This window comes from Mannheimia indoligenes (assembly GCF_036880405.1).
Taxonomy (GTDB): domain Bacteria; phylum Pseudomonadota; class Gammaproteobacteria; order Enterobacterales; family Pasteurellaceae; genus Mannheimia; species Mannheimia indoligenes.
In genome coordinates this window covers 1-42,097 of record NZ_JBAJJM010000009.1, presented here as the reverse complement: position 1 = coordinate 42,097, position 42,097 = coordinate 1, and the positions used below count along the sequence as shown (strand labels likewise).

The 42,097-nt window shown below is 38.2% G+C and carries 40 protein-coding genes and 1 pseudogene; 31 read left to right on the top strand and 10 right to left on the bottom strand.

The annotated features are described in order from the left end of the window. Positions 1 to 247, bottom strand: a pseudogene (locus V6W77_RS07455) (hypothetical protein); the annotation flags it as partial. A 229-nt stretch (positions 248 to 476) separates the two neighbouring features. Next, the gene (locus V6W77_RS07450) at positions 477 to 1,781 is read right to left on the bottom strand and encodes an isochorismate synthase (RefSeq protein ID WP_334254258.1); all 1,305 of its coding nucleotides are present in this window, start codon (positions 1,779 to 1,781) and stop codon (positions 477 to 479) included. 186 nt (positions 1,782 to 1,967) lie between these two features. On the opposite strand from V6W77_RS07450, the gene V6W77_RS07445 reads away from it, so the two are divergent. From V6W77_RS07445 to priA, 3 genes are all read left to right on the top strand, one after another. Further along, on the top strand, positions 1,968 to 3,185 hold the full coding sequence (locus tag V6W77_RS07445) for a pyridoxal phosphate-dependent aminotransferase (protein ID WP_334238778.1): 1,218 nt from the start codon (positions 1,968 to 1,970) through the stop codon (positions 3,183 to 3,185). Between the two features lie 183 nt (positions 3,186 to 3,368). Further along, complete coding sequence (gene rarD, locus V6W77_RS07440) at positions 3,369 to 4,283, top strand: EamA family transporter RarD (RefSeq protein ID WP_334254257.1); 915 nt, start codon at positions 3,369 to 3,371, stop codon at positions 4,281 to 4,283. 62 nt (positions 4,284 to 4,345) lie between these two features. Then, the gene (priA, locus tag V6W77_RS07435) at positions 4,346 to 6,559 is read left to right on the top strand and encodes a primosomal protein N' (RefSeq protein ID WP_487348996.1); all 2,214 of its coding nucleotides are present in this window, start codon (positions 4,346 to 4,348) and stop codon (positions 6,557 to 6,559) included. A 74-nt stretch (positions 6,560 to 6,633) separates the two neighbouring features. Here the strand turns inward: priA and V6W77_RS07430 are convergent, their stop codons facing one another. Continuing rightward, positions 6,634 to 7,380: a YdcF family protein gene (locus V6W77_RS07430; RefSeq protein WP_334254256.1), complete on the bottom strand. Its 747-nt coding sequence runs from the start codon at positions 7,378 to 7,380 to the stop codon at positions 6,634 to 6,636. A 142-nt stretch (positions 7,381 to 7,522) separates the two neighbouring features. Between V6W77_RS07430 and V6W77_RS07425 the strand changes: the two genes are divergently transcribed. From V6W77_RS07425 to V6W77_RS07380, 10 genes are read left to right on the top strand one after another with little or no spacing between them, the layout of a single operon-like run. Further along, positions 7,523 to 8,167: an acetyltransferase gene (locus V6W77_RS07425; RefSeq protein WP_334232048.1), complete on the top strand. Its 645-nt coding sequence runs from the start codon at positions 7,523 to 7,525 to the stop codon at positions 8,165 to 8,167. Next, positions 8,167 to 9,204 (top strand): N-acetylneuraminate synthase, encoded by a 1,038-nt coding sequence (neuB, locus tag V6W77_RS07420; protein ID WP_283387018.1) that lies wholly within the window; start codon positions 8,167 to 8,169, stop codon positions 9,202 to 9,204. Before V6W77_RS07425 ends, neuB begins: the two co-directional genes overlap by 1 nt. A 59-nt stretch (positions 9,205 to 9,263) precedes the next feature. After that, entirely contained in the window at positions 9,264 to 10,523 is a 1,260-nt protein-coding gene (locus V6W77_RS07415) for a cytidylyltransferase domain-containing protein (protein WP_334254255.1), read from the top strand. Beyond that, positions 10,524 to 11,684 (top strand): UDP-N-acetylglucosamine 2-epimerase, encoded by a 1,161-nt coding sequence (neuC, locus tag V6W77_RS07410; protein WP_334254254.1) that lies wholly within the window; start codon positions 10,524 to 10,526, stop codon positions 11,682 to 11,684. It begins immediately after the preceding gene. Between the two features lie 33 nt (positions 11,685 to 11,717). Then, positions 11,718 to 12,923, top strand: coding sequence for an oligosaccharide flippase family protein (locus tag V6W77_RS07405; RefSeq protein WP_334235067.1), 1,206 nt, complete (start codon positions 11,718 to 11,720; stop codon positions 12,921 to 12,923). Then, on the top strand, positions 12,920 to 13,858 hold the full coding sequence (locus tag V6W77_RS07400) for a glycosyltransferase family 52 (RefSeq protein ID WP_334235066.1): 939 nt from the start codon (positions 12,920 to 12,922) through the stop codon (positions 13,856 to 13,858). The genes V6W77_RS07405 and V6W77_RS07400 overlap by 4 nt, the downstream gene beginning before the upstream one ends. Before the next feature lies 1 nt (position 13,859). Beyond that, on the top strand, positions 13,860 to 14,633 hold the full coding sequence (locus tag V6W77_RS07395) for a glycosyltransferase family 25 protein (protein WP_334254253.1): 774 nt from the start codon (positions 13,860 to 13,862) through the stop codon (positions 14,631 to 14,633). Positions 14,634 to 14,652: 19 nt separating this feature from the next. Further along, complete coding sequence (locus V6W77_RS07390; RefSeq protein ID WP_334254252.1) at positions 14,653 to 15,840, top strand: hypothetical protein; 1,188 nt, start codon at positions 14,653 to 14,655, stop codon at positions 15,838 to 15,840. Beyond that, the gene (locus V6W77_RS07385; RefSeq protein WP_334254251.1) at positions 15,833 to 16,717 is read left to right on the top strand and encodes a glycosyltransferase family 2 protein; all 885 of its coding nucleotides are present in this window, start codon (positions 15,833 to 15,835) and stop codon (positions 16,715 to 16,717) included. Before V6W77_RS07390 ends, V6W77_RS07385 begins: the two co-directional genes overlap by 8 nt. Further along, positions 16,717 to 17,517 carry a glycosyltransferase family 2 protein gene (locus V6W77_RS07380; RefSeq protein ID WP_334254250.1) on the top strand — a complete coding sequence of 267 codons (801 nt, stop codon included), beginning with the start codon at positions 16,717 to 16,719 and terminating at the stop codon, positions 17,515 to 17,517. The genes V6W77_RS07385 and V6W77_RS07380 overlap by 1 nt, the downstream gene beginning before the upstream one ends. Positions 17,518 to 17,524: 7 nt before the next feature. Here the strand turns inward: V6W77_RS07380 and V6W77_RS07375 are convergent, their stop codons facing one another. Next, positions 17,525 to 17,878 carry a helix-turn-helix domain-containing protein gene (locus V6W77_RS07375; RefSeq protein WP_025235510.1) on the bottom strand — a complete coding sequence of 118 codons (354 nt, stop codon included), beginning with the start codon at positions 17,876 to 17,878 and terminating at the stop codon, positions 17,525 to 17,527. A gap of 149 nt (positions 17,879 to 18,027) precedes the next feature. Here V6W77_RS07375 and V6W77_RS07370 point away from each other — a divergent pair, with 149 nt between their 5' ends. Further along, complete coding sequence (locus tag V6W77_RS07370) at positions 18,028 to 18,633, top strand: factor H binding protein domain-containing protein (protein WP_334254249.1); 606 nt, start codon at positions 18,028 to 18,030, stop codon at positions 18,631 to 18,633. 59 nt (positions 18,634 to 18,692) lie between these two features. After that, positions 18,693 to 19,991 (top strand): surface lipoprotein assembly modifier, encoded by a 1,299-nt coding sequence (locus tag V6W77_RS07365; RefSeq protein WP_334254248.1) that lies wholly within the window; start codon positions 18,693 to 18,695, stop codon positions 19,989 to 19,991. Positions 19,992 to 20,023: 32 nt separating this feature from the next. Here V6W77_RS07365 and msrA read toward each other — a convergent pair whose 3' ends face one another. Beyond that, on the bottom strand, positions 20,024 to 20,530 hold the full coding sequence (gene msrA, locus V6W77_RS07360) for a peptide-methionine (S)-S-oxide reductase MsrA (RefSeq protein ID WP_025235513.1): 507 nt from the start codon (positions 20,528 to 20,530) through the stop codon (positions 20,024 to 20,026). A gap of 190 nt (positions 20,531 to 20,720) precedes the next feature. Between msrA and V6W77_RS07355 the strand changes: the two genes are divergently transcribed. The 3 genes from V6W77_RS07355 to deoD all read left to right on the top strand — a co-directional run bounded on the left by V6W77_RS07355 (position 20,721) and on the right by deoD (position 23,652). Then, positions 20,721 to 21,983: a NupC/NupG family nucleoside CNT transporter gene (locus V6W77_RS07355; protein ID WP_334238806.1), complete on the top strand. Its 1,263-nt coding sequence runs from the start codon at positions 20,721 to 20,723 to the stop codon at positions 21,981 to 21,983. Between the two features lie 147 nt (positions 21,984 to 22,130). Beyond that, positions 22,131 to 22,907: a deoxyribose-phosphate aldolase gene (gene deoC / locus V6W77_RS07350; RefSeq protein WP_334236044.1), complete on the top strand. Its 777-nt coding sequence runs from the start codon at positions 22,131 to 22,133 to the stop codon at positions 22,905 to 22,907. A gap of 25 nt (positions 22,908 to 22,932) precedes the next feature. Next, entirely contained in the window at positions 22,933 to 23,652 is a 720-nt protein-coding gene (gene deoD, locus V6W77_RS07345; protein WP_025235516.1) for a purine-nucleoside phosphorylase, read from the top strand. A gap of 70 nt (positions 23,653 to 23,722) precedes the next feature. On the opposite strand, the gene V6W77_RS07340 is transcribed toward deoD, so the two are convergent. Then, positions 23,723 to 24,574: an AraC family transcriptional regulator gene (locus tag V6W77_RS07340; RefSeq protein WP_334254247.1), complete on the bottom strand. Its 852-nt coding sequence runs from the start codon at positions 24,572 to 24,574 to the stop codon at positions 23,723 to 23,725. Positions 24,575 to 24,691: 117 nt separating this feature from the next. On the opposite strand from V6W77_RS07340, the gene V6W77_RS07335 reads away from it, so the two are divergent. The 11 genes from V6W77_RS07335 (at position 24,692) to napF (ending at position 35,619) form a co-directional block, all read left to right on the top strand. Then, positions 24,692 to 25,123 carry an organic hydroperoxide resistance protein gene (locus V6W77_RS07335; RefSeq protein WP_112111241.1) on the top strand — a complete coding sequence of 144 codons (432 nt, stop codon included), beginning with the start codon at positions 24,692 to 24,694 and terminating at the stop codon, positions 25,121 to 25,123. Between the two features lie 20 nt (positions 25,124 to 25,143). Next, the gene (locus tag V6W77_RS07330) at positions 25,144 to 25,818 is read left to right on the top strand and encodes a nitroreductase (RefSeq protein ID WP_334254246.1); all 675 of its coding nucleotides are present in this window, start codon (positions 25,144 to 25,146) and stop codon (positions 25,816 to 25,818) included. A 65-nt stretch (positions 25,819 to 25,883) separates the two neighbouring features. Continuing rightward, positions 25,884 to 27,008: an NADH-dependent flavin oxidoreductase gene (locus V6W77_RS07325; RefSeq protein WP_334254245.1), complete on the top strand. Its 1,125-nt coding sequence runs from the start codon at positions 25,884 to 25,886 to the stop codon at positions 27,006 to 27,008. A gap of 72 nt (positions 27,009 to 27,080) precedes the next feature. Then, positions 27,081 to 27,698: a glutathione S-transferase family protein gene (locus V6W77_RS07320; RefSeq protein ID WP_334254244.1), complete on the top strand. Its 618-nt coding sequence runs from the start codon at positions 27,081 to 27,083 to the stop codon at positions 27,696 to 27,698. A gap of 169 nt (positions 27,699 to 27,867) precedes the next feature. Further along, positions 27,868 to 28,809, top strand: coding sequence for an N-acetyl-gamma-glutamyl-phosphate reductase (argC, locus tag V6W77_RS07315; RefSeq protein ID WP_334254243.1), 942 nt, complete (start codon positions 27,868 to 27,870; stop codon positions 28,807 to 28,809). 64 nt (positions 28,810 to 28,873) lie between these two features. Then, positions 28,874 to 29,731, top strand: a complete 858-nt coding sequence (gene argB / locus V6W77_RS07310) for an acetylglutamate kinase (protein ID WP_283387037.1) — start codon at positions 28,874 to 28,876, stop codon at positions 29,729 to 29,731. Positions 29,732 to 29,734: 3 nt separating this feature from the next. Then, entirely contained in the window at positions 29,735 to 30,919 is a 1,185-nt protein-coding gene (locus V6W77_RS07305; protein ID WP_334254242.1) for an aspartate aminotransferase family protein, read from the top strand. A 228-nt stretch (positions 30,920 to 31,147) separates the two neighbouring features. Continuing rightward, on the top strand, positions 31,148 to 33,571 hold the full coding sequence (locus V6W77_RS07300) for a DMSO/selenate family reductase complex A subunit (protein WP_334254241.1): 2,424 nt from the start codon (positions 31,148 to 31,150) through the stop codon (positions 33,569 to 33,571). A 9-nt stretch (positions 33,572 to 33,580) separates the two neighbouring features. Next, on the top strand, positions 33,581 to 34,198 hold the full coding sequence (locus tag V6W77_RS07295) for a DMSO/selenate family reductase complex B subunit (RefSeq protein ID WP_334236050.1): 618 nt from the start codon (positions 33,581 to 33,583) through the stop codon (positions 34,196 to 34,198). A gap of 1 nt (position 34,199) precedes the next feature. Next, positions 34,200 to 35,036 (top strand): dimethyl sulfoxide reductase anchor subunit family protein, encoded by an 837-nt coding sequence (locus tag V6W77_RS07290; protein WP_334254240.1) that lies wholly within the window; start codon positions 34,200 to 34,202, stop codon positions 35,034 to 35,036. A gap of 52 nt (positions 35,037 to 35,088) precedes the next feature. Next, positions 35,089 to 35,619: a ferredoxin-type protein NapF gene (napF, locus tag V6W77_RS07285; RefSeq protein WP_334254239.1), complete on the top strand. Its 531-nt coding sequence runs from the start codon at positions 35,089 to 35,091 to the stop codon at positions 35,617 to 35,619. Between the two features lie 50 nt (positions 35,620 to 35,669). Here napF and rho read toward each other — a convergent pair whose 3' ends face one another. The 4 genes from rho to rbsK form a co-directional block, all read right to left on the bottom strand. Further along, the gene (rho, locus tag V6W77_RS07280; protein ID WP_025235525.1) at positions 35,670 to 36,932 is read right to left on the bottom strand and encodes a transcription termination factor Rho; all 1,263 of its coding nucleotides are present in this window, start codon (positions 36,930 to 36,932) and stop codon (positions 35,670 to 35,672) included. Between the two features lie 195 nt (positions 36,933 to 37,127). Continuing rightward, positions 37,128 to 38,144, bottom strand: a complete 1,017-nt coding sequence (locus tag V6W77_RS07275; protein WP_334254238.1) for an aldose 1-epimerase family protein — start codon at positions 38,142 to 38,144, stop codon at positions 37,128 to 37,130. Between the two features lies 1 nt (position 38,145). Then, positions 38,146 to 39,438: an L-fucose:H+ symporter permease gene (fucP, locus tag V6W77_RS07270; protein WP_334254237.1), complete on the bottom strand. Its 1,293-nt coding sequence runs from the start codon at positions 39,436 to 39,438 to the stop codon at positions 38,146 to 38,148. Positions 39,439 to 39,448: 10 nt separating this feature from the next. Continuing rightward, positions 39,449 to 40,369 carry a ribokinase gene (rbsK, locus tag V6W77_RS07265; protein ID WP_334254236.1) on the bottom strand — a complete coding sequence of 307 codons (921 nt, stop codon included), beginning with the start codon at positions 40,367 to 40,369 and terminating at the stop codon, positions 39,449 to 39,451. Positions 40,370 to 40,537: 168 nt separating this feature from the next. Between rbsK and deoC (V6W77_RS07260) the strand changes: the two genes are divergently transcribed. Further along, entirely contained in the window at positions 40,538 to 41,212 is a 675-nt protein-coding gene (gene deoC / locus V6W77_RS07260; protein WP_334254235.1) for a deoxyribose-phosphate aldolase, read from the top strand. A gap of 16 nt (positions 41,213 to 41,228) precedes the next feature. Then, positions 41,229 to 41,960 carry a DNA-binding transcriptional repressor DeoR gene (gene deoR / locus V6W77_RS07255; RefSeq protein ID WP_334254234.1) on the top strand — a complete coding sequence of 244 codons (732 nt, stop codon included), beginning with the start codon at positions 41,229 to 41,231 and terminating at the stop codon, positions 41,958 to 41,960. The last annotated feature ends 137 nt before the right edge of the window (positions 41,961 to 42,097 follow it).

The following is a 42,097-nucleotide window of genomic DNA, read 5'->3' as shown; positions in this document are numbered from 1 at the left end:
CCTGAGGAGCATTTTGTGCCTGAGGAGCATTTTGTGCCTGAGGAGCATTTTGTGCCTGAGGAGCATTTTGTGCCTGAGCAGCATTTTGTGTCTGAGGAACATTTTGTCCCTGAGTGCTATTTTGTGTTTCTAGTACTGGTTTGGACTGGCTCGGTGTTGAAGACGAACCTCCGCTACCGCTCCCTCCGCAAGCACTTAAAACTAAGGTTGCAGCAAATGTTAAAATTAATTTTTTATTGAATTTCATTCAGTTATTCCTTAAATATAAAAACGAAACTGCGAGGAGTCTATCACATTTTTTATATAAAATAAGAATGAGTGGTCTGAGGAGTCTTACGTAAACGTTTCCCTAATGAAAATTTTTTAATTATGGGAATATCCACTACTAATTTTGTAGCGATAATGTATTTTTTTAGGAAGATGGAAATGAAAATAGAGAAATAAATAATTAAGAGCTTAAGTTCTGAAAGTCTGCCTTACAGATCCCCTTTTGTTACTAAATCAATATTCAATAATTTAGCGATACCTTGTGATTTACGTTTAATTTCCTGCCATTCCGATTGTGGATCGGATGCCTCTACAATGCCAGCCCCTGCATAAAGCGTAATTGAATTTTGTGAAATTAAGGCAGAACGGAGTGTTACGCAAAATTCGGCTTCATCATTACTCATTACCCCCAAAGTGCCTGCGTACCAATGGCGAGTAAAGGGTTCGTTTTCAGTGATAAATTGTTTTGCTTTTGGGCGAGGAAGCCCTGCCACAGCGGCAGTGGGGTGAATACGACTTAAACAATCGCTATCAAAAACACCTTGTTTTAGCGTAGCTTGAATTTGGCGGCGTAAGTGCTGGACATTGTGCAACCGTTTGATTTTCGCTTCAGATACTTTAAATTCAGTAACACAATCGGCAAGATTGCTCTCAATATCATCAACAACTAATTGATTTTCGTGGATATTTTTCGGATCGCTTAATAGCCATTGTGCATTCAGTTCTGTTTGGGTTTCACTTGGTGTAACTGCTGCTGTGCCGGCGAGAGCTTCAGTAAAAAATTGCTTGTCTTTGCGTTGATATAAACGCTCCGGGGTTGAACCAATGAATGCAACCTCTGCACTTTCAGCCCAGAGGAAATGGTAGCAACCTTGATTGATTTGGCGACTTTGTGCAATCAGATCATAGCTGCAAATCGGGTTTTCAAAATGCAGACGGATGGCGTTTGCCAATACCACTTTTTGAAATTCGCCTTGTCCAATAGCACAAATCGCTTTGTTGATATTGCTTTCCCATTGCTCAAAACTGCTGGCTGCTGCAACGGATTGCAACGGATTATCGGGCAAGCTCAATTTTTCAATATGCTCAAAATTTGCAAGAAATTGTGCAAAAACAACCGCTTGTTGCTCCATATTATCGCTATCGAAATAGAAACAAGCGGTCAAATTTTGCTGATTTTTTACCAATGTGAATTGAGGCAAAATAAACTGAGTGTAACCTTCAAATTGTAATCCACCGATTAGAGGCAAATTGTGTTGTTGAATAAAGGCTTGTGCGGTTTCAAGGGTATGAAATTGACGAATTGCTCCCATAGTTGCAATTGTCTCATCTTTATCACGATATTGTAGAAAAAAGTGTGGGTAGTGCTGATTTTGTGCTTTTAACCAACCAAGTAGCGGTAAATTTTCTTCAAATAGTGGTACGGAGGCTTGAATGCTGATTAAGCCTTCTCCTTTTTCTACTTTTGAATAAATTTTTATAAGCTCTTGTTTTAATTGGTTAAAAATAGACATTTGCAAAAGAATGAAAAAATTATACCGCTTGTTTTTAGCTGATTTAAAAAAAGGTCATCATTTTAACGTATTTCCTCTTTTTTTTCCTCTCAAATTAGAGTAATGTTTGCAAATTCATTCCAAAGTATCGATTTTTTAAACAATCGTATGTGGAAATAGCAGAATTAATCATATAGGAAGTTAGCAATGGAACGTTTTCCCAAGTCAGATAAATTAGCACAGGTTCGTTACGATATTCGCGGACCAATTCATAAAGAAGCTCTCCGCTTAGAAGAAGAAGGGCATAAAATTTTAAAATTAAATATTGGTAATCCTGCTCCATTTGGTTTTGAAGCACCGGATGAAATTTTGGTGGACGTTATTCGTAATTTACCGAAAGCACAAGGTTATTGTGATTCAAAAGGTTTATATTCAGCTCGTAAGGCGATTGTGCAGTATTACCAATCAAAAGGTATGCGTGGAATGGACGTGAACGATGTTTACATCGGTAATGGTGTTTCTGAGCTGATTACGATGTCGATGCAAGCATTACTCAATGATGGCGATGAAATTTTGATTCCTATGCCTGATTATCCGTTATGGACAGCCGCCTCAACTTTGGCTGGCGGTAAAGCGGTGCATTATCTGTGCGATGAAGAAAATGAATGGTTCCCGGATATTGAAGATATTAAATCAAAAATCACTCCTCGTACAAAAGGGATTTTAGTCATCAACCCCAATAATCCAACGGGTGCGGTGTATAGCCGTCAAATTTTACTTGAAATTGCAGAGCTTGCTCGTCAGCATAATCTGATTATTTTTGCAGACGAAATCTATGAAAAAATTATTTATGATGGTGCGGTTCATCACCACATTGCAGCACTTGCCCCTGACTTATTAACCGTTACTTACAACGGTTTATCAAAGGCTTACCGTGTGGCGGGTTTCCGTCAAGGTTGGATGGTGCTAAGCGGTCCGAAACATCAAGCTAAAGGCTTTATTGAAGGTTTGGATATGCTTGCCTCAATGCGTTTATGTGCGAACACGCCAATGCAACACGCAATCCAAACCGCATTGGGTGGTTATCAAAGCATTAATGAATTTGTGCTACCGGGCGGTCGTTTATTAGAGCAACGTAACAAAATGCACGATTTATTAGTGCAAATTCCAGGCATTAGCTGTGTGAAAGCGAAAGGGGCATTGTATATGTTCCCGAAAATTGATACTGAAATGTATGGTATTAAAGATGACCAAAAATTTATTTACGACTTGTTACAACAAGAAAAAGTATTGTTAGTACAGGGTACAGGCTTTAACTGGCATAAACCGGATCACTTTCGTGTTGTAACGTTGCCTTACGCACATCAAATTGAAGAAGCAATCGGTCGTCTTGCGAATTTCTTGAAAACCTATCGTCAAGATTAGGTTAATCTGCCTTCCCCTCTTTATCTGAAGAGGGGATTTTATCTCTATATAAATTCATATTATTTAGTTAGTAAGTTTTTGAATAGCCCGGTTAATTTAAGCATTTAGATGAATGAACCTTCCTCTTTAGAAAAGAGGGATGAGGGAAATTGAAAAACTAGCAACAATTAATTTCTTATCACTATGTTAAAAGGCATTCTTTTATCTCTTTCAGCCTCAATGTTATTTGGTTGCCTCTACTATTTGGCGATCTTTCTAAAACCACTGGCAGGTGTGAGCATTTTCGGCATTCGTATGGTGGTTACGATTCCTTTTCTTTTCCTTGCCGTATATCTATTTAAAAAACAAAACGAGTTTTTAGCATTTCTCCAACGCCTTAAGAGAGAACCTCATTTGTTACTGATTATTTTCATTACGGCATCTATTGTGGGTGGGCAAATGTGGCTATTTTTGTGGGCACCCAATAGTGGCAAAGCGATTGAGGTTTCAATAGGCTATTTATTAATGCCGATTATGATGGTGGCATTTGGAAAAGTAGTTTATAAAGAAACGCTTTCTTTTAATAAATGGTTGGCAATTGTCGTGGCGTTTGTAGGCGTTATCAGTAATATTCTTTTAACAGGTAAAATTTCGGTTGAAAGTTTGTTTGTCTGCACAGGTTATCCAATCTATTTTTCCCTCCGCCGAAAATTTGGTTTAAGTCATTTACATAGTTTTGTAGTGGAGATTTTATATCTACTTCCTGTTGCGTTATATTTTATAAGCCAACTAGATATGCAATATGTAGAAATGCAAAATCCAAATATTTACTATTTTATTGCTCTGCTTGGCTTAATTAGTGGCACTGCACTTATCAGCTACACCCTAGCCAGTACGATTTTACCTTTTAATGTACTGGGTTTATTGGGCTATGTTGAACCACTATTGATGTTGATAGTTTCCTTCTTAATTGGTGAAAAGTTAGAAAGCGAATCTTATATCTTGATGATTTGCCTACTGGTTTCGATTCTATTTTTGGTGTTAGATGGTATCATTGCTCTGCGACAGCAGCACAAAAAGCGAAAACAAGTATCTGGTTTAAGGGTGAATAATGAGTGATATTGTAAATTATTGGAAATGGTTAAATTTATCGGGCTTGCGATCAAAATTGGTTTAGAGAAGTGAGATTAATTAGGGTGGCACTGAATGTGCCGTTACATCGTTTTTTTGACTACTTACTGCCTGACGAGCTGAATGCCGGTAAGGGCAGCAGGGTTGTTGTACCTTTCGGCAGGCAAACTAAAATCGGCATTGTGGTTGATTTTCCGCAAACGAGTGATGTGCCAATTGATAAACTTAAACCGATTAAAAACGTATTAGATTTAGATACTCTTTTCGATGATGAAATGTGGCAGCTGCTTACTTGGGCTGCTCGCTATTATCACGCCCCAATAGGCGAAGTATTAAACAGTGCTTTGCCCGTCAAACTTCGTAATGGCGATTCTACCGAACGCTCCCAACCCGATTATTTTGTGGTAACGGAACAGGGAAGAAGATCCTTAATTATCGGCGAAAACAAAAAAGCCAAAAAACAGGTTGAGCTTTTAACTGAACTTGCCGAATTTGAAAAATTTTTTGAAAAACCGACCGCTTGTAGCCCTTCTGCGTGGAAAGGGCTATTAGAGAAAGGCTATGTTGAGAAAATTGATGTGCCTTTTATTTCGCAATCGTGGCAACAATCGCTTGGCGAATTGCCGTTAGTGAATGTGCAAAATCGCCTCACCTTGAATAAACAGCAAACTTTAGTGGTTAGCCGTTTAAATGTGCAAAATGAGTTTGCTGCTTTTTTACTGAATGGGGTAACGGGTTCGGGCAAAACCGAAGTTTACCTGCAATTTATCGAAACCGTGCTAAAACGCAACCGGCAGGTGCTTGTGCTTGTACCGGAAATTGGGCTAACACCACAAACGGTACAACGTTTTAAAGCTCGCTTTAATGTGGAAATTGACGTTTTACATTCCAATATGAATGAAACTGAACGTCTGAATGCGTGGCTTCGAGCTAAAAATGGCGAAAGTGCGATTGTTATCGGTACACGTTCCGCCCTCTTTACTCAATTTAAGAAATTGGGGGCGATTATTTTAGATGAAGAACACGACAGCTCATTCAAACAACAGGAGGGCTGGCGTTACCACGCACGAGATTTGGCAGTGGTGAGGGCAAAAAATGCAGATATTCCTATTGTGCTAGGCTCAGCCACGCCAAGCCTTGAAAGCCTACAAAATGTCCAAAATGGCAAATTCATTGAATTAGGGCTCACTGCACGGGCTGGTAATGCACAAATTGCTAATCAACATATTATTGATTTAAAAACACAACGCATTACTGCGGGTTTATCTGAACGATTGTTTTCAATGATGAAACATCATTTGGAGCAAGGCAACCAAGTGATGCTGTTTTTAAATCGTAGAGGCTTTGCCCCTGTGTTACTTTGCCACGAATGCGGTTGGATTTGCGAGTGTGAGGCGTGCAATAAGCCCTTTACTTACCACCAAAAACAGCGTGTGCTACGCTGTCATCATTGTGCTACTCAGAGGGTAATTCCTCGCCAGTGTGGACATTGTGGCTCAACCAATTTGATTACTACCGGTGTTGGCACAGAACAGCTGGAACAAGTGCTTAAGGAGCAATTTCCAACTTACCAAGTTACTCGAATTGACCGAGATTCTACTTCACGGAAAGGTTCACTAGAAAATCACCTTAACGATATTCGAGAAGGCAAAAGCCAAATTTTGATTGGCACACAAATGTTAGCAAAAGGGCATCATTTCCCTAATGTTACGTTGGTAGCGATTGTAAATGTGGATTCAGCTCTTTTCTCGACTGATTTTCGAGCGGAAGAGAAACTAGCTCAACTTTATTTGCAAGTGGCAGGCAGAGCAGGACGTGCCGAGAAAAAGGGCGAAGTAGTGCTACAAACACACTACCCGGATCACCCATTGTTAAAAACCTTGTTAGAACAAGGCTATAGCGAATTTGCCAAAGAAGCCTTAAAAATACGAAAGATAATGGCATTGCCGCCGTTTTCCTCCCAAGTGCTATTTAAAGCGACAGGGAAGAATAATGAGCAAACATTAAAAGTGCTTGAACAACTTGCGGATTATTTTAAGCAAAAAATCCGACAACAACATTGGCAAGGTTTTCAGTTGATTCCTCCATTTTCTGCTCCAATGGCAAAAAAAGCAGGTTTTTACCGCTGGTTGTTGTTAATACAACACCCAACCAGAAATGCTTTGCAACAGTTACTCGATTGGTTTGATCAAGAAAAAGAAAGTTTAGATATTCCAACGAATATTAGGCTGAGTTTGGATATTGATCCACAAGAAATTGGGTAAAAAGAAGAGAACAAGCGGTTGATTTTGTGTGATTTTTTGCAAATGAATAAGGCAGGTTTAACCTGCCTTATTTGTTATCTACTTTCCTTCCAATACCCAATCCACTCTTTTAGTGCAAGCATATTACTGTTCATTGCTCCGGCTTGTGGAACAAAGTGCATAAAGTTGAGCTTGTAGTGATCAGGGGTATCTCCTGAGCCAACACTTGCAGTAAGCACTTCAAAACCTTGTTGGGTAAAGAGCATTTCTGCTCGTTTCATATGCCATTGGTTGGTTACTAAAATAATTTTATTGATGTTCTCTTTTTCTAAAATTTCACGGCTGAAAATCGCATTTTCTTTGGTGGTTTTGGCTTTGTTTTCTAGCCACTTAGTTTCAATGTTAAAGAATGTTTTAAATTCATCCGCCATTACTTTTGCTTCAGATGTGCCATTTGGGCTACTGCCTGTGGCTAAAATCGGTAAGCCTGTTTCTTTATGTAAATAAGCGGCATAACGCATTCTTTCCAGTGGAATGCCTGTAATCGCTAATTTTCCGAATAATTCTTGGCTGTCTCGTAATCCACCGCCTAATACCACGATCGCTTGGGCGTTTTTGTATTTTTCGATAGTCATTTCTCCACTATCTACTAAGGAATCACCCAGCTTTTGTGAGGTGTAAGGAATACTGAAAATATATAAAATTGCAATGCCAAGCAGGGCAAAAAAGTAAGCTGAATATTTATAGCCTACTGAAAATAGAATTAATGCTAACAACCATAACAGGATAATGTTAAATGGCGGTAGGACCATTGCCGTAATGAATTTAATCAGTTCAAACATAAAATTGATTTATCGTAAAGATGAGTAAATAAGTGTTTATTTTCCTAGATTATCAACGAATTGTCTATTTTTCCTTATGGAAAAGTATTAGAATGCTCCATTTGGAGAAATCTTCTGATGCATAAGGCAGAGGGGAAGTAATATGCAACAACGATCTACGAAAGAAAAATTGATTCTAATCGGTGCAGGTGGTTATGCAAAATCTGTATTGGATTCACTCGATTTTGAGAAATATGAATTCTGTGGCTTTATTGATAATTTTAAACCTGAAGGAAGTAGTCATTTAGGTTATCCTGTACTGGCATCAACGGTGCAAGATTTTAAAAATCGGGCAAGCTATAGTTATTTTATTAGTATCGGTGATAATACTCGCCGTTTAGAGAAATTTTTTAAGCTACAGCAATTTGGCTGTAAAATTATTAATGTGGTTGATAAAACCGCAGTAGTTTCTAAACATTCTACACTAGGCATTGGCGTATTTGTTGGCAAAATGGCGATTGTAAATAGTGGTGTTAGTGTGGGCGATAATGTGATTATTAACACGAAATCATTGATTGAACACGGTTGTTTTATCGGCAATCACTGCAATATTTCTACAAACACGACACTAAATGGCGATGTGATTGTCGAAGATTATGCATTCGTGGGCAGTTCATCTGTGATCAACGGTCAATTAAGAATAGGTAAAAATGCATTGGTTGGTTCCGGTGCAGTGGTAATTAGAAATGTAGAGCCTCGCACTGTTGTAGCAGGCGTTCCGGCAAAATATATTAAGGATATAAAATAATGGCAAATGTATTTATTGTGGCAGAAATTGGTTGTAACCATAATGGCGACCCTGCTTTAGCGAAAAAAATGGTAGATGTAGCAAAAGAATGCGGTGTTGATGCGGTTAAATTCCAAACCTTCAAAGCAGATAAGCTGATTTCTAAATATGCCCCTAAAGCTGAATATCAAAAAGTAACCACAGGTACGGCAGATTCTCAGCTGGAGATGACCCGCAAATTAGAGTTGCCTTATGATGAATTTGTAAAATTAGAGGCGTACGCTCGTTCACTTGGTTTAGAGGTGTTCTCTACTCCGTTTGATTTTGAATCGATTGATTTCTTAGCAAGTCAGCAACAAAAAGTATGGAAAATTCCATCAGGTGAACTAACCAATTTACCTTATTTAGAAAAAATTGCACGACTTCCGATTGAAGGCAAAACCATTGTGATTTCAACGGGAATGGCGACGATTGAAGAAACCAAAGCCTCATTAAAAGTGTTAGAAGATAATGGTATGGCGAAAAAAGATATTACGATTTTACATTGTAATACCGAATATCCGACGCCTTATGAAGATGTAAATTTAAATGCTTTCCACCAGCTTAAACAAGAATTTGGCGAATATAGCTTAGGCTTTTCCGACCACTCAGCTGGTTATTTCGCAGGCTTGGCGGCAGTGCCTTATGGCATTACTTTTATTGAAAAACACTTCACGTTAGATAAAAATTTTGAAGGTCCTGACCATAAAGCCTCAGTTACTCCGGATGAATTGAAATTACTCTGCGAAGGCATTCGTGCGGTAGAAAAATCATTAGGTTCTTCTGAAAAGCTAGTAACGAACTCTGAAGCAAAAAATAAAATTGTGGCAAGAAAATCCATTATTGCAGCACGTCCAATTAAAAAAGGTGAAATTTTTACTACTGAAAATATTACAACCAAACGTCCGGGCAATGGCATTAGTCCAATGTTCTGGTATGATGTATTAGGAAAAGAAGCTCAACAAGATTTTGAAGAAGATCAACTTATTCAAGATTCTCGTTTTGCAAATCAGATGTAATGTCATATAGTGATGAGGCGAAAGTTCCATCATTTTTTAGATAACAAGCGGTCAGATTTATGAAAAAAATTGCAATTATTACAGCTCGTGCGGGTTCAAAAGGCTTACCAAATAAAAATGTACTCTTGGCAGACGGTAAACCTCTAATGGCGTATTCTATTGAGGCAGCGATTGAGTCTAAGCAGTTTGACAAAATTATTGTCAGCACCGATTCACAAGAATATATTGACTTACTTTCCCATTATCCGATTGAATTTATCAAACGTGCCGAGCATTTAGCCAGTGATAAAGCCAGTTCTTTTGTGGTGATTGAAGATGTATTAAATCAATATAAACACGTTGATTTTGACTATTTTATGTTACTTCAGCCAACATCGCCATTAAGAACTGCACAGCATATTCAAGAGTGTTGCGAGAAGTTTGAGCGTAACTTTGATAAGTTTGATTTCATCGTGTCGGTATCTGACGCTCATAAGCCAACCACACTTACTCGTGTGATTGAAGAAGATGAAAGTTTAAAACATTTCCAGCTAGATTATTCTAACTATGCCCGTCAGCTCTATCTCCCGGAATATTCACCAAACGGTGCAATTTTTTCAGCAAAACCGACCGCTTACCTTGAGCAAAAACATTTTTATGGGGCGAAATGCTTGGCGTATTTTATGGATAGAGATGTTTCTATTGATATTGATGACCGTCAAGATTTTGAGTACTTCTACTTTATTCTACAACAACGTAATAAAGAAAAAATCTTACTCGAAACCATTAAGCGTTCTATTTTAATGAAAAAAGAGAATTTTAAAGAAGTTAAAGAGATTACTTTAATTGGGCATTCTATTTTAGATTATTGGAATATTGAATCTTTAAATGGAAAATCAGTTAATAATTTAGGTATTGCAGGTATCTCTACTAAACAATATAGTGAACTGATTTTAGACAAAGGACTCATTTCAGAGTTACCAAAAGAAGTCGTATTGATGCTTGGTACAAATGATATTGTGTATAAAGGATGGAGTGATGAGCAAGTCCTAATGGATATTAATCATTTAATTAGCCAATTAAAAGCAATCCGTGCAGATATTGAGATTTCATTCTTAGAAATTACGCCGACCGCATTTAGAATAGATCGCAATAATGATGATATCCGTTTGTTAAATCAATATTTGAAAGATAATTTATCAGTAAAATGGATTGCGTTGGATAAAGCCTTTAGTGATAAATACGGTAAGTTAGATTTAAATTATAGTAATGACGGCTTACATTTAAATGCAAAAGGTTACGAAAAATTAACCGCTATTTTGGAAGAAGAATTAAAGTAAATGAAAAATATCGCATATATTACAGGATCGCGTGCTGAATATGGCATTGTTAAGCGTTTATTAAAGAAATTAGAACAAGATCCGGAGATTAATTTCTCACTTGTTGTAACCGCTATGCACCTTGATCCGCAATATGGCAACACAGTAACTGTGATTGAGCAAGATAGTTTTGACATTACCGCTCGTATACCACTTACCTTAAATAGCGAAAATAACCAAACCATTATTCATTCTATGGCGGAATGTTTAGACCGATTTGGTCAGCATTTCCAGCAACATAAATATGATGCAGTTATTGTATTGGGTGATCGTTATGAAATGTTAGCGGTAGCAACGGCGGCTGCAATGCACAATCTTCCGCTCATTCATTTACACGGTGGTGAGCAAACCTTAGGTAATTACGATGAATTTATTCGCCATTGCATTACTAAAATGTCTAAACTACATTTAACTTCAACGGAAGAATATAGACAGCGTGTTATCCAAATGGGAGAATTGCCTGAAAATGTGGTCAATACAGGCTCGCTTGGGGCAGAAAATAGTTTAGATTTAGTATTACCAACCAAAGCGGAGTTGGTAGAGCAATTAGGTGTTCCAAATACACCGTATTTCTTAGTGGTTTTCCACCCTGAAACATTGACAGATGTGTCGGTATTAGATCAAATTGATGCGTTGCTAAATGCTTTTGAGCAATTTAAAAATAAATACCAATTTGTGTTTATCGGCTCAAATTCGGATACTAATTCTGAGCAAATTTACGCCTGCTTTAAAGCCTATACTGATGAAAATCAGTTTAAGTTTTTCACTTCCGTGAAGCCGGAAGAATATTTGGCATTGATTAAATATTCTCAAGGTTTAATTGGTAACAGTTCATCAGGCTTAATTGAAGCACCAAGCTGTGGGGTTGGAACGATTAATATCGGCAATCGTCAGCAAGGAAGAGTGCGTGGAGAAACGGTAATTGATGTAGAAAGCAATGAAAAATCCATCATTGAAGGCATTAGTAAATTGATTTCTGCCGAGTTCCAAGACAGATTGCCTGAAATGAAAAATCCATATTTTCAAGACAACGCAATGGAAAAGGCTTACAATGCAATCAAAAAATTCTTAGCCGATAGCAAAAACAGTCAGCCGAAAGGATTTTATGATGTGAGCTTTTAACAAGCGGTCGAAAATGGACAAAATTTTGCAATTATGAAAGCAATTAAAGACAGCGTTATTTACTTAATCGGGGAATTGGCTTCTAAGTCAATTCCTTTCTTGCTCTTACCTTACTTCTCTCGAAAATTGGGGGTAGAAGGCTATGGCGAGCTTTCCTATTACCAAACTTTCTCTGCCTTGTTTGTCATTTTTATCGGGCTTAGCCAAGATGGGGCTGTAGCTCGTTATTTTTATTTCTACGGTAAACGTTCGCTCAATTTAGTGCTGACGACAGGCTATTTATATACTCTTTTGGCAAGCTCGCTTATTCTATTGGGTTGTTGGTATTTCAAGTCAGAAATTATTGCTTATGTGGCGATTGGGGCAATGTTCCAATCCTTTTTGAATGTGCAATTAAGTGTTAGGCAATGCCAAAAACAGGCGGTTTCTTATACGGTTATTCAGCTAATGTCAGCTATCTTTTCGGCAGTTATTACCGTTGCAATGATGGAATATTTTGAAACGGATTTAGTTGAAAAACGGATTTTAGCGATTTTAATCAGTAATGCGTTAGTGTTTTTCATCGCTTATCTGCTTTATGCGAAAAAAAGCAAAATGAAAAAATTTAGTATTGCTCATTATAAGATCGCATTCTTTTATTTGATGGGTTTTGGTTTACCGTTGATTTTGCACCATTCCAGTATTTTCTTAAAAGGGCAGTTAGACCGTATTTTTATTTTCCATAAATTTAGTGAAGCTGATTTAGGCTTGTATGCAATGGGGGCACAAATTGCATTTATTTTAGCCATTGTTATTCAAGCCTTAAATAAAGCGACACTTCCTTATTTTTATGAAGCACTAAAACAGAAAAAAATTAATGTGAGCCATATCCACAAATGGGCGTTTTATGCCTTATTTACAGTACCAATTCCGGCACTCGTGATGTGGTTTATTCCTGAAGAAGTAGTGGTTTGGATTTTAGGTAACCAATTTGTAGGCACAAAATATTATATAATCCTATTTTTAATTGCGACAATGCTCGTTGTGCCTTATCTAATTTTAGTGAATTATTTGTTTTTTTATGGCAAAAATAAACTGATTTCACTTTGTTCTATTTTATCGACCATTTTCTATTTGGTGGCATTATTCGCTTTAACTTTTACTCAAATAGAATATATTCCTTTTGCCGCTATTATTGGAGCAATTGTAATTATTCCAATTCTTTATGTAATGACGGCAAGGGTAGGAAAAACCGTATGAATTTAATTATTTGTTGCACTCCTTTGCAAGTGCTGATTGCAGAGAAAATTATTGAAATGCACCCAAATGAGGCATTTTTTGGGGTAATGCTCTCAACCGTCAAAAATGCGAAATTTGATTTCTACCAAGCTCGTTTAAGGAAAAAATGCCAGCAATTTTTTGCAATGCAGCAACATAGTGAACGAATTCAATTACTTAAAGAAATTCTCTATTTAAAATCAACCTTTGGTGGTAAACAATTTAATAAAGTATTTCTCGCAAATATTAATGAATTAGAAATTCAGTTTCTACTCAGTGCGATTAAATTTAATGTACTGAATACCTTTGATGATGGTGCAGCAAATGTTGTTCCAAGTAGTATTTTCTATAAAGAAGAAAATATAGGACTAAATCGTAAATTAATTAATATGTTTTTAGGCAATAAATACAGTTTGGAAAAACTGAAAAATTTATCTAAAACGCATTATACGATTTATCAAGGTTTCCCAAATATTATTAAAAATACGGTTTATGTGGATCTTATTAATAAGAATGAATTATCCGGATCAGAATTAGAAACTTCTAAGGTTTTTAATATTCTACTCGGTCAGCCAATTTTTGAACGAGAAGATGAGAAAAATATTGCGTTAGCAGAGAAGGTAATTAAAGCATTTGATGTTGATCTCTACTTACCACACCCAAGAGAAAAATATAAACTCAGTAATGTGGAATATATTGATACCAATTTGATTTTAGAAGATTATATCTTTCAAGAGTTTAGCCATAAAAAATGCCGAGTTTATACCTACTTTAGCAGTGCCGTAATTAATATTTTGAATAAAAGTCCAAATATTGAAGTTGTTGCTTTAAGGGTAGAGGTAGATAATCCAGCCTATATTGAAACTTATGAGCTTTTTGAAAAATTAGGCATTAAAATAATTGATATTCGAGAATAAAATGAAAAAATATTTAATTTCATTAGAAAAAGATGTGAAAAGACGCGAGCTTTTCTTTTCTCAACCCAATACGCTTGATTTTGAAATTTTTAATGCCATTAATACAATGAGTAGAGATTGGGACGCTTTGAATACGCATTTTGATTTAGCTAAATTCGAGCAGCATTATGGGCGAAAAACCACGAAAGGCGAAGTTGGCTGTACGTTAAGCCATTTGGCGGTTTATCAAAAAATAGCAGAAGATAATACTATTGAAAATAATGATTACTGCCTTGTCTGTGAAGATGATGCGTTATTTGCTCAAGATTTCCAAAAACATATTGAGGCTTTATTAGTACAAAATTTGACAGCAGATATTATTCTAGTCGGACAATCCAAAATCCCAACTTTTGATGACGTGGAATTAGAAATTAATTATCCAACTACTTTTGGTTTTTTACAAAAACAGATTGGCGATAGCCAATATAAATATGCTTATTCTTATCGTAATTATTTTGCCGGCACAGTTGCATATTTAATTAAAAAATCGACCGCTTGCAAGTTTTTAGCACAATGCTCAACAACTCGCCCTTACTGGCTTGCTGATGATTTTATTTTATTTGGTAATGAATTCAAATTAGATGTGTTAATTGTTCGCCCATTAATGGCGATTGAAAACCCTGTATTAATCAGTAATTTAGAAGATTTACGTGGTTCACTTAATAATAACTTATTCAAAAAGCTGGTTAAATATCCATTTAAAAAAATATTAGCGATCAAACGTAATCTTTCTTAAAATTTGTAATAGGTTTGTAATGTCAGCACTGTTTAATTTATTTTATATTTACGATCCTTGGTTCTTCCACTTTTTGCGAATGGCATTTGTGGTAGGATTATTGGCTTGTGGTTATTTAGCTTTCCAAGTTGTTAAAGGAAAATCCAACGGAATTATTATTCCGAAAGACAGTTTGATTGCAATTTTTGCATTGATTGGCTTTAGTGTTATTCCGCTTCTCATTAACGGTACGAAAGAAATTGGCGTATTGGCAATGTATGTCAAAATGTTAATTTTATTTATTTTTGGTATTGCAGTTTATAATATTTTTTATCGAACGGAAAATGGTAAATCTTTATTTGTTCGTGATCTCAAAATCGGCATTGGTATTCAATGGATTTGTGGTGTGGCTGCATTATTAGGTATACCATTTATGGTGGATTTTCTATTGTCCAGTAACGCAATGATGCCGCGTTTTTTTGGTTCTGAGCAGGAATACAGACTTTATAATATTACCTCATCTGCTTTTTTCCAATTAAGTATTTTCTACTTAATGTTACTGCATTTTTTATTAGCTTATAATAAAAAAACGGATTCAATAAATGAGTGGTTTTTATTTTTAATTTTATGTGTTGGGCTAATTTCAGGGAGAACATTTTTATTAATATCGATAATTAGTATTGCTCTTTATTTTAAATGGAAATACTTATTGCCATTAATAGCCTTTACGATATTAATTCTATTTTTAGCTATTGTTTTCCCTGAAAATCGTTATGTGGAACACGCACTAGAGCCTGTAATTAATTTATTATCCGGCACAGGTAAGGTGAGTTCTTCCACCGATAATTTAGTGAAAAACCACTTATTTATTCCAACCCTTAGCCAATTTATTTCCGGTGATGGTTTATATTATACCGAAACAGGCGGTTATTATGGCGGTTCAGACTCAGGCTATATTCGCCAAGTGTTATACGGTGGTTTGAGTTATATGTTAGTTTGTTTTGCATTTACTGCTTATTTTGTGCGGAAAGTAGCAATAAATTGGTTTGGAGGAAGCTGGATTTTTACTTTATCGACTATTGGTATGCTTGCTATTTTAAATATTAAAGCCGATACCTTCGCTTATCCGGGGATTATGTTTGTCTTATTAATGTTTTTATCCTTATTCGGTACAAGCGGTCGAAATTTAATATTATTTTGCAACAACAAAGAGGCAAAAAATGTTTAGTATTATTGTGCCTTCTTATAATCGTAATGAAGAAATTAAGGCATTGCTGGAAAGTTTAAAGCAACAAACGCTTTATAATTTTGAAGTCGTGATTGTTGATGATTGCTCCAAAACCCCTGTTAGCGTCAATGAAGAGTATCCTTTTGAGGTAAAGGTTATTCGTAATAACCCAAATGTGGGAGCAGCACAAAGCCGTAATGTGGGGGCAAATCACGCAAGCCGAGAATGGTTGCTGTTTTTAGACGATGACGATCGCTTTATGTCTGAAAAATGCGAACGATTGACGCAAGAAATTAGTCAAAATCCAGCTGCGAATTTTATTTACCACCCTGCAAAATGTGAAATGGTAAACGAAGGCTTTACTTATGTAACTTCACCCTTTAAGCATAAAAGTGAACTGACGAAAGAGAATATTCTGAAAGCAAATAAAATTGGTGGTATGCCGATGATTGGCTTGAAAAAAGAACTCTTTTGCAAAATTGGCGGATTATCTGACCGCTTGCGATCACTGGAAGATTACGATTTCTTGTTGAAATTATTGGAAGAGCCGACTTTTGAGCCACTTTATGTGGATAAGGCATTAACTTATTGCACCTTCCACACCAAGCGTTCTAGCGTTTCAACGGATACCACAAATACCGAAAAAGCGATTGAGTATATAAAACAAACCTATATTCAAACGCCTGAACAGGCGGAAAATTTTAAATTAAATTCACTTTATATTTTAAGTTATCCGCATATTATGAATTTATCTCGCAAGGCAGCAGGTTATTATTTTGAAATGTTTAAACAGACGAAAAATATTAAATCGCTGATTATTTCCCTTGTAATTCTTATTTCGCCGAAATTGGCGATTAATTTAAAAAGGTTTATTTAATGAAATTTTCCGTTTTAATGTCGTTATACATTAAAGAACAGCCGCAATATTTAAGAGAATGTTTTGACAGCCTGAAAGCTCAAACTCATCAAGCAGATGAAATCGTCATCTGTTTTGATGGGGCTGTTACGTCTGAATTAGAAGCGATTGTAGAAGAATATAGTGCAATTTTACCGATAAAAGCGGTGAAATTCCCTCAAAATCGTGGCTTGGGTAAAACTTTAAATGATGGTTTGAACCATTGTGCAAATGAGTGGGTTTTCAGAATGGATACCGATGATATTTGCTTGCCAGATCGTTTTGCAAAGCAAGTGGCATTTATTGAGAAAAATCCTGAAGTCGTCATTTTTGGCGGGCAAATTGCCGAATTTGGACAAGATATTAACGATATTGTGGCTTATCGTAATGTGCCGACCACAGCAGAAGAAATTATTAAATTTACCCGTAAGCGTTGTCCGTTTAACCATATGACGGTGGCATATCAAAAATCGAAAGTATTAGAAGTGGGGGGATATCAAGATCTACAAGAAGATTACTATTTGTGGATCAAACTCATCGCTCAATTTAAACAAGTGGCGAATTTACCTGATTTGTTAGTGTATGCGAGAGTAGGCAACGGAATGGTCGGTAGACGCCGTGGCAAAGCTCAGGCGGAAGCAGAATGGCGTTTATATAAATTGAAAAATCGTTGCCAAATCCACGACCCAATTTCAGGGTTTGGTATTTTCTTAATGCGAGCAATTCCACGTTTATTGCCGCTTTCTATGCTTAAAGCCGTTTATGGATTGTTGAGAAAGTGAATTTGTTCTATTTATAATAGCTGGCTATATTATCTAAAAAAATCATCACAGCTTCCTTTTGCATTAAAGGAAGCTGTTCCCATTTCTTATCTAACTCGCTGAGTTTTACCTCATCTAAAAGAGCATCTTTCGGCATACAGTCTTGGAAAAACCAACTAATCGGTGTTTTAAGGAAAATGGCAATATCAATTAAATGTGCTACATTTATTTTACTTGCACCCCGCTCATAGCGTGAAAGTTGCTGTTGAGATAAGCCGATATATTCGGCTAATTTTTCAGCGGAATAACCTAATTCTTTACGCTTTTCTTGAACTCGTTTCCCAATTAACTTATCTACTTCTACCGCAAGCAACTGTGCCATTTTTCACTCTTTACCTAAAATTACTCATTTATTGATATTTTCGTGATTTTTTCACTTGAAAACAGAGTAATAAATAAGTAATAATTTGCTTAAATACTTATCTATTGAGTATTTAATGTATTTTTTACTTATTTAAATTAGAGGTTACTATGAAAAAACTACTTTTTTGTTCAGTTGCAACTTTATCTGTTTTATTAACCGCTTGTGGTGGTGGCGGTGGTAGCGGAAAAGCTGAAACCCCAGATGGTACTAAGGTTGATTTAACCAATAGTCCAAAAGGTGATGTAGCAGGTAAAACCGTTGGAGGTGAATTCTATGGTAAAAACCAAAATGACTCATTCTATGGGGTTTGGATCAATGATGCGAAAACGGTAAGAGAATTACGTTATCAAGGTACAGAAGCTACTCAACTTCCGTCTGGAACAGCAACTTATTTCGGTGATTCTTATTGGTTAAGTGGTGCAACTGGCGAGGTATCTAAAGGTGGTAAAACTACGTTGAATGTGGATTTTGACCGTAAAACTGTAGATGGAAAAATTGAATACTCACTGTTAAATGATGGTAGAGTTCAAGATATTACCTTGCACGAAACATCATTAAATGGTTCAAAATTCAATGGCGAGGCAAGTACGCTTTTAGAGAAGGGCACTTATGAAGGGGCGTTATTTGGTCAAGGGGCGAAAGAAGCAGCGGGCTTAGTGAAATTTCCTAAAGCTCCTTCTTATGATACTTCTTTCGGCGGTATTCGCTATTAATTCTATTTATAGTCAGGTAGAGATACCTGACTTCTTTCTTTTATTATTCTCACTCAATTATGCGATTTTGTATTTCATTGCTTGCCTTTTTCAGTATTCAAATGGTATTAGCAAATCATTTCAAACTTGAAGAACAGCTAAAACAAGCGATTTACCAACAAGAATTTAAAAAGATCCAAATTCTACTGAAAGATTATAAACAACAAGAAAATGCAGATCCTACTGTAATCGCTTATGCAAAAGCGAAGTCTGCCTTTATTCAACAAGATTACCAAACAGCAATTTCTATTTATAGGAATATCATTAGTCAAAAGCCGGAATTAAATTCAATGCGTATGGAGCTTGCGGTTGCCTTATTTGCAGATAAGCAAGATAACGAAGCTAAGTTGCAATTTGATAAAGTAAAGAGTGTTCCTGATTTGCCCGGAGTAGCTTACCAAAAAATTGAGGCTTATTTAGAGGCGATAAATCAACGTAATGAATGGCAATTTGACCTGAATTTTTCTTATCTTAAAACGGATAATGTAGCGAATGTATCTCACCAGCCACAGATTGAAAATACGGGTTTTATTAAAAACGAAACGATGTTACCACAGAAAGCTAATGGCTTTGTTTTTAATGTGGATGTAGCAAAAGATTTTAATTTATTTAATTCTCACTATTTGAGCTTTCGAAATGAAGCAACTGGCAAAATTTACTGGGATAATCACCGTTTTGATGATGTATCTAATCGCCTTCTGCTAGGTTATGCCTATAAAAAATCAGATAAAACACTACGTATTCAGCCTTTTTATGATAAACGTTGGTTTGGTAATAGGTCTTTTCATTGGTCTAATGGGCTTCAATTTAGTTATGATTTTGCTATCTCTAATCAATGGAAAAATCAGACGGTTTTATCATTTGAAAAGCGGTCGTTTTTTGATGAAAATTTGCAAGCCGGTAATATAAAAGCTTTCTCCAATACTTTACTTTGGTTGCCTAATCCTAAACAATTATTTTATGTTGGGGGGACAATATCAAAAGAAAATACGCGAGAAAAACAGTATGGCTCAACAAGCAAAAATATTCGCTTAGGCTGGTTACAAGAATATCAATGGGGAATTTCTAGTCAGTTGAGTTTTTCATTTACCCACCGAAAATTTCACGATGAGGCGATACTCGTAGGGATTATTCCTCTCAATAAAATCAGACAAGATAAAATCTATAGTGTGAATGCTAAATTTTGGAAACGAGATTGGTATTTATGGGGCATTACGCCTAAACTGAATATTGTATGGAAAAAGCAACAAAGTAATTTAGCAAGCCTCTATTCTTATACAGATAAGCAAATTACAGTATTATTTGAAAAGAGCTTTTAAATTAGGGGTGAAACCCCTAATGTTTAGTGATGTTACTGATTCTTCAAAATCTCATTCATCAACTGAATATCAATATGACAATAACCCGTTGGGTTTTTAACCAAGTATTCTTGATGATATTCTTCGGCAGGGAAATATTGTTCTAACATTTGATTTTCTACCGCTAACGGTTTATCGAATTGAGTTTGTAGCTCGCTTAAGGCTTGGTTAATCACAGGCAGATCTTGCGGATCGGTATGATAAATGCCTGTACGGTATTGGATACCGATGTCGCCACCTTGTTGGTTAATGCTCACCGGGTCAATCACTTTAAAGAAGTAATCCAATAATTTTGCTAAGCTGATTTGGTCAGCATCATAAGTTACTTTTACTACCTCAGCGTGTCCGCTGCCTGCACACACATCTTGGTAAGTAGGGTTGTCTGTATTACCGTTAGCATAACCTGATTGAGCTTTTACCACGCCTTTAATTCGTTGCATAAAAGACTCTACGCCCCAGAAGCAGCCGCCCGCTAAATAGATTTCACGAATGTTTTGCATATTTTCTCTCCTATAATCCTTCAATTTAAAGTATTAGTAAAAATTAACTAAAATTATACCGCTTGTAAAACACAATAATATATATTTTACCGATTTCAATTATAGATAATTGCATTTTTTACAAGATTTTTTACGCAAAAATAGGTATAGTATCGCCACCTTTTTTAATCAATTTATAATTAGAGGTTCTATGGGTACTCTTAACAGCCTTTTAGGCATTATTGTTTTACTATTCATCGCATTTTTATTTTCAAACAACAAACGTTCAATAAATGTGCGTACGGTATTAGGTGCGTTAGCGTTGCAAATTGCAATTGCGGCATTGGTGCTTTATGTGCCGGCAGGTCGTGATGCATTAAATGCAATGGCAAGCGGTGTTTCTAAAGTTATTTCTTATGGTAATGAAGGTATTTCATTCCTATTTGGTGGCTTAGTCAGCGACAAAATGTTTGAAGTGTTTGGCGGTGGCGGTTTTGTCTTTGCTTTCCGTGTGCTTCCTGTGATTATTTTCTTCTCGGCATTAATTTCATTGCTTTATTACATCGGGGTAATGCAATGGGTAATCCGCATTTTAGGTGGCTTATTACAAAAAGCGTTAGGTACATCTAAAGCTGAATCTATGTCTGCAGCGGCGAATATTTTCGTTGGTCAAACCGAAGCTCCACTTGTGGTAAAACCCTTTATCAGCAAAATGACTGAATCTGAACTCTTTGCGATTATGTCGGGTGGTTTAGCTTCTATTGCCGGTTCAGTAATGGCAGGTTATGCAGGAATGGGCGTACCATTAACCTACTTAATTGCAGCATCATTTATGGCAGCTCCGGCAGGTTTATTATTTGCGAAAATTATGGTGCCACAAACAGAAACGTTCCGTGATGAGTTAGAGGCAGTTGATTTAGAAAAACCAGCTAATATTCTTGATGCAGCTGCTTCAGGTGCGTCATCAGGTATGCAACTAGCCTTAAACGTAGGGGCGATGTTGATTGCTTTCGTAGCGTTAATTGCCTTAGTGAATGGTATTTTAGGTGGTATTGGTGGCTGGTTCGGCTATGACTCATTAAACTTAGGTCAAATTTTTGGCTGGATATTTAAACCTCTTGCTTGGGTAATTGGCGTTCCTTGGGAAGAAGCTGAAATTGCAGGGCAGATGATTGGTCTAAAATTAGCGGTTAATGAATTTGTAGGCTACTTAGAGTTTGCAAAATATTTAGCACCTGAATCAGCCATTCAGTTAAGCGATAAAACCATCGCAATTATTACTTTTGCACTTTGTGGTTTCGCTAACTTCAGTTCTATTGCTATTTTAATCGGTGGTATTGGTGCAATGGCTCCAAATCGCCGTGGCGATATTGCACGACTTGGTATTAAAGCCGTAATTGCAGGTTCACTGGCGAACTTAATGAGTGCGACTATTGCAGGCTTATTTATCGGCTTAGGCGGTGCAGTTTTATAATCTGAATAATGAATAAAACCACTAGAAATAGTGGTTTTATATTTTTTTATCTAACGTAAACGGTTGCTTGAAATTTGTCTATTTACAAGCGGTCAGATTTTTATAAAAATTTACTGAATCATTCATTTAATTAAAAAGGAGAATCGTATGAGTCTAAAAAATTCAGCTGAGATTGCACTTTCTTTGATGGATCTCACTACATTAAATGACAATGATACAGACGAAAAAGTTATCGCACTGTGTGAGCAGGCTAAAACCGATTTTGGTACACCGGCAGCAGTATGTGTTTATCCTCGCTTTGTACCGATTGCACGCAAAACCTTGAAAGCACAAGGTATTGAGCAAGTAAAAATTGCGACTGTTACTAACTTCCCACACGGCAATGATGATATTGACATTGCGGTTGCAGAAACCAAAGCTGCGGTGGCTTATGGAGCAGATGAGGTTGATGTAGTATTCCCTTATAAAGCGTTAATTGCAGGTAATGAACAGATTGGTTTTGAATTAGTTAAACAGGCTAAAGCGGTATGCCAAGAGAAGAATGTTTTACTTAAAGTGATTATTGAAACGGGCGAGTTAAAATCAGAAGAACTCATTCGTAAAGCAAGTGAAATTTCAATTCGTGCCGGGGCAGATTTCATCAAAACTTCCACAGGTAAAGTGGCAGTAAATGCAACGCTTGAATCGGCTCGTATTATGCTTGAAACTATTCGTGATTTAGGCGTGGCGGAAACCGTTGGCTTTAAAGCCGCCGGTGGGGTAAAAACCAGCGAAGAAGCAGCGGAATATCTAGCTTTAGCTCGTTCCATTTTAGGCTCGGATTGGGTTAATTGCTCACATTTCCGTTTTGGTGCATCAAGTCTATTAGGTAATCTGTTAGCAACATTAAAAGGCGAGCAGCAACAAGCTGTTCAAGGTTATTAATTATTCATCATAAGAGGAAAATAAAATGGCAACTCCACACATTAACGCACCTGAAGGTGCTTTTGCAGACGTTGTATTAATGCCGGGTGATCCGCTTCGTGCAAAATATATTGCTGAAACCTTTTTAGAAGATGTTAAGGAAGTAACTAATGTACGCAATATGTTAGGTTACACCGGTACTTATAAAGGTCGTCGCATTTCTGTGATGGGACACGGTATGGGTATTCCATCTTGTTCGATTTATGCTAAAGAGTTAATTACGGAATATGGTGTGAAAAAAATTATTCGTGTCGGCTCTTGTGGTGCAGTGCGTAGCGATGTTCGCATTCGTGATGTTATCATTGGTTCAGGTGCTTGTACCGATTCTAAAGTCAATCGTATTCGCTTCCGTGATAATGATTTTGCCGCCATTTCAGACTTTGAAATGACATTAGCAGCATATCAAGCGGCACAACAAAAAGGCGTGAATGTTCGAGTAGGGAATTTATTCTCAGCAGACTTATTCTATAGCCCGGATGTTGAAATGTTTGATGTGATGGAAAAATACGGCATTTTAGGCGTGGAAATGGAAGCTGCGGGTATTTATGCGGTAGCAGCGGAATATGGAGCGAAAGCATTAGCGATTTGTACCGTTTCAGACCATATTCGTACAGGCGAGCAAACCAGTTCGGAAGAGCGTCAATTAACTTTCAATGAAATGATTGAAATTGCGTTAGAGTCTGTACTGATTGGCGACAAACAATAAGTCTCAGTTTTTAAATTAACTATGGCAAGCGGTTAAATTTTGCAAAAAATTTGCAGAATTTGACCGCTTGTTATTTTCCTTTAGGGCTACTACCAAACTGCCTTTTATATTCTCTGCTAAATTGGCTTGGGCTTTCATAACCACTTTCATAAGCCACTTCGCTTACACTCACTCCTGCTTGTAATTTTTCCCTCGCCATATTAAGTCGTAGTGATTTTTGATATTGTAATGGGGTCATTGAGGTTATATTTTTAAAATGAGCGTAAAACCCAGCCACACTCATTCCCACCTCTTTAGCTAACTCGCCCATATTCACGTTTTCTAAATAATGTTGTTCTAAATATTGAGCTGCTTTCGCAATTTTATGGATTTTTCCCTCTTGAACCACTAAAGAACGTAACGCATTGCCTTGCGGAGATTGTAGTAAATAAAAATAGAGTTCTTGCAAAATCAATGGTGCAATAAAATCTATCCTTTTTGGAAAATAAAGCAAATTAAGCAGCCTTAACAGACAGTCATCAATCTCTTCAATTAACTGCCATTTTGTTTGATTGACAGAAACACCGCTGATTTTAACATCGGGTAATTGTGCCATTGTGCGAGCAACCAAATCAAAATCAATCCGCAAAGAAAGAGAAAGATAATCGCTATTTTCAGGCACATTAATGTTGAGTGTTGTAACAGGTAAATTAACGGGACAAAACATCATTTCATTGTGCCCGAAGACTTGGCATTGCCCATTGGTGCAAATTTGTCGTTCGCCTAACATTACTACACATAAGCTCGGATCTTGAATATAACCCTTTGTAACGCTTGAGCGATCGGCAGCATAAATGGTTAAACCTGGAATAGGCGTTCGCCAAATTTCATTTTTAGGCGAAAGTTGGAAAATGGAATGTAGAAGAGTTTCACGATTTTGCATAATGTTTCAATATTTAGAAAATTAGGCAAATTTTATAGAAAATCAAGCATTCTTAAAAGTAAAAAATAAGGCATAATTCAGCCATTACATTTCAATCACTTTTAAGGAAATAATACAATGAAAATTTTTTACCATACATCAGCCACTGCAACAGGCGGTCGTGATGGACGTACTCAAGTCGATGACGGCTCAATCGGTTTTGATCTAGTCGGTTTTCAAAACGAAAGCGGTAAGGTTGGTACTAACCCGGAGCAACTTTTTGCAATGGGTTATGCTGCCTGCTTTGACAGTGCAATGAACCACGTTGCTCCAACTTTAGGCATTAAACCAAGTAAATCCAGCACAACAGTAGGAGTCGGTATTGGTCAAAAAACAAATGGTGCGTTTGCATTAGATTTAGATATTACTATTACTGTTGAAGGATTAAGTTTGGATGAGGCGAAAACCTTGATTGAAAAAGCTCACGAGGTTTGCCCATATTCAAATGCAACGCGTGGCAATGTTGATGTGCGTTTACACGTTAATGTTGTTCAGTCATTTGATTTATAAAAATGATAAGAGGAACAGCTATGTTAGATTTTGAAACAACAGTTAAAACACGCCAATCAATCCGTAAATTTTTACAGACCCCGATGACGGAGCAAGAGATTAAACAGATTCTTGCCGATGCACAAAATGCCCCGTCTGCGTGTAATACCCAACCTTGGTTGGTTCACGTTGCTTCCGGCGAAACCTTAGAACGCTTGAAAAAACGTTTCCAAGTAACTTTCGCTCAAGGTATTAACCAAGCTGATTTTGAATTTGACCAAAGTAAATACAAAGGCGACTACGAACCACGTTGGCGTAATCAGTATTCCCACGTTTTCACCACCAGCTACGGCATTGCCCGTGAAGATAAAGCAGGTCGCCAAGTGGTTTATGATGACAACATCATCGGCTACGGTGCACCACATATGGCATTTTTGTTTATGCCGGCGATTGACGGACACGATGTGAATATCGCCAGCGATGTCGGTATGTATTCGCAAACTTTCCTGCTTTCTTTAACGGCTCGTGGCTTTGGTGGTATTCCGCAATTAGCGTTGGCGATGTTTGCCGATGATGTGCGTGAAGAGCTAGGCATTTCAAGCGATTACAAATTGTTGCACGCGATTTCATTTGGCTATCCTGATTGGGACGCAATGCAAAACAAACACCATCTGGGGCGTGTGCCTGTGGAAGAAAGTGCGAAATTGCACTGGTAATGAACAAGCGGTTGATTTCTTGCAAAAATTTGCAAAAATCAACCGTACTTTTTTAGGAGAAAACGATGACAAATTTATTTACCCCTTATACGTTTAATAACAATGTAGAAATCAAAAACCGCCTTGTGGTTGCCCCGATGACCCATTTAGGTTCTACCCCGGACGGCACGTTGGGCGAACAAGAACGCCGATTTATCAGCAACCGTGCCGAAAATATGGGTATTTTTATCACGGCGGCGACTCTGGTTGCAGACGGCGGTAAAGCGTTTTTCGGGCAACCAGCGGCGATTGACGAAAGCCATTTAGCCAGCCTTGCCGAAACCGCTCAAATCCTGAAAAATCAGGGGGCGAAAGCGGTGTTACAAATTCATCACGGCGGTATTCACGCCATTAAAGATTTAAACGGCAGCGACAAAATCTCGGCAAGCGATCACACCGAAACCGGCACGCGTTCAGCGACTGTACAAGAAATTCACGATTTAATTCAAGCCTTTGCCAATGCAACCGATTTGGCAATCCGTGCAGGCTTTGACGGCGTGGAAATTCACGGGGCGAACGGCTATTTAATTCAGCAGTTTTTCTCACGAGAGTTTAACCAACGCACTGATGAATGGGGCGGAAGCGTTGAAAACCGTCTGCGTTTTCCATTGGCGATTGTGGATGCGGTTACTGCGGTGCGTGAAAAACACGCCAAGCCGGATTTTATTATCGGCTATCGTTTTTCGCCGGAAGAGCCGGGCGAGAACGGTTTAACGATGGCAGATACCTTTGATTTGCTGGATGCGTTGGTCGAAAAACCGTTGCAATATCTGCACGTTTCGCTGTGGGATTTCTACAATAAAGCCCGCCGTGGAGCAGACGAAAGCAAAACCCGTATTGAGCAAATTCACGCTCGCATTGGCGGAAAATTACCGCTGATCGGGGTAGGTAACTTGCTGACGGGCGAAGCAATTGAACAGGCATTTTCCACCGGTTTTTGCGAGTTTTTGGCATTGGGGAAAGCGGTGATGCTCAACCCAAATATCGCTACACTATTGCAAGAAAAACGCTATGGCGAGATTGAAAGCGAATTTGACCCTGAACGTGCTGACCACTACGGCTATCCGGATCTGCTCTGGCAATATAACTGCGATGGTGGAAACTGGCTACCTCCTGTAAAAGGACGAGAGCATACCCCTTTGAATATCTAATTGACAAGCGGTCGATTTTTCGCAAAACTTTGCAAGAATTGACCGTACTTTTTATTTAAAAAGGAACAAACTATGATAATTTTACATTATCTCAACAACTCTTGCTCGCACCGGATTGTGTGGTTATTGGAAGAATTAGGGTTGGATTATGAACTGAAAATTTATCATCGCGAAGAGAGTGGTTTTGCTCCGGCTGAATTGAAAGCACAGCATCCACTCGGTAAGGCTCCTGTATTGCAAGATGGCGATTTAGTGCTTTCTGAGGGGAATGCGATTATTCAATATTTGATTGACCGTTATGGAAATGGTCGGTTAGAGCCAATGCGTCAGACGAATGCTTACTCAATGTATCATTATTGGCTTTCGATTTCAGCCTCTCTTTTCTCCGCTAACCTTATTGGTATGATTGCTAGTCGTTCTGAGCTTGGTGCTTTCGGTGATTATGCCAAAACACAAACGCCACTTTATTTTAATCATATAGAACAAGCTTTGGTCGGTAAAAAATGGATTGTAGGTGAAGAGCTTACGGGAGCGGATTTTTCGCTTTGTTTTCCATTGCAATGGGGTAGAAAGTATGTAGATATGGCAAATTACCCAAATATCGTTCGTTATCTCAAGCAAGTAGAACATCATCCTGCTTACCAAAAGGCGAATGTAAAAGCCCTAAAGCTAGAACTGGATAAATTTTAATTAAGTTAGTCTTATTATCCCTAACAATCTTTGTTAGGGATTTTTTTATCGCAATATTGAATATTAAGTCAATTTAAGTGAATATTTATTCAAAAATAAGCTTGAGTTTTCGCCAGAATCGGCTTAGACTAAGGTCAATTTTATCAAGATAAAAAGAAAAGGATGTTGAATGAGCAAATATAAAATTTTTGTGGACGGGGCTGTTGGCACAACAGGGCTACGCATTCACGAACGTTTAAATCAAGCAGAGGATATTGAGTTATTAACCTTGCCTGAAGAACAACGCAAAGATTTAAATGCACGTTTAGCTAAAGTAGCAGAAGCAGATTTAACTTTCCTCTGCCTGCCGGATGAAGCCTCAAAAGAATTAGTGGCAAATGTCCCGAAAAATGCCCGTATTTGCGATACTTCCACCGCCCATCGAGTCAATCCTGAGTGGGTGTATGGCTTTGCCGAATTAAGCGGACAACGTGAAAAAATTGAACACGCCAACCGTGTTGCTGTGCCGGGTTGCCACGCCACCGGCTATATTGCCTTAGTTCGCCCATTGATTGAAAAAGGCATGCTGCCGGCAGATTATCCGCTCAGTTGCCATTCATTGACTGGCTATTCAGGTGGCGGTAAATCAATGATCGCTGATTACCAAAACCCAGAGCGACCAGAGGCTTTTGGCGCCCCACGTGTTTATGGTCTCGCTTTAAAACATAAACACTTACCTGAAATGCAAGCCTTAACGCTAATGCAAAACCCGCCGATTTTCACCCCTGTAGTAGCAGATTACTATAGCGGAATGCTGGTTACTATACCATTGCCAATTTCCGCGTTACAAGCGGTCAAATCCGGCGAAGAAATTGCAAATCTGTTAAGCGATTACTACAAAGGCAACCCATTGATTAGTGTTCACCCTTTCCAAGATTTACCCGAATACGGTATGCTCTCTGCCAATGCTTTTTCTGGCAAAGACAACCTTGAGATTTTTGTCTATGGCAACGAAAGCCAAATTCTCCTCGCCGCCCGTTTTGATAATTTAGGCAAAGGGGCTTCGGGGGCGGCGGTGCAGTGTATGAATATTATGTTGGGTAGGGATGAAGTTTCGGGGTTAGAAATTTAGTATCATAATCAAATCTCCCCTAATCCCTCTTTTCTAAAGAGGGGAACTATATAGAGAGGAAAATATGCAACTACAAGAAATCAACCAATTCGCAAATTTACTAGAAAAATCAACCGCTTGTCTTGAAAAATGGCAGGATAAAATCATCGTGGTGAAATATGGCGGTAATGCGATGATTAACGAAGAACTGAAAAAATCGGTAATGGCGGATATTTTGTTGCTGAATCGTTTAGGCGTAAAAGTTGTATTAGTACACGGTGGCGGACCGGAAATTTCCCAAGGGGTGAAATTGCTAGGCAAAGAACCGCAGTTTATCAATGGCTTGCGTGTAACAGACAGCGATACCATCAACGTAGTATTGCAAATGTTAGCCGGCAAAGTGAATAAAAGTTTGGTCGCTTTGCTTAAAGGCAAAGGTATCGGCTTATGTGGCATTGATGGAGCAATGTTGCAATGTAAAAAATTAGAAGATGAAGTGGATTACGGCTTTGTGGGCGATATTGTGAAAGTGAACCCGCAAGTGATTGAAATCGCCCTTAACGCCGGTTTCATCCCTGTGCTTTCCACGGTGGGTGTGGATGAAAACGGGCAGGCGTATAATATCAATGCCGATACCGCTGCTAGCGAAATTGCGATTGCCTTAAAAGCAGCAAAATTAGTTTCAATGACCGATATTGCCGGTTTACTACGAGATCGCTTTGATGAAAATACCTTGATTCCTGAGGTAGAAGTAAGCGAGGTACAAGGCTTAATCGAGCAGGGGATTATTGCGGGTGGTATGATCCCGAAAATTGCCTGTTGTACTGATTTCATCAATGCTGGCGGTGTTGAGGCGAATATTATTGACGGGAGAGTCGAACACGCCATTTTAGTGGAACTCTTTGGCGGCAAGAACGGTACGCGTTTTTATAAAAAAGGATAAAAAATGGCAACAAGCAACAACATCAAACAATTAGATAAAGAGTATATTGCCCAAACTTACGGTAGATTTGATCTTGCCCTTTCGCACGGTAAAGGTTGTGAAGTTTGGGATTTTGAAGGTAATCAATATTTGGATTTCACGAGCGGCATCGGCGTAAACAGTTTAGGTTGGGCGGATGATGATTGGCTCAATGCAGTGGTGGCTCAAGCAGGAAAATTACAGCATACCTCAAATTTATTTTTTACTGAACCCTCAAGCCAATTAGCGAAAAAATTAGTAACTGCAAGCGGTCTAAAAAGAGCATTTTTTTGCAATTCAGGGGCGGAAGCGAATGAGGGAGCAGTAAAAACAGCACGCAAATATAGCCACGATAAATATGGAGCAGGGCGTTCAACAGTTTTAACCTTAGTGAATTCTTTCCACGGGCGGACAATTTCCACTCTTGCGGCAACAGGGCAGGATGTTTTCCATCAACATTTTCACCCATTTACCGAGGGCTTTGAATATGTGCCGGCAAATGATATTGATGCCTTAACAGCACGCTTGCAAACTAATGATGTCTGCGGTGTTTTGGTGGAAGTGGTGCAAGGTGAGGGCGGTGTTTGTTCGCTAGACAATGATTACTTGCAAGCGGTACAAACTCTCTGCCAAGAAAAAGATCTCATCTTTATTATTGATGAAGTGCAAACCGGCATTGGGCGTACCGGTACACTATTCTCTTACGAACAATTTGGCTTAAAACCGGATGTGGTTACACTTGCCAAAGGCTTAGGTGGCGGTTTGCCGATAGGGGCTTTTTTATTAGGCGAAAGAGTTGAAAATACGTTGGGTAAAAGCGACCACGGCTCTACCTTCGGCGGAAACCCTGTCGCCTGTGCCGGTGCTAATGTGGTGATGGATAAAATCAACACTGATTTCCTCGCCGAAGTACAACGCAAAGGGCAGAAACTCCGTGAAACTTTGGTCGCGTTGCCTAAAGTGAAATCCGTTTCAGGCTTAGGTTTAATGCTCGGTGTTGAATTTGAAGAGGGTGTTTTAGCCTCTGATGTGGTGGCAAAATGCATTGAAAAAGGCGTATTGTTCCTCACTGCAAAAAGTAAGTTACGTTTATTGCCACCATTAGTTATTTCCGATGAACAAATTGAACAGGGAATGAAAGTGCTGAAAGAGGTGCTGGAGAGTTATTAATTTCTCTATATTGCTTTAAATTCCAAAGGTTAATTTGAGGGCTGTATTTGATATAAAATCAAGTATAGCCCTTAATTTTTATTTATGTTTTTGGGCGTTGATGAAAATACTTATCATTGTTAAACTGTTGATTTTATTGGTTTTTATACTTCTGTTGATATATATCAAGTCATTTTTACTTCTTTTGGGTTAAAGTCTAATTTGCCTAATATTAATGGGGGAAATTATATGAGTGATGTTAACCTTAACTTAAATCGTCGTCGTTTTCTGAAAACAACCTCCGCAACAGGTTTAGCGGCGGCAGCTTCCGGTTTATCCCTTCCTTTTACAGCGAAAGCTGAATCTATTCCGGTTAAAACAGCCGGTGATGAGAAAATCGTGTGGAGTGCCTGTACCGTAAACTGCGGCAGCCGTTGTGCTTTACGTATGCACGTTAAAGATGATCAAATTACTTATGTTGAAACCGATAATACGGGAACAGAAACTTACAATGTTGATCACCAAGTAAGAGCTTGTTTACGCGGTCGTTCAATGCGTCGTCGGGTTTATAATCCTGACCGCTTGAAATATCCAATGAAACGTGTAGGCAAGCGTGGTGAGGGTAAATTTGAGCGTATCACTTGGGATGAGGCTTTAACCACGATTGCCACATCTTTAAAGAAAAATATTGCCGAATATGGTAACGAAAGTATCTATCTCAATTATGGTACCGGGACTTTAGGTGGAACTATGACAAAATCTTGGCCACCGGGCTCAACTATGGTTGCTCGCTTAATGAACTGCATTGGTGGCTATTTAAACCATTATGGCGATTATAGTACTGCACAAATTGCAGTCGGGTTAGATTACACCTACGGTGGTGGCTGGGCATTGGGTAATGGTATGGCGGATATCGAAAATTCCAAACTGATCGTCTTGTTTGGTAATAACCCTGCCGAAACCCGAATGAGTGGCGGTGGTTTAACCTACTGTATTCAACAAGCTAAAGCAAAATCGAATGCTAAATTAATTATTATTGATCCTCGTTATACGGATACAGGCTTGGGTAAAGAAGATGAATGGATCCCTATTCGCCCTGGTACCGATGCTGCGTTGGTATCGGCTCTTGCCTATGTACTTATTACTGAGAATTTAGTTGATCAGCCATTCCTTGATAAATATTGTGTTGGTTACGATGAAAAAACCTTGCCGGCAAGTGCACCAAAAAATAGTCACTATAAAGCCTATATTTTAGGGCAGAGTGGTGATGGTATTGCTAAAACCCCTGAATGGGCGGCAAAAATTACCGGTATTCCGGCTGACCGTATTGTGAAATTAGCACGAGAAATTGGTGCAACGAAACCTGCCTGTATTTCACAAGGTTGGGGCCCCCAACGCCGTAGTAATGGGGAAATTCTTTCCCGTGCGATTGCGATGTTACCTATTTTGACCGGTAATGTGGGAATCAGTGGCGGTAACACAGGGGCGCGTGAAAGTACTTATGGTATTCCGTTTGTGCGCATGCCGACTTTAACTAACCCTGTTAAAGCCAGTATCCCGATGTTCCTTTGGACGGATGCGATTATTCGTGCAACAGAAATGACCGATAAAACGGACGGTATTCGTGGTGTTGAACGTTTGAAAGCCCCAATTAAGGTGATTTGGAACTATGCAAGTAACTGCTTAATTAACCAACATGCAGACATTAATCGTACTCACGAGATTTTACAAGATGACTCTAAATGTGAGCTTATTATTACGATTGACAACCATATGACTTCAACCGCGAAATATAGCGATATTTTGCTACCGGACTGTACCACATCTGAGCAAATGGACTTTTGTTTAGATGCTTTCACTTCCAATATGAACTACATCATTTTTGCGGATCAAGTGGTTAAACCGCCATTTGAATGTCGCAATATTTACGATATGTTAAGTGATTTATCAGAAAAATTGGGCGTAAAAGAGCAGTTTACTGAAGGTCGTACACAGGAAGAGTGGCTACGCCATATTTATGAACAATCCAGAGCTCAGTTGCCTGAATTACCGACTTTTGAAGAGTTTAGAAAACAAGGTATTTTCAAAAAAGTTGATCCTAACGGTTTCTTTATTGCTTATAAAGACTTCCGTGAAAACCCAGAGGCAAATCCATTAGCGACGCCATCAGGTAAGATTGAAATTTACTCTGAACGTTTGGCTGAAATTGCAAAAACCTGGGAATTGGATAAAGACGAAGTGATTCATCCGCTACCAATTCACGTCGATAGCTTTGAGCATTATGGTGATCCACTCATGGAAAAATACCCTCTGCAAATGTGTGGTTTCCACTATAAAGCCCGTACCCACTCAACCTATGGTAACGTGGATGTGTTGAAAGCTGCTGCACCACAAGAAGTATGGATTAACCCGATTGATGCAGAACCTAGGGGCATAAAAAACGGCGATATGCTGAAAATCTTTAATGATCGTGGTGAAGTTCACATCAATGCCAAAGTGACTCCTCGCATTATGCCGGGGGTAGTGGCGTTAAGTGAAGGTGGTTGGTATGCACCTGATAATAAAGGCATCGACCACGGTGGCTGTGTAAATGTGCTGACAACACAACGTCCATCTCCTTTGGCAAAAGGCAATCCACAACATTCTAACTTGGTTCAAGTTGCAAAATTATAGGAGTAAGCTATGGAACAATATGGTTTTTATTTCGATTCTGAGCGTTGCACCGGCTGTAAAACTTGTGAACTCGCCTGTAAGGATTATAAAGATTTAGGCACGGATGTGAATTTTCGCCGTATTTATGAATATGCGGGCGGTAACTGGATACAAGACAATCAAGGCTGTTGGAATCAAGATATATTTACTTACTATATGTCAATTTCTTGTAACCACTGTGATGATCCTGCTTGTAGTAAAGTTTGCCCGACAGGTGCTATGCACAAAAATGCAGATGGCTTTGTAATTGTCGATGAAGAAAAATGTATTGGCTGCCGTTATTGCAGTATGGCTTGCCCTTACGATGCGCCTCAGTTCGATATTAAAAAAGGGCTGATGACCAAATGCGATGGTTGTTATTCTCGAGTGAAAGAAGGCAGTAAACCGATTTGTGTGGACGCTTGCCCGTTACGTGCATTAGATTTCGCGCCTATTGCAGAATTACGTGAAAAATATGGCAATCAAGCCTCTATCGCGCCATTGCCATCATCAGAATTTACCAAGCCAAATTTGGTGGTAAAACCGAATAAAAATGCTCGCCCAAGTGGTGACCAAACCGGTTTTTTAGCAAATCCAAGAGAGGTGTAATATGAACGGCTTACATGAATTACCTTTGATTATTTTCACCGTACTTGCTCAAACGGTTGTTGGTTGTTGGTTGATTTTTACCTTTATTTTATGCCGTAATCATTCAGACCAAAGCCGAGCGTATTTGCATAAAGCGATGTTTATTCTGCTTGTCTTATTGGCAATCGGTTTTATCGCATCCGTTCTGCATTTAGGTTCACCAATGCGTGCATTTAATAGCTTAAACCGAGTAGGCGAATCAATGCTCAGTAACGAAATTGCCAGCGGGGCGACTTTCTTTGCATTAGCCGGATTATATTGGCTACTTGCCGTACTGGGCAAAATGCCGCAAGGAGTTGCAAAAATTTGGCTAATTTTGACCGCTTGTATCGGTTTGGTATTTATGTATATGATGAATAATTTATATCATATCAGTACAGTACCAACCTGGAATACGGCATTTACCTCGTGGCAGTTCTACTTAACTGTAGTGATTGGTGGTAGTGCTTTAGCTTACGCTTTGCTTCACTCAAATCCGCATAAAGAATATTCAATTTGCCATTTGCCTTGGGGGTATTTGATAGCGGTATTTTTGGCAGCGATCGTGGTAATTTATCAAGGTTTTGGACTTAGCGAAGTTTACAGTTCAGCAGCACGAGCGACAGATTTAGTGCCAGACTATGCTGTTATGCACGTTATCCGTCTATGCTTATTAGCGGTTGCAGGTTTCTTACTTTTCAAAATGAAAAATGTATTTAATCTAGCCTTAGCTGTTATTATTGTCTTATTTGCGGAAATGATTGGCAGAACCGTATTTTATGGGCTACATATGACAGTGGGAACCGCGATCGTAGGATAGTGATTAATTAAAGGTGGATAGCTGTTCACCTTTAATTTTATATAAGGTATTTATGAGTAATAAAGCAATGCAAGGTAAGAATGAACAATATTATGAGGCATATCTAAGCCATAATTTTATTTCACGGCGTGGATTGCTACGTAGTCTTTTTCATTCAACTCCCAAGCCTGAGCGAGATACTACTCGTTTGGCACATCGTCCGCCTTTTGCAGCAGAGGAATCTTTATTTCTTGCTGCTTGTACAGGCTGTGGTGATTGTGTGCGTGCTTGCCCATATAATTTGATTCAAATTCAGCAGCAAAAAGCAGTTTTGGAATTGGATTATATGAGTTGCGATCTTTGCGGACAATGTGCAATGCATTGCTCGCAAAATGCTCTTAATATTGCCTTTAAAAAGGATACGGAACTTAGACCCCATTTCGCTAATGATTGTCTGGTTAAGAAAAATCAATCTTGTACTGTTTGCCAAGAGAAATGCCCTCAGCAGGCAATTTCTAATAATTTAACGGTGAATAATGAGTTATGTAATGGCTGTGGCGAATGTAAGATAAGTTGCTTTTTATCTGCGATTCAACTAGTGTAATGACTTTTCAGCCATAAAAAATCCCGCATTAAGCGGGATTTTTTATGGCATTATGAGCGTTTCATAATCTCAAAAAAACCTTCGTTGGTTTTTGCCATCATTAATTTATCAATTAACCATTCGATCGCATCCACTTCATCCATAGGATTCAGCACTTTACGCAACATCCAGGTTTTTTGTAGCTCATCGGCTTCCATTAACAAGTCATCTTTACGAGTGCCTGAGCGGTTAAAGTCAATGGCTGGGAAGATTCGGCGTTCAGCAATACGGCGAGATAAGTGTAATTCCATATTACCTGTACCTTTAAATTCCTCAAAGATAACTTCGTCCATTTTTGAGCCGGTATCCACAAGGGCAGTCGCAATAATGGTTAAGCTGCCGCCTTCTTCCACATTACGTGCGGCGCCGAAGAAACGTTTTGGACGATGCAATGCGTTGGCATCTACACCACCGGAAAGAATTTTACCTGACACAGGGGTTACTGTGTTGTAAGCACGAGCAAGACGGGTAATAGAGTCTAATAAAATCACTACATCTTTTTTATGTTCGACCGAGCGTTTGGCTTTTTCAATTACCATTTCAGCCACTTGAACGTGGCGGGTTGCCGGTTCGTCAAAGGTCGAGGCAATCACTTCGCCACGCACAGTGCGTTGCATTTCCGTTACCTCTTCCGGACGCTCATCAATTAAGAGAACGATCAACTCACATTCAGGGTGGTTAGAGGTAATGCTTTGAGCGATATTTTGTAGAAGAACGGTTTTACCCGCTTTTGGAGGTGCTACGATTAACGCACGCTGACCTTTACCGATAGGAGCCGCCAAATCTAAGATACGAGCGGTTAAATCTTCTTTTGAACCGTTGCCACGTTCCATTTTTAAACGAGAGTTTGCGTGTAATGGTGTTAAGTTTTCAAATAAAATTTTGCTACGAGAAACTTCCGGTTTATCATCATTCACAGCATCCACTTTTAACAGCGCGAAGTATCGTTCCCCTTCTTTTGGTGGACGGATTTTACCTTCGATTTTATCCCCTGTTTGTAAGTTGAAACGGCGGATTTGGCTTGGCGAAACGTAAATATCATCAGGTCCGGCTAAGTACGAACTATCCGCAGAACGCAAGAAACCAAAGCCGTCCGGCAAAATTTCTAACACGCCTTGACCGAAAATATCTTCACCACTTTTTGCGTGTTGTTTGAGAATGGCAAAAACGATATCTTGTTTACGTAAACGAGCAAGATTTTCCAAGCCCATTTGGTTTTCACCCATTTCAACAAGATCAGAAACGGGGGTATTTTTTAATTGAGTAAGATGCATAATTGGAATGTATAATTAATAATGAAAGATTGGATTCTTTGATATTTAGCTAGAGACGGTTTAACCGTAAAAGATATGGCGAAGAATACCGCAACCATCGCAAAATTGCAAATTTTTTATAAAAAATGACCGCTTGTGGAAAGAAAGCTGCCTCTAACTACGGAATAGATTCTTTGTTAAAGAGGCAGCTTGTTTTTATTCTTCAATGCCAGTCGTTACACTAAAACGGCGTGTCTCTTTCGGTTTTAGCATAATTAACGTTCCACTGTTCTGTGCTGCTAAGAAGCCTTCCGGACGGCAAGTCGCCGGCAGAACAAAAGCCCCAACTTGTTGATCGGCATTGTATAAAATCCAACGAGTTGCGTAATTGAATTGTGCCGATGAGAATTTTGCCAGGTAATTATGACCTTTTGGTGAATGCATACGATATTCAAGTTGTGATTGATATTGCTGCAAATTATCCATAAAGAACACAATTTCCGGATTATACATCTCATCATTTTCCAATGCGGATAGTGTATATTTTCCTTGATTGATTTCCTCGTTAAATTTTAGCCATTGTGGGGTAGGTTTAACGTGTGCCGGTATAGTTTGACGCAACTGAATTGCACTATCCGGAATGTTTTGGCTGAATGTTGCACTATGTTCATAGCAATAATTCATATGGCACATATATTGCAACGGCATATCAACACTGGCGAGGTTTGTCACTGACATATTAATATCAAATAAGGTGCTGTCAGCTGATAACATCACTTCAGGTTTAGCTAAGTAATGATCGCCAAATCCTTTGACATATTCAACTTCACCACCAAGACCTAATTTGTCATCTTCAATAATCAACCAAGCTTTATCCATTTCGGCACAAGGCATTTCTCCGTGTAAAGGGTGATCGTCTTGCGGACTTGGGCAACCGTTACGAATTAATCCGGAGTGGAACGCAAAGCAACCATAGGTGTCAATAATCGTTGTTCCACGCTTAGGTTCGCTGAACATATTTTTCATTGTGAGGGTATGCCCATTAAATTGAGCATCCCAAATGATTTGCCCATAAAAAGGTAAAACAATGACAAAACCTTTGCTGTTAATAAGTTTAACAGCCTCAATACCAGATTGATATTTAAATACAACCGCACTTAGTTTTTCATTTTGGAAAATTAATTGTTCTTTTTCGGTAAACTGTGATTTGGATAAATAAAGATAGCTTTTCATACTATTTCTCCTCGTTTTCTTTTAATTTGCCATAGAAATAATATCCAACATAAGCAAAGCAGAATAAAGGTACAATAAAGGCAAGTTGTAGAGATCCTAATGTATCTGATACATAGCCGTGAATTGCAGGTACAACCGCTGCACCGATAATTGACATTACGACAACAGCTCCTCCCACTTCTCTGTGTTCTTGTGCAACTGTACCTAATACGGAAGCATAGATTGTTGCCCAACAAGGACCAAATAATAAGCTGGCAAAAATAGCGGCATAAACTGCAGAGAAATCATGCACAAAAGCGGTGTAAGCCAAAGTGATGACACCTAAAATGGAATACCATAGTAAAACAAGATCAGATTTGAATTTAGTCATCAAGAAATTAGCGATAAATTTACCAATAAAGAAACCAATAAAGCTATAGACCATGAAGTCCGATGCATCTCTCTCATTCATATCACTCAAATTTAATGCTAGGCGAATCGTAAATGACCATACAGCTACTTGCATTCCAACATAGAGGAATTGAGCGATAATCCCTTTTTTAAATTTACTGTTAGTTGCTAAATATTTTAGTGTGTCAGTAATTTTTACCTCTGATTTACCGGTTTCCGTAACAGCTTTACATTTAGGGAAAGATGTCAATAAGAATAAAAGTGTTACTGCAATTAGTACGAAGATTAAATATTTATATGGCTGTAAAGTATGCTCTAACATTGATAACTTAAAGGCATGTAGTTGTTCTGGGGTCATACCAGCCATTTGTTCTTCAAGAGTTGCCCCTTCTTGGAAAATGAGGTATTTACCCAATAAAATACCAGCAATCGCTCCCACTGGATAGAAGGTTTGACTGATATTTAATCTCAAGGTTGCATAGTCTTTATGTCCAATCATTGAACTATAAGTATTCGCCGAAGTTTCTAGGAAACTTAATCCGATAGCGATAGAGAAAATAGCCGCTAAGAACATGGTATATGTTGCCATATGGGAAGCCGGATAGAATAATGAACAGCCACCAATATATAGGACTAACCCGATTAGAATCGCAATTTTATAGCTGGTTTTTTTAATTACTAGTGAAGCTGGTATGGCGATTAAAAAATACCCGCCATAGAATGCACTTTGTACTAAAGCACTAGCAAAATCACTCAGTGTGAATACGCTTTTAAACTGGGTGATTAAAATATCATTTAAGCTCGCAGCAGCTCCCCAAAGAGGAAATAAGCAAGAGAGTAAAATAAATTGGAAAATAGGGGTTTTATTTAGATAGCCATCAGGCATTTGTTGAATGTCTTTCATACTATATTCCTTATTTTAAAGATTGTAAGAATTGTTCAAATTGTGCTTTATCAGGATAAGAAGATTGAGTGCCTTGTCCTGTTACACTGTAGGCTGAATAAGCGGATGCCATTTGCATTGCTTGTTTAACGTCATTAGTTTGTATATAAAAATGAGCAAAACAGCCAATAAAGGCATCTCCGGCACCACTGGTATCAATTGCATTGACTTTGTGTGGGGATATATGAGTGACTTGATCCCGATGGAACCAAACCGAGCCTTTTTCGCCTAAAGTTACAATCAGATTTTTTAAACCTTTCAAAAATAAGCTGTTGGCCGCGACTTGGATTTGTTCCATATTTTCAACCGGCATACCGGTTAGAATTTCGAGCTCAGTCTCATTCGGCATAAAGAAATCACATTTACAGGCATAATTAATGTCTAATTCTTTGCTTGCCGGTGCAGGATTAAGGATGACGGGAATCTGATGTTTATTGGCAAAATCAATCGCGTAATAAACCGTTTCCAAAGGAATTTCCAGTTGTAAAATAAACAGTTTACAGTTTTTTAACTGAGCTTCGGCACGATCAATATCTGCGGGTTTTAAGTGAGAATTTGCTCCTTTAATAATGAGGATACGGTTTTGTGAAGACTCATCTACAAAAATGGGGGCTACGCCACTGGATACTCCTGCTACTTTTTCGACAAAATCCGTATTCACACCATATTGCTTGAAATTTCTGATGGTATTGTCTGCAAATACGTCATCACCAACCTTAGTCATCATCATTACTGATGCACCTAATTTGGCTGCTGCAATAGCTTGATTCGCTCCTTTTCCACCGCAACCCATTTTGAAATCAGGGGCTTCCAACGTTTCCCCCATTTTAGGCATTTCATCAATATAGCTGATTAAATCCACCATATTTGAACCAATTACTGCAATATCCATAATATTCTCCTCTGTAATTAATGTTATAATTGTCACAAAATTTATGTTGTTTAGTATATTAAAAATAAAATGTTAAAAAAGTGACAAAGATCACAGTTTTTAAATTTTTTTGCGGTATCATATAAAAAAGTGAAAATAATTACATAAACCTAGATAAGGAGAAAATTTATGCCATCTTATGACATTGCCAGATTTATTGACCATACTGCATTAACCGCAGAGAAGACAGAACAGGATATATTGAAGCTTTGTGATGAAGCGGTTGAACATAATTTCTTTTCTGTGTGCATTAACTCAGGCTATATTCCATTAGCCAAACAGAAATTACAAAATACAAATGTTAAAATCTGCACAGTGGTGGGATTTCCATTGGGAGCGAATTTACCTTGCGTAAAAGCCTTTGAAGCTAAGGAAGCAATAAAAGCCGGTGCAGAGGAAATTGATATGGTGATTAACGTTGGGTTGATCAAATCAAATCAATGGGATTCTGTTAAAGCAGATGTTCAAGCCGTTTTAATCGCTTGCGAAGGGGCTTTACTTAAAGTTATTTTGGAAACTTGCTTATTAACTAAAGAGGAAATCACGAGAGCTTGTGAAATTTGCCGAACTCTCGGTGTTGGTTTTGTGAAAACTTCGACAGGTTTTAATACGGGCGGTGCAACAGTGGAGGATATCATATTAATGCGTCAAGTCGTTGGTGATAATATTGGCGTTAAGGCTTCAGGCGGTGTGCGTGATACCGAGACTGCAATGGCAATGATTAAAAATGGTGCAACGCGAATTGGATCAAGTTCAGGGATTGCTATTATTAATGGTTTAGCAGACAATAACGCTACCTATTAATCAACAGAGCCTGTGTATGGATAAAAAAATACAGTCACGAATTCAGAAGTTGGAATTTTTACTCAAACAAATGGATAAAATTCATTTGCGTGATGCTGCGAATATTTTGAATGTATCAGAGATGACAATTCGCCGTGATTTAAATACGGATACAGGCTCTGTCGTCCTTTTAGGCGGATATATTGTTAAGAATCCGCACAAAAATACGGATAACAGCTACCAAATTTTCGAGCAAGAAACAAAACATATTGCTGAAAAGATGGAAGTTGGTCGTATTGCTGCCGATTTAGTCAAAGATGGAGATGTGGTTTTTTTTGATTGTGGTTCTACTATCCCTTTTATTGCATCACAAATTGATCCTTCCATTAAATTTACCGCACTTTGTTGCTCGATCAACACTTTTATGGTGTTACAGAATAAACCACATTGTGAAGTTATTTTATGTGGAGGCAATTATTCAAGGAATAATTCTTTTTTAATTCCTGTTCAATTGACAAATGAACTAGATGCCATTTGTACAACAAAAGCCTTTATTTCGGCTGCCGGAATTGATGAGAATAAAGGAATAACCTGCTTTAATTTTGATGAAGCCAAAACTAAGCAAAAAGCTATGCAAAAAACGCAACAGTCTATTTTAGTAATTGATTCATCAAAAATAAATCAAGTCCAAAAAGCTTATATTGATAAGGTTGATAGATTTGACACAATAGTATGTGATCAGAAATTACCTCCCCACTTTTTTAAATAAAATATGCCTGTATTAATATAATACAGGCATATTTTCTATGATTTTAGGCATAGTAGACAAAATAGTTGCTGATTTTGCAAAAACTATGCCAAGTGGACAAAATAGTTGCTAACCTTATTTTTTTGATTAGGTTAGTA

Bases quoted from the DNA above. Each gene is read 5' to 3' on its own strand.
- V6W77_RS07320 (WP_334254244.1), top strand. From the start codon at position 27,081: ATGATAATTTTACATTATCTCAACAACTCTTGCTCGCACCGGATTGTG.
- V6W77_RS07395 (WP_334254253.1), top strand. From the start codon at position 13,860: ATGAAAAAATATTTAATTTCATTAGAAAAAGATGTGAAAAGACGCGAG.
- V6W77_RS07325 (WP_334254245.1), top strand. From the start codon at position 25,884: ATGACAAATTTATTTACCCCTTATACGTTTAATAACAATGTAGAAATC.
- deoD (WP_025235516.1), top strand. From the start codon at position 22,933: ATGGCAACTCCACACATTAACGCACCTGAAGGTGCTTTTGCAGACGTT.
- rbsK (WP_334254236.1), bottom strand. From the start codon at position 40,369: ATGGATATTGCAGTAATTGGTTCAAATATGGTGGATTTAATCAGCTAT.
- V6W77_RS07390 (WP_334254252.1), top strand. From the start codon at position 14,653: ATGTCAGCACTGTTTAATTTATTTTATATTTACGATCCTTGGTTCTTC.
- V6W77_RS07335 (WP_112111241.1), top strand. From the start codon at position 24,692: ATGAAAATTTTTTACCATACATCAGCCACTGCAACAGGCGGTCGTGAT.
- argC (WP_334254243.1), top strand. From the start codon at position 27,868: ATGAGCAAATATAAAATTTTTGTGGACGGGGCTGTTGGCACAACAGGG.
- V6W77_RS07450 (WP_334254258.1), bottom strand. From the start codon at position 1,781: ATGTCTATTTTTAACCAATTAAAACAAGAGCTTATAAAAATTTATTCA.
- deoC (WP_334254235.1), top strand. From the start codon at position 40,538: ATGCCATCTTATGACATTGCCAGATTTATTGACCATACTGCATTAACC.
- V6W77_RS07305 (WP_334254242.1), top strand. From the start codon at position 29,735: ATGGCAACAAGCAACAACATCAAACAATTAGATAAAGAGTATATTGCC.
- V6W77_RS07355 (WP_334238806.1), top strand. From the start codon at position 20,721: ATGGGTACTCTTAACAGCCTTTTAGGCATTATTGTTTTACTATTCATC.
- neuC (WP_334254254.1), top strand. From the start codon at position 10,524: ATGAAAAATATCGCATATATTACAGGATCGCGTGCTGAATATGGCATT.
- V6W77_RS07415 (WP_334254255.1), top strand. From the start codon at position 9,264: ATGAAAAAAATTGCAATTATTACAGCTCGTGCGGGTTCAAAAGGCTTA.
- V6W77_RS07295 (WP_334236050.1), top strand. From the start codon at position 33,581: ATGGAACAATATGGTTTTTATTTCGATTCTGAGCGTTGCACCGGCTGT.
- V6W77_RS07385 (WP_334254251.1), top strand. From the start codon at position 15,833: ATGTTTAGTATTATTGTGCCTTCTTATAATCGTAATGAAGAAATTAAG.
- deoR (WP_334254234.1), top strand. From the start codon at position 41,229: ATGGATAAAAAAATACAGTCACGAATTCAGAAGTTGGAATTTTTACTC.
- V6W77_RS07370 (WP_334254249.1), top strand. From the start codon at position 18,028: ATGAAAAAACTACTTTTTTGTTCAGTTGCAACTTTATCTGTTTTATTA.
- argB (WP_283387037.1), top strand. From the start codon at position 28,874: ATGCAACTACAAGAAATCAACCAATTCGCAAATTTACTAGAAAAATCA.
- V6W77_RS07400 (WP_334235066.1), top strand. From the start codon at position 12,920: ATGAATTTAATTATTTGTTGCACTCCTTTGCAAGTGCTGATTGCAGAG.
- fucP (WP_334254237.1), bottom strand. From the start codon at position 39,438: ATGAAAGACATTCAACAAATGCCTGATGGCTATCTAAATAAAACCCCT.
- napF (WP_334254239.1), top strand. From the start codon at position 35,089: ATGAGTAATAAAGCAATGCAAGGTAAGAATGAACAATATTATGAGGCA.
- V6W77_RS07445 (WP_334238778.1), top strand. From the start codon at position 1,968: ATGGAACGTTTTCCCAAGTCAGATAAATTAGCACAGGTTCGTTACGAT.
- V6W77_RS07300 (WP_334254241.1), top strand. From the start codon at position 31,148: ATGAGTGATGTTAACCTTAACTTAAATCGTCGTCGTTTTCTGAAAACA.
- neuB (WP_283387018.1), top strand. From the start codon at position 8,167: ATGGCAAATGTATTTATTGTGGCAGAAATTGGTTGTAACCATAATGGC.
- V6W77_RS07330 (WP_334254246.1), top strand. From the start codon at position 25,144: ATGTTAGATTTTGAAACAACAGTTAAAACACGCCAATCAATCCGTAAA.
- V6W77_RS07340 (WP_334254247.1), bottom strand. From the start codon at position 24,574: ATGCAAAATCGTGAAACTCTTCTACATTCCATTTTCCAACTTTCGCCT.
- V6W77_RS07425 (WP_334232048.1), top strand. From the start codon at position 7,523: ATGCAACAACGATCTACGAAAGAAAAATTGATTCTAATCGGTGCAGGT.
- V6W77_RS07275 (WP_334254238.1), bottom strand. From the start codon at position 38,144: ATGAAAAGCTATCTTTATTTATCCAAATCACAGTTTACCGAAAAAGAA.
- V6W77_RS07375 (WP_025235510.1), bottom strand. From the start codon at position 17,878: ATGGCACAGTTGCTTGCGGTAGAAGTAGATAAGTTAATTGGGAAACGA.
- V6W77_RS07405 (WP_334235067.1), top strand. From the start codon at position 11,718: ATGAAAGCAATTAAAGACAGCGTTATTTACTTAATCGGGGAATTGGCT.
- deoC (WP_334236044.1), top strand. From the start codon at position 22,131: ATGAGTCTAAAAAATTCAGCTGAGATTGCACTTTCTTTGATGGATCTC.
- V6W77_RS07365 (WP_334254248.1), top strand. From the start codon at position 18,693: ATGCGATTTTGTATTTCATTGCTTGCCTTTTTCAGTATTCAAATGGTA.
- V6W77_RS07380 (WP_334254250.1), top strand. From the start codon at position 16,717: ATGAAATTTTCCGTTTTAATGTCGTTATACATTAAAGAACAGCCGCAA.
- V6W77_RS07430 (WP_334254256.1), bottom strand. From the start codon at position 7,380: ATGTTTGAACTGATTAAATTCATTACGGCAATGGTCCTACCGCCATTT.
- rarD (WP_334254257.1), top strand. From the start codon at position 3,369: ATGTTAAAAGGCATTCTTTTATCTCTTTCAGCCTCAATGTTATTTGGT.
- rho (WP_025235525.1), bottom strand. From the start codon at position 36,932: ATGCATCTTACTCAATTAAAAAATACCCCCGTTTCTGATCTTGTTGAA.
- V6W77_RS07290 (WP_334254240.1), top strand. From the start codon at position 34,200: ATGAACGGCTTACATGAATTACCTTTGATTATTTTCACCGTACTTGCT.
- msrA (WP_025235513.1), bottom strand. From the start codon at position 20,530: ATGCAAAACATTCGTGAAATCTATTTAGCGGGCGGCTGCTTCTGGGGC.